We start from the raw sequence: 57,671 nt of genomic DNA, 5'->3' as shown, positions 1-57,671 counted from the left end.
CGTTCGGGGTTGCTACCGAGGGCAGGTTGGTTCCGGTGTTGATCGCTACCGCCAGCAGCTCAAACTGTTCACTGCTGACAATCCCTTGCTCCATCGCGGCTTTGGCCTCATTAATGTATACCGTCCCGACAAAGACGTTATCGGAGATGGAAGACAACAGGCCGTTAAACAAATAGAACAGCGTAAGCTGAGAATCTGGCGTAGCCTGAAGCACAAAAGCGATAATGGGCGCGAACAGATGTTGGTCTATAATCACCGCCACGACGGCAAAAAACACCGCCAGCAGGGCGGTAAACGGCAGGGCTTCGGTAAAGGCTTTACCGATAGCATGTTCGTCCGTTACGCCGCTCAGGCTGGTTGCCAGAATAATCACCGACAAGCCAATGAGCCCTACCTCGGCAAGGTGCAAGGCCAGCGCAGCGATAAGCCACACGCCGATCAGACCCTGTGCAATCAGGCGCAGCGTCTCCTGACGCGTACGCTGTTGTCGGCTCTGCTCGTCAAACTTTTGCAGCTCATGGCGGACCTGATCGGGCAACGCCGCGCCATACCCGTAGAGGTTAAATTTCTCGACCAGCACGCAGGTCACTAATCCACAGACCAGCACGGGCACGCTGACGGGCGCCATGCGCAGGAAAAATTCGCCAAAATGCCACCCGGCGGCTTTAGCGATGATCAGGTTTTGCGGCTCCCCGACCATGGTCATCACGCCGCCCAGCGCCGTACCCACGCCCGCGTGCATCATCAGGCTGCGCAGAAACGCGCGGAACTGTTCCAGCACGTCGCGGTTATGCGCCTCAACGTGGCTGTCGTCCTGCAAGTTATCGCCGGGACGAGACGAGGCCACCCGGTGGTAAATTCCGTAAAAACCGACGGCGACGCTGATCACTACCGCCACCACCGTTAGCGCGTCCAGGAAGGCTGAAAGGAAAGCCGCGGCGAGGCAAAATGCCAGCGAGAGAAGCGTTTTCGACGGAATGCTCAGCAGCAAGCGGGTAAAGATAAACAGCAGGAGCTGCTTCATAAAGTAGATCCCTGCCACCATGAAGATCAGCAGCAGCAGGACTTCAAGATTCGATGCAATCTCGTTTTTAACGTGCTCCGCGCTGGTCATTCCCGTAGCCACGGCCTCCAGCGCAAGCAGCCCGCCGGGCAATAGCGGATAGCACTTCAGCGCCATCGCCAGGGTAAAGATAAACTCGGCGACCAACAGCCATCCGGCAATAAAGGGATTCAGCAAGAAGATAACGGGATTAACGACCAGGAATACCAGTAAAGTGAGTTTGTACCAGTCAGGTGACTGACCTAAAAAGTTGCGCCACAGCGCGCGCCCAAACGAAATTTCCACGACAGACGTCCTTTCCCCGTCAAATAAGACAAGACATCAGTATACGCAAAAATGGCGTCGGTGAGGGCGTTAACGCCATTTTGTAAATTTCATAAAAATGAAACGGCGATCCCTCTTTTCTGTCTCGGCTGCGCTATCTGCCTCTGTCCGCCTCTGGTATGATGAGTGCAATTTGCTAAAGCTGTGTAATGGAAATCTCACTATGGTCATTAAGGCGCAGAGCCCGGCGGGTTTCGCGGAAGAGTACATCATTGAAAGCATCTGGAATAATCGTTTCCCTGCGGGATCAATTCTACCTGCTGAACGCGAACTCTCTGAACTGATTGGCGTCACCCGTACCACGCTGCGAGAAGTGCTCCAGCGTCTGGCGCGCGATGGCTGGTTGACGATACAGCATGGCAAACCCACTAAAGTGAACAACTTCTGGGAAACGTCCGGGCTGAATATTCTGGAAACGCTGGCGCGTCTCGACCACGAAAGCGTACCGCAGCTGATTGATAATCTGCTTTCGGTGCGCACCAACATTGCGACTATTTTTATTCGTACCGCTTTCCGTCAGCATCCTGAAGATGCGCTTGCGGTGCTGGCCAGCGCGAATGAAGTTGAAGATCACGCCGACGCCTTTGCCACCCTCGATTACAACGTGTTTCGCGGCCTGGCGTTTGCCTCCGGCAACCCGGTTTACGGCCTGATCCTGAATGGGATGAAAGGGCTCTATACCCGCATTGGTCGTCACTACTTTGCTAACCCTGAAGCCCGCAGCCTGGCGCTGGGCTTCTACCATAAGCTGAGCAAGCTCTGCACCGAAGGCCTGCACGATCAGGTTTATGAAACCGTACGCCGCTACGGCCACGACTCCGGTGAAATCTGGCACCGTATGCAGAAAACGCTGCCGGGCGATTTGGCGATTCAGAGCCGCTGAAATAAAAAACCTCTCAATCGAGAGGTTTTTTTTCGCCCGGTGGCACTACAGCGTATTCATCCGCGCCGGACACCGGTCCAGCAGCTCCACGCTGCCGTCTTCGTTCTGCTGCTCCAGCAATACGTCAAATCCCCACAGGCGATGCACGTGCTTCAGCACTTCCTTACGCCCTTTATCCAGCGGCGCGCGGTTGTGCGGGATATAGCGCAGCGTCAGAGAGCGGTCGCCGCGCAGATCTACGTTCCACACCTGAATGTTGGGTTCAAGATTGCTCAGGTTGTACTGGGACGACAGACGCGAGCGGATCTCCCGATAGCCTTCCTCATTATGGATCGCCGAGATCTCCAGGTAGTTGTTGCGGTCATCATCCAGTACCGTGAAGAAGCGGAAATCACGCATGATCTTCGGCGACATGAACTGGCTGATAAAGCTCTCATCCTTAAAATCACGCATCGCAAAGTGCAGCGTTTCCAGCCAGTCGGAGCCCGCAATATCCGGGAACCAGTATTTGTCCTCTTCGGTGGGCGACTGGCAGATACGCTTAATATCCTGGAACATGGCAAAGCCGAGCGCGTACGGGTTAATGCCGCTGTACCACGGGCTGTTGTACGCCGGCTGGAACACCACGTTGGTGTGGCTGTGCAGAAACTCCATCATAAACCGTTCAGAGACTTTTCCCTCATCATACAGGTGGTTCAGAATGGTGTAGTGCCAGAAGGTCGCCCAGCCTTCGTTCATGACCTGGGTCTGCTTCTGCGGATAGAAATACTGGCTCACCTTGCGCACGATGCGCAGGATCTCACGCTGCCACGGCTCCAGCAGTGGGGCGTTTTTCTCCATAAAGTAGAGCAGGTTTTCCTGCGGCTCGGAAGGATAGCGACGCGCCTCGGCGACGGTTTTCTCCTCCTCACGTTTCGGCAGGGTACGCCACAGCATATTCACCTGGCTTTGCAGATACTCCTCGCGGCTCTTCTGCCGGGCTTTCTCCTCCTGCAACGAGATTTTCTGCGGGCGCTTATAGCGGTCAACGCCGTAGTTCATTAGCGCGTGGCAGGAGTCCAGCAACTTCTCCACTTCGTCCACGCCGTAGCGCTCTTCGCAGTCGGTAATGTAGTTACGGGCGAAGATGAGGTAATCGACGATGGAGCTGGCATCCGTCCAGCTGCGGAACAGATAGTTATTTTTGAAGAACGAATTATGACCGTAGCAGGCGTGCGCCATCACCAGCGCCTGCATGGTAATGGTATTTTCCTCCATCAGATAGGCGATACACGGGTTAGAGTTAATGACGATTTCATACGCCAGCCCCTGCTGCCCGTGCTTATACAGCCGCTCGGTCTCAATGAACTTTTTGCCAAACGACCAGTGGGGATAGTTTATCGGCATCCCGACGCTTGAATATGCGTCCATCATCTGTTCAGAGGTGATGACTTCAATCTGATGGGGGTAGGTATCCAGACGATAGAGTTTGGCAACCCGGTCGATCTCCGCCAGGTAGACATCCAGCAACTCGAAGGTCCAGTCGGGTCCATCGCTCAGACGGGTACTGTCCCTGGACATGGAATCTATTGTAGCCATTAGCGCGCCCTCGTTGTCGGTCGCTCTCTCTGACTGGAGAGCCTCCTTTCAAGCATAGATCACCCCATTCAAATACGCGGGGCGCAGAAATTTTTTCTTTGCGATTTCCCGTTTTCGATACGGCAAAAAAAGCGGCGCCCACAGAATTTTATACTGGTTAAAAATAACGCGCAGCAGGAGATTCCAAATAAGCGTTATCCCCTGATACAGCGGGATATGTGAGTTAAGTCACCATAAAAAAGTCATATGTTGAATAATATTTTCAACTAGGTTATCAATCTGTAATTAGATGATTGTTCTTTTGCTCATAATGGAGTGGCTATGCGTGTTGTCATACTGGGAAGTGGTGTCGTTGGCGTAACCAGCGCCTGGTATTTAAGTCAGGCAGGACATGAGGTTACCGTTATCGATCGCGAATCCGGCCCGGCTCTGGAAACCAGTGCGGCGAATGCGGGGCAAATTTCCCCGGGCTATGCTGCCCCGTGGGCGGCCCCCGGCGTGCCGCTAAAGGCGATTAAATGGATGTTCCAGCGACACGCGCCGCTGGCGATCAGCCTGGACGGTTCGCCCTTCCAGCTGAAGTGGATGTGGCAGATGCTGCGCAACTGTGACACCCGCCACTACATGGAAAACAAAGGGCGCATGGTTCGCCTGGCGGAATACAGCCGCGACTGCCTGAAGGCGCTGCGCACCTCGACGGGCATTGAATATGAAGGGCGTCAGGGCGGTACGCTTCAGCTGTTCCGCACCGAGCAACAGTATGAAAACGCTACCCGCGATATCGCCGTGCTGGAAGATGCGGGCGTACCGTATCAGCTGCTGGAAGCCAGCCAGCTGGCGCAGGTGGAGCCAGCGCTTGCCGAAGTGGCGCACAAGCTCACGGGCGGCCTGCGTTTACCGAACGATGAAACCGGCGACTGCCAGCTGTTCACCCAGCGTCTGGCGCGCATGTGCGAGCAGGCGGGAGTGACGTTCCGCTTCAATACCTCTGTTGACAAGCTGCTGTCAGAAGGGGAGAAGATTTACGGCGTAAAGTGTGGGGAAGAGGTGATCAAAGCCGATGCCTACGTGATGGCGTTTGGCTCCTACTCTACCGCGATGCTGAAAGGCATTCTGGATATCCCGGTTTATCCGCTGAAAGGCTACTCTTTGACCATCCCGGTGAAAGAGGACAGCGGCGCGCCGGTCTCTACCATTCTTGATGAAACCTACAAAATCGCCATCACCCGCTTCGATAACCGGATCCGCGTCGGCGGCATGGCGGAGATCGTGGGCTTCAATACCGAGCTGCTCAAACCGCGTCGTGAAACGCTGGAGATGGTCGTCGGGGATCTCTTCCCGCGCGGCGGTTTTATTGAGCAGGCGACGTTCTGGACGGGCCTGCGCCCGATGACCCCAGACGGCACGCCGATTGTTGGCCGTACGCCGTACAAAAATCTGTGGACCAACACCGGTCACGGCACGCTTGGCTGGACCATGGCCTGCGGTTCGGGCCAGTTGCTGAGCGACCTGATCTCCGGGCGTACCCCGGCCATTCCGTTTGACGATTTGAGCGCCGCACGCTATCAATCAGGGTTTACCCCCTCGCGCCCACAGCACCTGCACGGCGCGCATAATTAAGGAGTTGTCATGTCCCGTCCAATTCTGGCCCAGCTGGATTTGCAGGCGCTGAAGGATAACCTGCAAATTGTTCGCCGTGCTGCGCCGGGTTCTCGTGTCTGGTCAGTGGTGAAGGCTAACGCCTACGGTCATGGTATCGATCGTATCTGGAGTGCGCTCGGCGCCACCGACGGTTTTGCCTTGCTCAACCTGGAAGAGGCCATCCTGCTGCGCGAGCGCGGCTGGAAAGGGCCGATTCTGCTGCTGGAAGGGTTCTTCCATGCAGAAGATCTGCCGCTGCTGGACAAGTACCGTCTGACGACCAGCGTGCACAGTAACTGGCAGATCAAGGCCATTCAGGACGCGAAGCTGCATGCCCCGCTGGATATCTATCTCAAAGTGAACAGCGGCATGAACCGTCTGGGCTTCCAGCCCGAGCGGGTTCACACGGTCTGGCAGCAGCTGCGCGCGCTGAAAAACGTGGGTGAGATGACGCTGATGGCGCACTTCGCCGATGCGGAAAAGCCGGACGGCATTGCCGATGCCATGGTACGCATTGAGCAGGCGGCAGAAGGGCTGGACTGCCCGCGTTCGCTGTCGAACTCAGCGGCTACGCTTTGGCATCCTGAGGCGCACTACAGCTGGGTGCGTCCGGGGATCGTTCTGTACGGCGCGTCGCCTTCCGGCCAGTGGCAGGATATCGCCAACAGCGGCCTGAAGCCGGTGATGACCTTGCGCAGTGAAATCATTGGTGTGCAGACGCTGAAAGCGGGCGATACGGTGGGCTATGGCAGCCGCTTCCGGGCGTCGGGCGAACAGCGTATTGGTATTGTGGCGGGTGGTTATGCGGACGGTTATCCGCGCATCGCCCCGAGCGGCACGCCGGTATGGGTCGATGGCGTACGCACGGGCACGGTAGGTACCGTTTCAATGGATATGCTGGCCATTGATTTAACGCCGTGTCCCCAGGCGGGGATCGGCTCGCCGGTTGAGTTATGGGGCAACGAGGTCAAAATTGACGACGTGGCCGCTGCGGCGGGCACCGTTGGGTATGAACTGATGTGCGCGCTGGCGCCAAGAGTGCCTGTTGTGACGGTGTAACTTGTTTGTGTGCGGGGTGGCGCTAGGGCCACCCGGCAAAAAAAAACTACTCCCCATCTTCCTCCATCGGCCTTACGCCGACTTTCCGCACCGCGTTATCTTCTTTTTCGGCCACCGTCCAGATCATCCCGGCAAACTCCACCTGGTCACCCACAACCGGCGCAGCGCCTAATAGTCGCTGAATAATCTCGCCCAGCGTTTGCTGGTTATCGCGATTCTCAAGGCCATCTTCCAGCCCGTAAATCAGCGCCACGTCCGCAAAGCGTGCGCTGGCTTCCAGAATAAAATCGCCAAAGAAACGCTGATCCAGCGCCACCGGCGGCGACTGGCTGAACAGCTTGCCGAGGGCTGGCAGGTCACGCTCGCGGCCAATCACGCAGAGGATATCGTTCTCACGCAGCCGCGTGCTGCCGGTCGGGTGGAGCAGGGCGTTGTCCCGGAACAGGGCGGCAATGCGCGTTTCAGCCGGCATGTGCAGATCGCGCAGGGAAGCGCCCACGCACCACTTATCGGCGCTCAGCTGATAGACAAACTGTTCCCACGGATTCTCAGGGTGAAGATCCAGCCCCACGCGGGAGACTGGCCAGCCGACGGGCGGCACCACCACTTTGGCCTTTTTCGCCGCCCAGCCCAGGGACGTCCCCTGAAACAGCAGCGACACCAGCACCACGAAAAAGGCGACGTTGAAGAACAGGCGGGCGTTGTCCAGCCCGGCCATCATCGGGAATACCGCCAGAATAATCGGCACCGCGCCGCGCAGCCCCACCCAGCTGATAAACACCCGCTCGCGCAGGTTAAACCCGCGAAACGGCAGCAGGCCGGCAAACACCGACAGCGGACGGGCGATGAAAATCATCCAGGCCGATAAAAGCAGCGCCGGTACGACGATGGGCAGCAGGTCGGAAGGCGTCACCAGCAGGCCCAGCACCAGGAACATCGCGATCTGCGCCAGCCAGGCCAGCCCGTCAAAGTTTTGCAGAATCGCATAACGGTTACGAATCGGCCGGTTGCCCAGCAGGAACCCGCAGAGGTAAACCGCCAGAATACCGCTGCCGTCCAGCGCGGTGGTGACGGCAAAAATCAGAATGCCGCCGCTCAGGGCCAGCAGCGGGTAAAGGCCGGAGGGGAGCGTAATACGGTTGATCGTATGCTGTAAAAGATAACCGCCGCCAAGACCAATGATAATGCCGAGGCCAAACTGCTGAAGGATGTGCCAGGCAAACATCCAGCTCAGGCCGGTTTCGTGCTGCTGGATCATCTCTATCAGCGTGATGGTCAGGAACACCGCCATCGGATCGTTACTGCCGGATTCAATCTCAAGCGTTGAGCCAACGCGTTCGTTCAGCCCTTTGCCGCCGAGCAGGGAGAAAACCGCTGCCGCATCGGTCGAGCCGACGATCGCGCCAATCAGCAGGCCTTCCATCATATCGAGGTTAAACAGCCAGGCTGCCATCATGCCGGTCAGGCCGGAGGTGATCAGCACCCCGACGGTCGCCAGAGACAGCGCCGGGCCTAAGGCCACGCGGAACGAACTTGCCTGGGTGCGCATGCCGCCGTCCAGCAGGATGACTGCCAGCGCGAGGTTACTCACCATATAGGCGAAAGGGTAATTATCGAAGGGGATACCGCCGATTCCGTCGACTCCGGCCAGCATGCCGATAGCCAGGAAAATGACAAGAATAGGTATGCCAAGGCGCGATGAAAATGAACTTAATAAAATGCTGAAGGTTACCAGGATGGAACCGAGAATGAAAAGGCTGATTATCGCTGTGGCACCCAATGTCGTCTTACTCCCACCTCAATGTGAACGCTGTTATTAAAACCCTAACATATTAACAACGGTAACAGCGTTTTATTGAGGGGGAATAACGGCTTTTTTATGCCTTTAAGACCGGATGACCGCTGATTGTTAACCGACTGCCTGAATGATCGTGCGTCAGGCGCGCCCGGGCGCCCAGCGGCAGCGTGACGGTTTGCTGCTCATGGCCGAAGTCCAGCCCGGCAATCACCGGGACGTCCAGACGGGAACGAATGAAATCAATCATCGTCTCGAGGGAATAGCCCGCATCGTAATCGTTGGGGGCCGATCCGCTAAAACTGCCCAGCACAATGGCCGACTGCCGATCCAGGATCCCGGCGTGATACAGCTGCAACAGCATGCGTTCGACGCGGAACGGGTGTTCGTTGATATCTTCCAGCACCAGTATGCCGTCCTCAATCTTCGGCAGCCACGGTGTGCCAATTAGCGACACCAGCATCGCGAGGTTTCCGCCCCACAGTTGTCCTTCACATTCCCAGTGCGGTCCGTTGCCTTGCCACTCGACGGTGAAGGTCGGGTTTTGCAGGGCACGCCAGAAATGTTCCTCGGTAAAAGCATCCAGCTCCGGCGCGCCAAAGTTACCGGCCAGCATCGGGCCGCTAAAGGTAATGACGTTATGCAGTGCCAGCAGGCCGAGCTGGATCGCCGTGAAATCGCTGTGGCCGCAGATCAGCAGCGGATCCTGCTGCTGGCGTGCTGCCAGCCCGGCCCAGTCGATACTCTCCAGCAGCCGGCTCGCACCATATCCGCCGCGCACGGCCAGCACAACGTTGTTTTCGCCTTCCAGCGTCGCCAGGCTGTTGATATCGCTCAGTCTCTGCGCTTCCGTACCGGCAAAACGCTGCATGCGGCGGGGGATAATTGTCTGATTTTCTACCTGATGGCCCCTTTCCAGCAGGCGCTGAACGCCCCGCTGTGCCGCTTCCTGGTTGATGCAGTAGCCCGACGGTGCGATGAGATGAAACTGAGGCATGGCAATTCCTTGCTGAATGAGAATCTAATTGTCTATATCATGCCGCTTAAACGCCGCCTGCTTCAAGGGGCGACGTACCGCGATGACCGGCTATAAGGATAGATGACGTGAAATTGAGATGGTTTGCTTTTTTGATTGTGTTGCTCGCTGGCTGTAGTTCAAAACATGATTATCAAAATCCCCCCTGGAACCCTGACGTGCCGGTGAAGCGGGCCATGCAGTGGATGCCGATCAGCGAGCAAGCCGGGAAGGCCTGGGGCGTGAGCCCGCGTCTGATCACGGCAATTATTGCGGTGGAATCCGGCGGCAACCCAACGCTGGTGAGTAAATCGAATGCGGTGGGGCTGATGCAGCTAAAAGCCTCGACGGCGGGAAGGGAGGTCTATCGCTATATGGGCTGGAAGGGACAACCCTCCACCAGCGAGCTGAAAAACCCGGAACGTAATATCTCTATGGGAACCGCCTACCTGAGCATTCTGGAGCACGGCATTCTGAAGGGAATTGAAGACCCGGAAGTGATGCAATACGCGCTGGTGGTGTCGTACGTTAACGGGGCCGGCGCGCTGCTGAGAACCTTCTCCTCCGATCGCAAAGAGGCGATAGAAGAGATTAACGATATGGATAAAGATGAATTCTTCGAACACGTTGTGAAGAACCATCCGTCAGCACAGGCGCCGCGCTATATCTGGAAAGTACAGAAAGCGATGGACGCTATGTAATACCTTTGTCGGGCGGCTGCACGCTGCCCGACGCCTTTCAGAGCACTTTATTCGCGCGTTCACGCGCTTCACGCTCCAGTGAAAAGATGATGCGCTGGAGTTCGCGCTCGGCGCCTGGCCCGACATTCAGGAAGCGAAAGCTCAGGCGTGGCGTCGTGATGGTCTCGTTTTTGCCGTCCACCACCCTGCGTTCGCTGATGGCAATCAGCTGAGCATCAAACCAGAAGCGTCCCCATCCGCCCATATCTAGCTCGATCTGGCTAAAACGCATACCTTCCACCAGCCCTTCCGGCTTCGGCGTATCCATCAACCCGCCCATGCCGCCCAGCGATAAATCGAACAGGCGAAAGCGGATCTCTTTTTTGTCCGGCATTTTTGCCTTACAGAAGTAGGCCGGGTGAAGCGGGGCGCTGATTCGAAAAAACTCACGGCGCTGCACGAACCAGAGATTTTCAGGCAACGGCGCGATAAACGCAGGCAAACCCTGGTAGGCGATCGCGGTGAGGCGAGGCAGCACAAACTCAACTTTTGCTCCGTGCGTTTCGGCCATTACTGAAAGATTTTCTGCCTGTAGGGCGGCACGGTTTTCATCGCTCTGGCTACCCAGATCCACAATCAGGTGCTCTGCCGTCACGTCCAGGATCTTGCTGATAAACTGACTGGTTGACCAGTTGATGCGCAGCGGCACTTCACCTTTTTTCAGGTCGCGTAACACCCCTAATACAGCCAGCGGATTTTGTTTCAGGAACTGCTCACTGTAGCTACTCACGCCAGATGGCTCCTCGATAGATGACAGACTGTCTCTGGGTTATCGGCACGCACGCATGAAACTTAAGACAAACGATCTGTTTTCTCCGCGCATATTGCTTTGCTAATGGAAATGATAATAATTGGCGTTCCCAATATCATCTAATAACAAGACGACACTATGCATACTTCACGTTTGGCGTTATGCGCGTTGGCAGGCGCCGTTACGCTGGCATGGCAAACACAGGCTTTCGCAGAGGAATCCACCATCGTGGTGACCGGAACAGAGCAGGGCGATGCGCTTCCCGGCTGGACCAACAGCGCCACGAAATCAGCCGTAGCGGAAAGTAAAACGCCGCAGGTGATCAATACCATCGCCGCTAAAGAGATCGAGCAGCGGCACGCCGGTTCGGTAAACGAGATCCTGCGCTATGCGCCGGGCGTTTCCACTGAGGTGCGCGGCAGCACTTCTTATATGAGCGAATATAAAATTCGCGGGTTCAACGTTGAGCAGGAGTTCTATAACGGCCTGCAACTTCCCTATAACGTCACGGGTAACACCAAAGCGCGAATCGATCCGCTGTTGATTGAGAGCGTCGATATCCTGAAAGGGCCATCATCCGTGCTTTATGGCGGCGGCTCCCCGGGCGGGCTGGTCAATATCCAGAGTAAAAAGCCGCAGAAAGAGCCGAAAACGGAGCTGGGCTTTAATACCGGCAACCGCAATCTGAAAGAGGGGTATCTGGACTCCACGGGGCAGATCGCGACCAGCGACTGGAACTATCGCCTGCTGGGCAAAGCGACGGAAAGTGACGAACAGGCGCATACCACGCGCTATGAAAACTATCTGGTTGCCCCCTCCGTGACCTGGCAGCCGGACAGCAAAACGCGCCTGACCATTGACGCGCTGGCGCAAAATACGCCGAGCCTGACCCCGTCTGACCCGATGCCGCTGAGCTATCTGCGTTCGAAATACGCCGATCGTCGTGATTACGCCGGCGATGAGTGGAGCGGCTTTAAGCAACGCCAGTGGATGCTGGGCTACAGCTTTGAACATGAGTTTGACAGCGGCTGGGGCTTTAACCAGAAAGCGCGCTATTTTGATGTGGACACCCACCAGCGCAGCGTCTATTCCACCGGGACGGGCAGCGAGGTCTACCAGCTCAACCGCTTCGCCTACACCACGGATGAAGATTTGCAGAGCTTCAACATTGATAACCAGCTCACCCGAACCGTTGCGCTGGGAGACTGGAAGCATCATCTGCTGGCGGGCTTTGACTATCAGAAGCTGAACTCTCATTTCCACTATCGTTACGCCTCGTCCACGCCGGGTATTGATATGCGCAATCCGGATCGCGGGCAGATCGATAGCGGTGCGCTGGGGCTTTCTACCGCGCAGAAAAACCGGCTGAGCTATCAGCAGAACGGCTATTACGTGCAGGATCAGGTGGAGTTCGGCGGGCTGAACCTGCTGGCCAGCCTGCGCTATGACGACTACCGTTCGGTCACCACCAACTATCTGCAAAACGGTGACAAAGCCTGGGTATCGCAGGATCGCCTCACCAAACGACTGGGCGCGCTTTATGCCTTTGATAACGGGCTCTCGCCATTTATCAGCTACTCGGAAGGGTTCGCCCCGGTATCGCCGCAGGGTACGCTGACCGCGAAAGACGTTAAGCCCACCACCAGTAAGCAGGTGGAGGGTGGGGTGAAATACCTGCTGGCGGAATACGCAACCACCTTCACCGCCTCGGTGTTTAACATTCGTCAGAAAAATGTGGTGACCAGCGATCCGGGCTTCCTGAACTACCGCCAGACCGGGGAAGTGGAATCTAAGGGCGCGGAGATTTCAGCCATCAGTCGTCCAACGGAGAACCTGACGCTGATTGCCAACTACGCCTACACCCACGCCATTAACACCGAAGATGACAAATATCAGGGCAAACGGCCAACGCAGGTCCCTGAGAACGCCTTTAACCTTTGGGGGGATTACACCTTCGACAGCACGCCGCTGAGAGGGGTAACGCTGGGGGCCGGCGCGCGCTACACCGGGCCGATGGAAATCTCGCCGGGCAACGACGCAGGCAAGCTGGGCGGGACTACGCAGTACGATCTGGCGGCTTCTTACCGCATGGGCGAACTGGCACCTTCGCTGGAGGGACTCACGCTGAAGGCGAGCGCGCAGAACGTCACAAACAAAGAAACGCTCACCTGCTATGACGCGACCAACTGCTGGATAGGCCGCGACCGGACGTTCCAGGTCGGGGCAAGCTACAGCTTCTGAAAAAAGCCCGGTAACACTACCGGGCCACTTTATTGCACGGACCTTCCCCTCGCCCCTTTGGGGAGAGGGTTAGGGTGAGGGGCGCTACTGCGCCGCCTGTTTTGCAGGCGCGACATCATCGTTCGCCGCAGGCTGATTCTCCGGCACGCTGTCGCACGGCTTCTCTTTCGGGCAGACCATGTCCAGCATCCTGAGCGTCACGCCGTTACTCCAGCCGAAACCGTCCTGCAACGGATACTCGCCGCCGCCACCGCCGGTACCGGTCGAAGAGACGTCATACTTCTCAACCAGCTTCTTCTCGCGATCGTAGGTATGCTGAACGTTTTTCAGGAAACGCCAGGTTACGTCCATCGCCACCTTTTGCTGACCGTAGTTTTGTAACCCTTCCACCGCTACCCACTGCAACGGCGCCCAGCCGTTCGGCGCATCCCACTGCTGCCCGCTGTTGATGGTGGTGGTAGAGATACCGCCCGGTTTCAACAGGCGCGACGACGCGGCTGCGGCCACCTTATCGGCGCGCTCCTGTGACGCGGCCTTCACGTAAAGCGGGAAGAGGGCCGCAGCCGTAAGCTGATTACGGACTTTCTTCGTTTTCAGATCGTAATCCGCGTACCAGCCCTCTTTATCGTTCCACAGGTGGCTTTCCATCGCTTTCTGGCGCGCGGAGGCCAGCGCGTCGTATTTGCTTGCGCTGGCGCTATCGCCGTCTTCCTGGCTGGCGCGGGCCAGCAGTTTCTCCATCTTAAACATCAGCGCATTCAGATCCACCGGCACGATGCTGGTGGTGCGGATGGTATCCAGCTTCTGCGGATCGTCCATCCAGCGGGAGCTGAAATCCCAGCCCGAGGCGGCGGCAGAGCGCAGATCGCGGTAAATCTCCGTGGCCGGACGGTTAGGGTTGTTTTTGGCGGTCGTCACGTCATCCAGCCAGGATTCTGGTCGCGGCGTGTCCCGATCGTCCCAGTAGCGGTTGAGAAGGGCGCCGTCGTCCAGCTTCACCACGCGTTTATTCGCCTGGCCGGGCTGAAGTCCCTCTGCCCCCTCCATCCAGTAGGCATACTCTTTCTCCATCTGCGGACGGTATTTCTTTAACGCGTCGCTGTCATGCGTGGCGAGCAGTTCCACCATCAGCGAGAAGAACGGCGGCTGAGAGCGGCTCAGGTAGTAACTGCGGTTGCCGTTAGGGATATGGCCCCAGGTATCAAGCTCGTAAGCGAAGTTGTCCACCATGTCGCTGATTTTGTCCCAGTGCCCGCTCTCGGCCAGCCCCAGCATGGTGAAATAGCTGTCCCAGTAATAGACTTCGCGGAAGCGTCCTCCCGGCACGACATAGGGTTTTGGCAGGGGCAGGAGGGAGTCCCATTTGTTCGCTTTGTCTGTGGTGCGGGTCAGTACAGGCCACAGACCGTCGATGTGTTCGCGCAGGCTTTGACCTTCCGGAGGAACGTATTTCTCACCCTCCTTCGGCAGGATAAAGTTCATCTCCACGAAGTGGCGCAGGTCAAAACCGGACTGGGTATGCTGCATCCGGTAATCCGCCAGGATCATCAGCGGGTCGCTTTTGGGAACGGCATCCGCGAAGGTTTTCTGATCCGGGAACAGTTTGGCGCTCTGTACGTCATTAAAGAGAGGGCCAAGGAGAATATCCGGTGAGCGTTGCTGGCTCGTTGGCTGGTCTTCAGCATAACTAAATGCGGTAACACCGAGTAGTGCGCCTGCCAGCGCAAGGGGCAAAAAAGCGGGGCGTCGTGCGCGAGGTCTTATCATCGGTTCGTCTCCTGTCTTCACTGAGCAGCGTGACCGCTGTTGTCAATTACCTGAAAACCTTAGACGAATATCGTTAACTTAGCGTGGTGAATATCCCATTTTTCGCATAACCAGACAATTCGGGCGCGCTTTCACAGCACCGGGATCCGATCGATTCCTGAGGCTTTGAGCATTAACGAAATGAAACGGTGACTGACAAGCCGGGTAGGCTTCAGGCCACCCGGCTTAAATCTTACAACCCTTTCTTATCCATCAGCACCGCCAGATCCACCAGACGGTTCGAGAAGCCCCATTCGTTGTCGTACCACGACAGGATCTTCACCATATTCCCGCCAATCACCAGCGTTGATAGCCCGTCAATAATCGATGAGCGCGGGTCGCCCTGATAATCACTGGAGACCAGCGGTTCATCGCTGTAGCCCAGAATGTCTTTCAGCGGCCCGCTGGCGGCAGCCTGACGGAACGCGTCATTCACCTCTTCGGCGGTCACGTTGCGGCTCAGCGTTACCGTGAGATCGACAATCGACACCACCGGAACCGGCACGCGCAGGGAATATCCGGTAAGCTTGCCATCCAGTTCGGGGATCACTTTCCCGAGCGCTTTTGCCGCGCCGCTGGAGTAGGGCACAATCGATAATGCTGCCGCGCGCGCGCCGCGCAGATCTTTTTCCGGCTGGTCATGCAGCGCCTGGCTGTTGGTGTACGCATGGGTGGTGTTCATCAGCCCGTGCTCAATGCCGAACTGCTGGTGCAGCACCTGCGCCGCCGGCGCCAGTCCGTTAGTGGTGCAGCTCCCGTTACTGACCACGAAATGCTGAGCCGGATCGTACAGCGTGTGGTTCACGCCCATCACCACCGTGAGATCGTCATTTTTAGCCGGCGCGGAAATAATGACGCGTTTTGCGCCGCCGCTCGTGATATGCACCGCCGCTTTTTCACGTTCGGTAAAGAACCCGGTCGCTTCTATTACCACCTCAACGCCGGCGTCTTTCCACGGAATGTTTGCCGGGTCGCGTTCACTGAATACGGTGATGCATTGCCCGTCAACCTGAAGCGCGCCGTCCGCTGCTTCAACAGGCACCGGCAGCGTGCCAAGCAAAGAGTCATATTTCAGCAGATGGGCGAGGGTTTTGCTGTCCGTCAGATCGTTTATGGCCACAATCTGGAGATCCGGGTTGCCCAGCGCCGCGCGCAGGACATTACGTCCGATACGGCCGAAACCGTTAATACCGACCTTAACCATGATGCACTCCTTATCTGTGTTGTCTGAAGTGACTGTAGGCCTCAGGTCGGATGGCGTAAATGACAAAAAAGGATCAGATTACGCCATTTTGCGGCAGTGGAAGCGCTGGCGGTATTCGCCCGGCGTGAGATGAAGCTGCTTTTCAAACACCCGACGCAGATTAATGCTGGAACCAAACCCGCTTTTTTCGGCAATGACCTCAAGCGGATGCTGGGTCTGCTCCAGAAGCTGGCGGGCGGTGGCCAGGCGCGCTTCGGTGACATAACGCGCCGGCGGTACACCGACGTCACGCGTGAACACGCGGGTAAAATTGCGCGGGCTCATCGCGACCCGTTCAGCCAGCTTTTCGACGCACAAATCTGCGGTAAGGTTTTGCAGGATCCAGCTTTGCAGCTCGCTTACGGGTCCGGTCGCGCCGGACTGCTCCAGATTATAGCGGCTGAACTGTAGCTGGCCCCCGGGCCGACGCAGGTACATCACCATATCCTGCGCCACGTTGCGGGCGAGGGTGAAGCCGTAATCGTCTTCCACCAGCGCCAGCGTCAAATCAAACCCGGAGCTGACGCCGCCGGACGTCCAGACGGGACCATCCTGTATGTAGAGCGGGCCACCCTCAACGTTGACCGCAGGATAGAGCGTTTTCAGCGTCTCCAGCAGCCGCCAGTGGGTCGTTGCCCGGCGCCCATCAAGCAGTCCGGCCTGTGCCAGCAGCAGCGCTCCGCCGCAAACAGAGGCAACGCGTCGCGCATGCGGCGCGGCAAGGTGGAGCCAGTCCACCACGGCGGTGCTCTCCTGCTCATTTATGCCGCGCCCGGTAATGATGATAGTGTCCAGCGGTTCGCGCGGATCCAGCTCCGGCAGGCGATAGTCCGCCAGCAGGTTTAAACCGGACTGGCCGTGGATCACCAGATGAGGCTGGGTGGTGGCAATACTAATGTGGTAGCGAGGCTGCGCAAGGCCGTCCGGGTGCAGCCGGTTGGCCTGCATCAGAATGTCGGCGATACCGGCGGCCTCAAACAGCATGCCGCCGTCAGGAACGATAATCAGGATCTTCTTCATGTCCTGAAAAGTACCTTTATCACAAAATAAGTCAAGTAGCGGGTTGAATGGCCTGAAAGATGTTGGCAGGAAGTAATAGAAATATGTAGCAATGGTAAAACTTTTAGCGACAGATTTACCGTCAACACCGGTGGTTGTGGGGTAAAGAGCTTCCTGTTGAACATTAAAAGAACAAAAAGATGTAGCCGGACTTAATTATTAAGGCACAAAAAATAACCCTGTAGGATAAATATTCAAAAGTTATTTCGGCACGCGAAATTAATTTACTGGCGTTATTTCCCTCTGCCTTGGCTAATGCGGGTACTCGTTAGGAATTAAACTTATCTTTAAAATGCAACAATGTAAATATCCTAAATATATCCCACATCGCACAGAAAAAATGAAATTCTACTAATTATGGTAGTGGCGATAATGGGTGGCTTACGATAATGATAGCAGTTCTCTTTTGAGTATTTAATTATTAATTTTCAATGAGATATTCGTATTCCCTGCCTAAGAAAAAGCAGGTTTAGGCTATTCGCGCATTTATAATGAGATTAATCCTATAATGCATTGGGCGGATCGTTAAACGCCATTAAGCAGGCGGGAAATATTGAATTGATGGCAAGCTCATGTAAACTTGTCTACCGTTTGTCAAAATATGTCAGGAACATGCTGGGCCTATTTCTGTAGGGCTCGTGCGGTAGCTATGCCCTAAAATAGTTACACGCTGAAAATATCCTGACTATTTTAACAATAGCACCTAAGTCAAATTTTATCTCCTCTCTTCATCCTCTAAATATCGCTACGGAAAAGCATATGAAACTGCGCGTATTGTTATCACTTCTGTTTGTTATGGCGGTGGCGGGCTGTAAGGCGCCGCAGAAACCAGCGATCACCGATGATACGATCGTGACGAGCCAGGTTAATGGCGTCACGCTGACGCACCGTCACGCTGTTACCCCGCCGGCGGAGTTCACTCAGGTGAATGAACCGTATCGTGCCATGTACCCGGCATCCCTGATGAGCCGCCCTGACTACGGCGGAAAGGTGATCCGCACGCTTGAGACCGGCAAAACTTACGTTGTGCTGGGGCAGGTTGAACATTTCTGGATGGCGCTGGCCGATGAAGGGAGTGAACAGCTGATTGGTTACGTGCCGATGCGCGCCGTGATCAAGGCTGACCAGTACGAAGCCACCGTGCGTAAACAGGCGCAGCGCCAGAAAGTGCGCAAGAAAACCACCTGTGTCGATGTCGATGGCAACAGCAAAGCCTGCAAAGACAGCGCGAACGGTACCTGGATCCTGAACTAAAACGGGTTTCACGAGCATATTTTTATGAATAATAAAAATTTTCATCGGATGTGGTTCCCATTTTTTGCGTTGATTTTCGCGCTGATCGGTGGTTGTACGTCGTCTTCACACAGCGACCCCTCCCGCTACAATCTACAGTTTCAGGCTCATCCTCAAATCAATGATTCTGCGCCGCTTAAGGTCAGAGTGATGCTGCTGAAATCCGATGCGGATTTCATGTCCAGCGACTTCTACTCCTTACAGAACAACGCGTCAGCCACACTTGGCGCGAATCTGCTGAACAGCGATGTGTTCTTCCTGATGCCGGGCCAGCTTTCGAAAACCCTGAGCGGTCAAAGCTCACCGGAAGCGCGCTATATCGGCGTGATGGCGGAGTACCAGGCGCTGGACGGCAAAAAATGGCGTGTCTCACTCCCTTTGCCTGTTCCCGGCGAAAACGCGATTTACCAGTTCTGGAAATGGTCCGCAGATGAACTCCAGGCCAGCGTCTTCCTTGACGTAAACGGTATCCGGGTCATCAGCCAGTAACGCCCTTCATAACAGGAAAGAGATCATCATGACGAAAGCAGAAAAGGTCGTCTGGACAGAGGGCATGTTCCTGCGTCCCCACCATTTTCAGCGGACAGAACGTTACCTCCTCAACCACGTTCGTGAATGGGGAGCATTGCAGCGATCCTACCTTTGGGGCTTTCTCGACCTTGAGCTGGACGAAGCGATGCTTCGTCAGGGCTGCATTGCCCTGAGCTACTGTAGCGGTTTGCTGCCTGACGGCACGTTTTTCCAGGTTCGCAGCGATCGCAACGGTCCGGCCCCGCTAAAAATCCCCGATAACCTCACCAATGAAAAAGTGGTGCTTGCGCTGCCGGTTCGTCGCGGTGGCCGTGAAGAGGTGATTTTCAGCGAGGAGCACGCTTCTCTGGCGCGTTATATTACGTTTGAGCAAGAGGTGGAAGACGATAACGCCATGTCGGTCGGGGAGGCGACGGTCCAGTTTGGCCGCCTGCGTCTGACCCTGATGCTGGAAAGAGATTTGACGGCAGAGTGGACCGCCATCGGCGTGGCGTTCGTCACCGAAAAACGCAACGACAACCACGTGCGGCTGGATAACAGCTACATCCCGCCCATGCTGAACGCCAATAACAGCCCGCAGCTGTACGGCATGATCAACGATCTGCATGGCTTGCTGGTGCAGCGTAGCCAGCAGATTGGTGGCCGTCTGCGCCAGCCGGGGCGTTTCAATACGTCCGAGATGGTCGAGTTCACGCTTCTCTCGCTGATTAACCGCCACCTGGGCGACGTCTCACATTTAAAAACGCTGCCGCTGCTTCACCCGGAAGCGCTCTGGCGCAGCTGGCTGCCGTTTGCCACGGAACTCGCCACCTGGACGCCGCAGCGTACCGCAGAGAACATCCTGCCGGTATACGACCATGACGATCTCGCCGCTTGCTTCAGCAAACTGATGCTGATGCTGCGTCAGGGGCTGTCGCTGGTCATGGAGGACCACGCCATTCAGCTGCCGCTGCACGAACGCTCGCACGGACTGAACATCGCCACCGTGCCGGAGACCAGCATGGTTCGCGAGTTTGGCTTCGTGCTGGCGGTAAAAGCCAACGTCCCGGGCGAACACCTGCAAACCCATTTTCCTGCCCAGATGAAGGTTGCGCCAGTCTCAAAAATTCGCGATCTGGTTCAGCTTCAGCTGCCGGGCATCATGCTGCGGGCCATGCCCGTCGCACCGCCGCAGATCCCGTGGCATGCGGGCTACAGCTATTTCGAGCTCGAGAGGGGCAGCGAGCTGTGGCACGAGATGGACAAGTCCGGAGCATTCGCGCTGCATCTCGCAGGGGAATTCCCGGGTCTCGATATGGAGTTCTGGGCCATCCGTAGCCCGACAGAATAATAAAGCGAGCGCTTAATATGCAGGAACGACAGGATACCGGCAGCGATGCCGTGTTTACCGGAGCCAGTGGGAATAATCAGCTGGTGGCGGCCGCCAATCCGCTGCTCAATGCGATTCCGCAAATCCGTCATTCGGTTTCCCATGACGATCAGGTCGGGCTGCGCCAGCGCCTGATCGACGAAATTCGCCGATTCGAAGTGCGGTGCCAGCAGGCGGGTTTACCGTATGAAGTGATTGTCGGCGCGCGCTACTGCCTCTGCACGGCGCTGGACGAAGCCGCCGCCCTGACCCCCTGGGGAAGCAGCGGCGTCTGGTCAAGCAACGGCCTGCTGGTGACGTTTCATAACGAAACCTGGGGCGGCGAGAAGTTTTTCCAGCTGCTGGCGCGTCTGTCTCAGAATCCGCGTGAACACATTCTGCTGCTGGAGATGATCAACTACTGTCTGTTGCTCGGCTTTGAAGGGCGCTACCGCGTGCTGGACAATGGCCGCACACAGCTTGAAACCATCAAACAGCGTCTGTGGCAGATGATCCGCGGCGTGCGCGGCAGCTACCCGCCGCCGCTCTCCCCGCATCCGGAAGATCGCCCCGTGCTGCGTAAGCTCTGGCGGCCAATGATCCCTCTCTGGGCGTGCGTAGCGCTGGTGGGTTTTATCGCCTGCCTGTTCTATATCGTCCTCAACTGGCGGCTGGGCGATAACACCAGCCCGGTGCTGGCGAAGATTTACCAGTCCCAGCTGCCGGAAACCACTATCCAGCAGCCTGCGCGTCAGCTGCCGGCGGTGCTGAACCTGCGCGGTTTCCTGAAACCGGAAATTGAGGCCGGTCTGGTGGCCGTGAAGGATGAGGCGGATCGCAGCGTGGTGATCCTGAAAGGGGACGGACTGTTTGCCTCGGCCTCAACCGTGGTGCGCGATCGCTATGAGCCGGTCATCGACCGCATCGCCCAGGCGATGAATAACGTCAGCGGCAAAATTCTGGTGGTGGGGTACAGCGACAATGTGCCGATCCGCAGTGCCCGCTTCGCCTCCAACTATGAACTCTCGCTTGAGCGCGCCCGCTCGGTGCAAAAACAGCTACAGGGCAGCCTGTCCCAGCCTGAGCGCGTCAAAGCCGAAGGGCGGGGCGAGATCAACCCGGTAGCGCCTAACACGACGCCTGAGAATCGCGCCCGTAACCGCCGCGTGGAGATTACGCTGCTGGTGTCGCCTGACAATACCCAGGCCGAGCTGAACGGATTGCCGCAAGGAAACTAAGGATGCTGACTACTCTACTTTCTATACTGACCAATCGCATTCTGTGGAGCTTCCTGGGCGTAACGGCGCTCGCGGCGGTGATCTGGATGATTGGCCCGCTGTTGTCCATCGTGGATACCCGGCCTCTTGAATCCGAGCAGAACCGCGTCATCAGCATTGCGGTGGTCTACCTGATTTGGGCCCAGAGCCACATTCTGCCCCGGCTGTATAACGCCTGGCTGAACCGCAAGCTGATGGACAAGCTCAACGAAAACACCACCAGCCCGGAAGCGGCCGATCCGCAGAAACGTCTGAACAGCGAGGAACAGATCCTTGCCGGGCGTTTCGACGAAGCCGCCCAGATGCTGAAAAAAGCCCACTTCAGCAAAGCGGGGCACGGCGCGCAGTGGACGCAGCGCTTCAGCACCCAGTACCTCTATCAACTGCCGTGGTACGTCATTATTGGCGCACCGGGTTCCGGTAAAACCACCGCGCTGGCCAACTCCGGGCTGCAATTCCCGCTGGCGGACCGCTTCGGTAAAACCGCGCTGCGCGGTATTGGCGGCACGCGCAACTGCGACTGGTGGTTCACCAATGAGGCGGTGCTGCTGGATACTGCGGGGCGTTACACCACTCAGGAGAGCGAGCAGGTTCAGGACGCCGGCGAGTGGCTGGAATTTATCAACCTGCTGCGTAAATACCGCCGCCGCCAGCCCATCAACGGCGTGATTATCACCATCAGCATTTCCGACCTGCTTTCGCAGTCCGCGGAGGCCTCCCGCCAGCAGGCGGTGAACCTGCGCCAGCGTCTCTCCGAGCTGCACGAACAGCTGGGCATTCGCTTCCCGGTGTACGTCATGGTCACCAAGGCGGACCTGCTTAAAGGCTTCCGCGCCTGGTTTGCGGATTACGACAAAGCCCAGCGCGACCAGATCTGGGGCTTTACCCTGCCGTGGGAGCAGACCAAACACGCCGATTACGACCTGATGGGCAACTTCCAGCAGGAGTTTTCCCTGCTGCAACAGCGTCTGGATGCCGGCCTGCCGGAAACCATGCTAAAAGAGCACGATGCAAAAGCCCGTGCGGAAGCTTATCTCTTCCCGCAGGAGTTCGCCGCGCTGCGCCCGCTGCTGGCGGACTACCTGAGCACGGTCTTTGCGCGCTCAAATTTCGAAACCGAATTTTCCCCGCGCGGTATCTACTTCGCCAGCGGCACCCAGGAAGGCATGCCGTTTGACCGCGTGATGGGCGAGCTGAACCGCGCGCTCTCGCTGCCGGAAGGGGGCGAAAGCGACCGCTGGGACTCGGTGAGTAAAGAAGCGCCGATCCCGGGGGCGAAAGGTCAGAGTTTCTTCATTAAGAACCTGCTGCAAAACGTCATTTTCCAGGAGGCGGGCATCGCCGGCGAAAACCGCTGGTGGGAACTGCGCAACCGCGCCGTGATGTGGTCCGGCTATGCGGCGCTGCTGGCCCTGCTGGTGATCCTGGGCGGCCTGTGGCTGACCAGCTACGCCAAAAATAAAGCCTATCTGGAAGAGGTGGATGCAAAAGTGCCGGGGCTGGAGCAGCAGAGCAAGGCGCTGCAAAACCAGCCTCAGCGCGATCTGTTTGCGCTTCTGCCGCTGCTTAACAGCCTGGTGGATCTGCCGAAAAGCGAGGCCTTTGACGTTAACGATCCGCCGGTTTCACGCCGTATGGGGCTTTATCGCGGAGATGACGTCAGCGATGCCTCGCAGTCGCTGTATCAGAAAGCGCTGGATCAGATGCTGCTGCCCGCCGTGGCGATGCACATAACCACCTGGCTGCGCAACGACAACGGCAGCGACGTGGAGTACAGCTATGAGGCGCTGAAGGCCTATCAGATGCTCTACCAGCCGAAGCATTACGACGGCAAATTCCTGCACTCGTGGGTGATGCTCAACCTGCAACGCAACCTGCCGCAGAACGTGACGCAGGCGGAGCTTCAGGAGCTGGAGTGGCACCTGACGCAGCTGCTGGAACCGAAAATTCAGGCTTCACCGTATGCCCAGGATGAGGATCTGGTGGCCCGCGAGAGGGCGCTTATCAACCAGCAGCCGCTCTCCACCCGCGTGTACGGACGCCTGAAGCGTCTGCTGGAGCATGATGAAAACCTGAAGCCGGTTTCGCTTTCAGATCTCGGCGGCCCGCAGAGCGAGCTGGTGTTTTCCCGTAAAAGCGGCAAGCCGGTGAGTGAGGGCGTGCCGGGGCTCTATACGCCGGACGGCTACTGGAAGAGTTTTAACGACCAGATCGACAGCGTGACCACCGCCCTGCACGAAGATGATGCCTGGGTTCTGGGGGCGACCACCGCTCAGGAAGATAAACAGCAGATCGACAACGCCGTGCGTCAGCTCTACATGCGCGACTTCATCGTCAACTGGGATCGCTTTCTCGCGGACATACAGCTCAACAACAGCGCCGATCTTTCCCAGCGCATCAATACCGCGCGCCTGCTTTCAGGCACCAACTCGCCGCTGCGTCGCCTGGTGCTCAACCTGAGCAAGGTGCTGACGCTGTCGCGCACTGCGCCTGCGCCGGAGGATGCGCAGAAAGCGGAAGAGCAAAGCAACCGCGCCACCCGTACGCTGGAAGCGTTGTTCAGCAACGGTGACAACGCTCCGACGCAGGGCGCGGTTGTAACGCAGGCGCCCGAGCAGCTGGTGACCGACCACTATGCGCCGATGATTGAGCTGGCGCAGCCGCTGGAGAAGGGCGGCAAAACCATCGTCTTTGATGATTTTCTCAAGCAGGTTGACGAGCTTTATCGCTACCTGACTGCCGTTCAGGATGCAGCAAACAGCGGTATGCCCGCGCCGGGCGGCGATGCCATCAGCCGCCTGCAAGCCAGTGCGGGCCGTCTGCCGGGCGGGCTGCAAACCATGTTCAGTAATATGGCCGTGGGTGCCAGCAGCGATACCCAGCGTCGCGATCTGGAAAACGTGCGTAAGCGCATCAACGTGGAAGTGGGCGGGTTCTGCCGTCAGGCGATTGCCGGGCGTTACCCGCTGGTGCGTAGCGCCAGCACCGAAGTGACGCCGGACGATCTTGCCCGCATGTTCGCGCCGGGCACCGGGCTGATGGACACCTTCTTTCGCGACAACCTGACCAACAAGGTGGACACCACTCAGGCGAACTGGCGTTTTATGCCGGGCATCGATGGAAAAACGCTGCCGGGCAGCGAAGGGCTGCTGCGTCCGTTCCAGCAGGCGCAGTCCATCCGCGATGCTTTCTTTGCCAACGGCGCGACCACCCCATCCTTTAAGGTCACGGTGCGCACCGTGCGGATGGATAACACTATTCTGAATCTCACGCTGGACGTGGACGGTCAGCTGCTGCGCTACAGCCACGGTCCGCAGGCGGTGCAAATCATGAACTGGCCGGGGCCGGGCGGGACGAACCAGGTGCGTATGCAGCTCGGTCTGGCAAACGGCAGTACCGCAACGCTGGTGACCAACGGTTCATGGGCGCTTAACCGCTTTTTCGACAAGGCGCGCACCAGCCCTGGCGCGGGTAGCCTGAGCCGTCAGGCCACCTTCAACGTCGACGGACATCAGGTCACGCTGGAGTTTGCGCCGAACAGCATCCGCAACCCGTTCCAGCTTCCCCGTTTCTCATGCCCATAACCGCAAGGACAGCCGTATGACGAATACCCCTGCGATGAACCGCTACAGCTGGTATGGCAAATTACCCAGCGCCGGAGATTTTTTGCAGCGTCGCTTTCCGGATACCCTGCAACGCCAGTGGTCGCACTGGTTCCAGGTCGGCCTGCTGGCCTGGCAGCAGGAAGAGCAGCGCAGCGGCGAGCGCCCGTTTTCTAAAGCCCCGGTGTGGAATTTTGTCGTCCCGCCGATGCTCGGCAGCCAGATGATTCAGATGGGCTGCTTGCTGCCGGGCCGTGACAGCGTGGGCCGCCACTATCCGGTCTGTATTCAGCTAAGCTTTACGCCTTCTGAGTGGTCGTCCCGCCTGCTCGGGCAGGCCGAAAGCTGGTACCAGCAGCTGGGGCGTCTGGGGCTGCATGCGGTGCGTAACAGCTATTCTGCCTCCCAGCTGGATGACATGCTGATGACCATCCCGGCGCCACAGCCGGTAGAGCCGCAAAAGCGTTCCGACATTCTCGACGTGATTGGCTATGACGACGATGGTCAGAACACCCTGGGCTGGCCGCAGGCGGCGGAGTGTTTCGATCCGCTGCGCCAGACCAGCTACTGGTGGACGAACCGCTGCGACGGCTATCCGCTCTACACCCACGTGCACAGCGGAAACTTTACCGGGCAGCTCTTTACGCTGCTGTTCGATCCGGCAGGCGGCGCCCGACCGGGTCGTCACGGGCTTTACCCGCCTATGTTTGAGTAAGCAGGGACCTTATGAATATCGATGAATTTCTCGCGCCGATAAGCCCCGACAACCCCTGCGGTGAAAACCTGGAGTACGACGCCGATTTCCAGGCGATGAACCAGGCAAGCCAGGGCAAAGCCGAGCAGCAGTTTGGCGACACCATCATCCCGGCAGAGCCCGCAGACTGGAACACCGTTGAAAAGCTCGCCACCGGCCTGCTGACCCGCACCAAAGATCTTCGCGTGCTGCTGGCGCTCACCCATGCCTGGACGCGTCGCCGCGGACTGGCAGGCTACGCCGACGGGCTGCTGCTGGTGCAGGAAGCGTTGTCCCGCTACTGGGAACAGCTCTATCCGCTGCTGGAAGAGTATGGCGAAACCGATCCGTTCTACCGCATCAACGCCCTCGCCGGGCTGAGTGATAAATCCGACCTGACCGTCGCGGTGCGCAACGCCTCGCTGCTCCGCTCAAACGGCGATGAAATTTCGCTGCGTGACGCGCAGGCGTTGCTCGACGGCAGCAAAACTGAATGCCCGGACTACCCCGGCGGTCGCCCGAGGCTGATTGACGAGCTGGCGCGCGGCGACCAGCCCGGCACGGCGGCGGTTATCGTGATCAACGAGCGCCTGCTGGCTATCCGCGAACTGCTTACCGGCTATCTCGGCGAAAGCGGCGTCCCGGAAATGGAACAACTGCTGAAAACCGTCGGGCTGGTTTCCAGCGCCTGTCAGGTGACCGATATCAGCAAGCTGCTGCCAAACCGTGACGCGCAGGCTGAACCGCACGCCGAGCCACAGCAGGTGGCCGCCCAGCCCGTCCAGCAGGTGACGGACTGGCGCAGCGTGCAGGTGACCAGCCGCGCCGACGCGCAGCTGATGCTGGAAAAAGCGAAGCAGTATTTTGCGCAGTACGAACCAAGCCATCCCGCACCGCTGATGATTGAACGGGTGCAGCGGCTGTCTGAGCTCAACTTTATGGACATTATTCGCGACCTGGCGCCGGACGGCGTTAACCAACTGGAAAACATCTTTGGACGCCGCGAATGACGCGTCCTGGCATTATGACGACAGGCATGGAGTCTGCCGTTTCACCTTCACCGCGCATCTTTGATGGAGAACATCATGGCAATGAGTAACAGTGGACAGAAATTCATCGCACGCAACCGTGCTCCCCGCGTGCAGATCGAGTACGACGTAGAGATCTACGGTGCAGAACGCAAAATTCAGCTGCCGTTTGTGATGGGCGTTATGGCCGATCTGGTTGGCAAGCCGGTGGAAAACCTGCCAGCCGTCGACGAGCGTAAATTCCTGGAAATCGACATCGATAACTTCGACGAACGCATGAAGGCGCTGAAGCCGCGCGTGGCGTTCCAGGTAGACAACACCCTGACCGGCGAAGGTAAGCTCAACGTCGATCTGACCTTCGACAGCATGGACGACTTCCTGCCGGACGCGGTGGCCCGCAAAGTTGAGCCGCTGAACAAGCTGCTGGAGGCGCGCACGCAGCTCTCTAACCTGCTGACCTATATGGACGGCAAAAACGGCGCGGAAGAGCTGATTGCAAAAATCCTTCAGGATCCGACGCTGCTCAAATCCCTGAGCCAGATGCCAAAAAATGACGAAAGTGCGAAAGGTAGCGAGGAATAATCGATGAGCAATCAGACTCAACATCACGATCAGCAGGCGGGCCAGGCGTTCAGCCAGGATGAGTTCAGCGCGCTGCTGAACAAAGAGTTTCGTCCGAAAACCGACCAGGCGCGCTCCGCCGTGGAAAGTGCGGTAAAAACCCTGGCGCAGCAGGCGCTGGAAAATACCGTCACCTTCTCTAACGACACCTACCGCACCATTCAGAACCTGATTGCCGGTATCGACGAGCAGCTCTCGCAGCAGGTGAACCAGATCATTCACCACGATGAGTTCCAGAAGCTGGAAAGCGCCTGGCGCGGCCTGAGCTACCTGGTCAACAACACCGAAACCGACGAGATGCTGAAGATCCGCTTTATGAGCATTTCCAAGCAGGAGCTGGGCCGCACCCTGAAGCGCTACAAGGGCGTGGGCTGGGACCAGAGCCCGATTTTCAAAAAAATCTACGAGCAGGAGTACGGCCAGTTTGGCGGCGAGCCGTTTGGCTGCATCGTCGGGGACTACTACTTCGACCACAGCCCGCAGGACGTTGAGCTGCTGGGCGAGATGGCGCGCATCGGCTCTGCCGCCCACTGTCCGTTCATCACCGGCACCGCGCCGGGCGTGATGCAGATGGAATCCTGGCAGGAGCTGGCTAACCCGCGCGATCTGACCAAGATCTTCCAGAACACCGAATATGCCGCCTGGCGTTCCCTGCGTGAATCCGAAGATGCCCGCTATCTGGGGCTGGTGATGCCGCGCTTCCTGTCGCGTCTGCCGTACGGCATTCGCACCAACCCGGTGGACAGCTTCGATTTTGAAGAGCAGACCGACGGCGCGAACCACAACAGCTACTCGTGGGCGAACGCCGCCTATGCGATGGCGGCCAACATCAACCGCTCCTTTAAAGAGTACGGGTGGTGTACCTCGATTCGCGGCGTGGAGTCCGGCGGGGCGGTGGAAAACCTGCCGTGCCATACCTTCCCGAGCGATGACGGCGGCGTGGACATGAAGTGTCCGACCGAGATCGCCATCAGCGACCGTCGTGAAGCCGAGCTGGCGAAAAACGGCTTTATGCCGCTGGTGCATCGTAAAAACTCCGACTTTGCCGCCTTCATCGGGGCGCAGTCCCTGCAAAAACCGGCCGAGTACCACGATCCGGACGCCACCGCGAACGCGCGTCTGGCCTCCCGTCTGCCGTACCTGTTTGCCTGCTGCCGCTTTGCCCACTACCTGAAGTGCATCGTGCGCGACAAAATCGGCTCCTTCCGCGAGCGCGAAGAGATGGAGCGCTGGCTGAACGACTGGGTAATGAACTACGTCGACGGCGACCCGGCGAACTCCTCTCAGGAGACCAAGTCCCGTAAACCGCTGGCGGCTGCGGAAGTGCAGGTGCAGGAAATCGAAGACAACCCGGGCTACTACGCCGCGAAGTTCTTCCTGCGCCCGCACTACCAGCTGGAAGGTCTGACCGTTTCCCTGCGTCTGGTATCTAAACTTCCGTCGCTGAAGACGAAAGACGCGTAAGAGCGTCAGCCTGCTGACAACGTGCGTTTTGTGAGTTTCGCCCGGCGGCGCTACGCTTGCACGGGCCTACAATGAAACGTGCAATTTATTGATATCGTTGCGCAATGTAGGCCGGGTAAGCATAGCGCCACCCGGCAAGAAAGACGGCTAAATTGTTAATGCTGTCCTTAACGGGTTCCACAATAACGCACGGTAATAAAGACTTCACATTCATTCCGTTATTTCGGGGGAATGTAAGACTGTCAAATGACACGGGTCGTTTGATATGAGGCAGAGGTAAAATATGGACGGTTTTATTCAGCCCCATGCTTTCCTGTTTGCCATATAAGGGCTTTTTCGAAAGCAATATTGTTCATCCACGAAGAGTAGATATTATGGCTATTGATATGTTTCTGAAGGTCGAGGGTGTTACGGGCGAATCTAAAGATTCTAACCACACCGGCTGGACTGACATTACCTCCTTCTCCTGGGGCGCGTCCCAGCCAGGTAATATGAGTGTGGGTGGTGGCGGTGGTGCCGGTAAGGTTAACTTTAACGATCTGCACGTTAATGCTCTGATCGACAAGTCCACTACAGCAATCCTGAAACACTGCGCAAGCGGTAAGCACCTGACCAAAGTTGAACTGTCCGTCTGCAAAGCGGGTGGTCAGCAGGTTGAATACACCCGCATCACCCTGGAAGACGTTCTCGTGACTTCCGTTCAGTACACCGGTGCAGACAACGGCGATACCGTTGGCGTGACCTATGCTTTCCAGGCTGCGAAAGTGAAACAGCAGTACTGGGAGCAGACCACTGCCGGTGGTAAAGGTGCTGAAAGCAGCGCTGGCTGGAACATCAAAGAAAACAAAGAAGCATAACAGGAGTGGGCCCGAAAGGGCTCACTTTATCCTGTGCTTTTTAAAAGGGAAAATACTTATGCGTCCTGCTTTTGGTGCCGCCTGGAACAGATTCAGAGAAGTTAATGTCAACGTCGAGACGGTGGGTAAATTATTGGGTGGAAAAGTCCAGCACAATATCGAAGCCGGAATTTTTCAAAATGCATGCCCCATTCGTATGAGCTACGTTTTAAATTATTGTGGCGTTCCAATTCCCGCCAACAGCAGATATGCGACGGTTACGGGGAGTGATAAAAAACGTTACATGTATCGCGTAAAGGATATGATTGCTTTTCTGCCAACTGTACTGGGTAATGCAGATCTGACGGTGACGTCTCCAACACCAGGCCAATTTGCAGGTAAGCAAGGCATTATCATCTTTACCGGTCATGGCTGGAGCGATGCCACTGGACATGTCACGCTCTGGAATGGGAATATTTGCTCCGATGATTGCCATTTTCTGGGTTCTCCCGGTAATGGTTCGTTTATTCCTGGCAGCGCTACGCTCTGGAGCCTGAAATGAAACATTTACTCGCTTTTGTGCTGGCGTTGAATACCTCATATACCTTCGCCCAAACTCTGCCGGACGTTAATACCTTTTCTCAGCAACAGATTTTTGAAAACTGGGTGCAAAATCGCTGTATCGGAAAGATTGCGGATAGTACGACGCTGAAAAATGATGCAAAGGCAAGCGCCGCCGCATGGCTGGAAGCCAGTAACCTGCCTGCCGAGAATTTCGAAAAGGCCGACGAGGTTATTAACACCTTACTGAAACAGAAGCTAGGGGGTACGGCACCGGTAAACTATGAGGTTTTAAAGTGCAGCCTAATTTCCCATAGCGATGCGATTCGCCTACTCAGTGTGCAAAAATAAACCTTCTGCAAAAGCTAAAAATTAAAAAGAATACAAGGAGTTTCCATGGCAAGTCCGTCAAACGTTGCTCCAGGTTACTGTGTTGTTCAGCAACCCGGCACTCTGGATTTTCAGGCAAGACAGCTATTTGGCAATGTGCGCAATGAAAAATCCGAGTATTTTATGCAATTGAATAAAGACACTGCGTGGCTCAAGCCTGGACAAATATTAATTGTCGCTGATCCACGTAGCGATAATCAAACACAGCAGATTAATAGTTTAGCCATTGCGAAAAAGAAGGTAACCAACGCGCTTGCGACTTTGGACGTGGCCACTGCTGAATTTTTGAAAAATAATTATGATAATATAAAAGCCATAACAGGCTGGGGCGATACAATCGTCGGTGGAGTGAGTGGTGCTGGTGAGTCATATTTTAAGCAAATAGAAAATATTTTAATTAAAATTGAAGCTACCTATCAAAATCAGTACAGAACACAAGGTGCGCTTTTCGGCCAACAGTTTTATGCTGAGCGCAATGCGCTTTTCGCACAATTGAAACCGTTGTTAAATAAAATAACTAAAAAACAGCTTAAGTTTAAAGATTATGCGGATCTTAAGAGAGCATTAGGGCTTTCCACGAAATCAATTGTCCATGAATGGAGTACTGTTGGGATTGGCGCAATCCCAGGTTACTCAACATATATTGACAGAACTGCCAAAATCACCTCTTACCTGAAAGCAGGCGGATGGGTTGCTTTAGGTTTTTCTTTTGTGAACACGTCTAACGAAGTTTATCATGCCTGCACCACTGGAAGAGAAAATGAGTGCAGCAGGGTCGCAGTGACTGAATATAGCAAATTTGGAGGCGGTGTCGCTGGTGCTGCATTAGGCTCATCCCTGGCGGCTCCCATTTGTCTTGCATTAGGTGTACCCACAGCGGGGACAGGAACACTCATCTGTGGTTTAGTGGTTGGTGCAGTCGGGGCTGCGGGTGGAACACAAATCGGTGGGTTTGCAGGAGAACAGCTCAATAACTTAATTTTTAGCGGAGAATAAAGTGATTTTTAATAATATTTACTCTGCTGTTATTATATGTCTTTTTGCTGCTTTTATAACCCTGGTTATTTCATTTTATATAGACTATCGAAAAAAATATCGCCAGGTTAACGAAATATATTCGATATTCACAAATCAACAGTTGCTCAAAAAAGAAGATTATCAAACCTGGCAAAATCTTGGATTCTGGGGGTTTGGTTTTCTCACCACAATTTTATCACGGATCTTACAGGGTAAGCGTGTGAGGCTCACTGAGTGTCGTTGGCTTGAGCCACAGTCGTGCAATGAAATTTTGTCTGCCTTTGAGTTATCATGGGTTAAGTCGTACAGAAGAAAAATCATTATTGCCACTATTATATTTTTACTGCTGTTAATTCTTTCCATCGTTAATAATATGTAATCCTATTCTGAAATTTAAATGATGCCTTTCTGAATTAACCCCCAAACCCCGCCGTTCTCATCCCCGAGAGCGGCAGCGTTTGAGCGCTAATCATACCAGCAGGAATACGCCATGCGATTCACGATTATTTCTACGAAACCCGGTCATCAGCCGCCGCAAAGCAGCTGTGATTTTTATGCCCCGGGCGGCACCATTGGGCGCGGTACGGATAACAATCTGGTGCTGCCGGACAACGATCGCACTATCTCGCGTTTGCAGGCTATCGTTCACGTCGACGCCAGCGGCGAATGTCGCGTCACGAACCGTGGCAGCGTCACCCGCGTGGTATTGAATGATATTCCGCTGGAGCGTGGGCGTCAGGTTGAGCTTCAGGATGGGGATATTCTCGGGATTGATGATTATCGCATCGAAGTTAGCGAACTTATTCACGATACCCAGCCCGTGAGCCGCATGGCGGCCAGCATGCAGCAGGCGCGTCCAGCGGCAACACCTGCACCGGCAGCGGCGCCGCAACCGAAACCGGCCAGCGCCGCGCCTCGCGGAAAAGCTGAACCTACGGCCGTGCCGTCGGAAATCTGGGACAGCCTGATGCAGGAGTTCTCCATCTCCGACAGCATCTCCAGCAACCGGGCAAAACCACAGCCCGCCGCGTCCCACGACCCGTTCTCCCAGCCCGCGGCTCCGGAGCGGAATGCCGAAGATCCGCTGGCGATGTTCAACGACACCGATCCGTCGCTTGAACGTAAAAACGTTGATCCGGACTCGCTGTTCAGCGATGACGCGTTGTTCAAGCAGGAGAGCATCTTTGACGATGTCACCCCTTCAACGCTGGTGCAGCCGGACGAAAGCAAACCCGCCCAGCCAAAGGAAGAGGCCGCGGATGAACTCGATCCGTTAGCCCTGTTTGGCGGGACGGCCAGCGCGCCTGCCGCGCGTCACGACGACCCGCTCGGCCTGATGGGCGGCGCGCCGTTAACCCATCCGGATGAAATCGCGGCTGATAAGCCGGAGCCAAAGCCTGAACCTCAGCCCGCACCGGAAGAGGATGCGCTTGCCGGTTCGCCGCTGTTCGATCCGGAACCGACTGAACCGCAGGACGCGCCGCGCGCGGAAGAAGAAGAGCCCGCGCGTCCCGATTACGCCGGCTTCACCATGCCAACGCCGCAGGCCGTGGCGCGCAGTCACGCCCAGGCGCCTAAGGGCCGCCTGCGCATCGACCCGGTTAAAAACGCCGCATCCCCCGCGGCTGCCGCACAGACCGGCGAGCGGGGCGAGGTGCTTCAGGGCGAACTGCTGGAGGCGCTGCTGGAAGGCATGGGCCTGAGCGAAATGCAGCCGGTGCCGCAGTTTGACCGCGAAAACATGCGTCAGCTGGGCCAGATCCTGGGCATGTTCTCGCAGGGGACCGTGGCGCTGCTCTCCTCGCGGTCCATCCTCAAGCGCGGGGTGAAGGCCGATATGACCATGGTGCTCGACGATGCCAACAACCCGTTCAAGCTGCTGCCAACCGGTAAAACGGTCCTGATACAGATGTTCGGCACGCCGATGCCGGGCTTTATGCCACCGACCAAATCGGTGCGTGATGCACTGATCGATCTTCAGGCGCACCAGCTGGGGATGATCTCCGGTATCCGCGCCATTATTGCCGCTATGCTGCAATCCTTTAACCCGGAACAGCTGGAAGAGCAGGCGAAGCAGAACGGGATGACGTCGCGCCTGGCGCTGCCGGGCAGCCGTAAAGCCGCGCTGTGGGATTATTTCGTTCGCAGCTATGGCGAGACGGCGGGGGAGATCGAGGACGACTTCCATACCCTGTTTGGCGAAGCCTTCCTCCATGCCTATGACATGGAGGTCAATCAGTACAAAGACTCACAAAGCGGATCCGAAGAAAAATGAATATCGCAACGGCTTCTCTCTCCCGCCAGGGGACGCGCGCCAGCAACCAGGATCAGACGGGAGAAACCATCGGGGAACGTTCAGCCTGCTTTGTCGTCTGCGACGGCATCGCGGGCCTGCCGGGCGGCGAGGTGGCCGCTGAGCTGGCCCGCAACAGCATTATTTCCCGCTTTGATGGCGACAAGCACCTGAATGCGCAGCATATTCGTGACTACGTCCAAACGGCGAACCGCACCATCCTCAGCGAACAACAGGCGGTGCAGGACTATCGCCGGATGGGCACCACGCTGGTCAGCCTGTTTATCGACAGGGATTACCGTCTGGCCTACTGGGCGCACGCCGGTGACAGCCGCCTGTACCTGTTTCGTCGCGGCTGGCTGTGGCACGTCACCACCGATCACAGCCTCGTCCAGCAGATGAAGGATGCCGGACATCAGACCGATGACCTCAACAGCAATCTGCTGTATCTGGCGCTGGGCATTGAGAATGGCGGACCGGAAGCGAGCTACAGCGATGTGGTGCAGGTTGAAGACGGCGATGCTTTTTTACTCTGCACCGACGGTTTCTGGCACGGGGTCAGCGAAGAACAGATGAAGCAGTCGCTGCACATGGTCAATACGCCACAGGAGTGGCTGACCTTAATGAACCAAATCATTCAAAAGAATGGCGAACAGGAGGGCAATGCTCAGGATAACTACACCGCCGTGGCGGTGTGGATGGGCAACCCTCAGGACACCACTTTGCTGCATACGCTCTCTGACGCAGCACAATTTCTTCCCTGCGGAACTGATTAGACACACAAGGATTGATATGAAACTTTGGCTATCGGGTTTGGCTCTTCTGACGGTGGCGACCACCGCCCAGGCTGAAAACTTCCGCATCGTGCAGTCTCCTGCGCAGAAGCTGGATATCTGGATCGACAACATTAAAGACAATACGCCGCAAAGCTGGTGTAAGTCGGACGTGGCGCTGCGCATCGTGGCGAACGGTAAGAAAGAGGTTTCGGTGCTGGAAAACTTCGTGCCGCGCCTTGGTTCGCTGCTGGAGCACCAGTGCAGCAAGCTGAATACCCTCAACTGGACGCTGAACGATCCGCAGGGGACGATGCTTGCCCGTGGCACCGCGGCTAAAGCGCAGGACTGGGCGCTGGTGGTGAAGCAGCAGGAAACGGCGATGGCAGCGACCACCACCCCGGGCGCGCTGCTGCCGCCTGACCAGAATCCAGAGACGCACACCGTAGCGGCAGACCGTACCCCATGGCAGGAGTTTACCCTTCAGGACGGCTGCCACCTACGCACCTTCTGGGAGGGCGGTTCCTCCGCGCCAGCGCTGTTTATTCCTGACTCCGACACCACCCGCTGCGGTAACGGCAGCTGGCTCAGCGGCCACACGGTGGTGACGCAAAACCGTAACGGGACGCAGAAAGCGATTCCGGTCACCTACATTCACGGCTTCCCGGTGATGGGGCTGAACAACGCGGTCGATCCTGAAAACGCGCTGATCACCTCCGTCAACAAAGAGCGCATGGTCTTCAGCACCCAGAACAGCGACCAGAGCTGGATGATCCTGCCGTACGACAGCACCCTGAACGGCTGGAAGAGCAACGGCACGGTGGCGGTGGAAATCACGCGCGAGATCGCCAGCGACGACGCCCGGCTTCAGGCGCGTATCGCCGAGGTCAAGAAGATCTGGAGCGCATGGGTTGCACCGGGCGCTGAGCTGAACGTTGTTCTGATCGACACGCTGCGCCCGCAGCTGCGCGATCCGGCAATAGGCGCCTGGCGCGCGGCGAATTAAGGAGTGGCTATGAATACGCTTTATCAACGCCTGGCGGGTGAGTCGATTAACGATGCGTTGCTTCGCCTGGAAGCCGATATTAAAGCCCGCCCGGCGGATGCCGACCTGCGCGCCGCGTTTGTGCAGTTTCTGGTCCTCAGCGGCAACTGGGCGCGCGCCCTGACCCAGCTGAAAAGCTGGCTGGCGCTGAAGCCGCAGGCAAAACCGACCGTGACGCTGCTGGAGCAGGCCATTCAGGGCGAACAGCAGCGGGCCCGCGTGTTTGCAGGAGAGGCGCGTCCGGCGATGCCCGAGGCGCAGTGGCCGTGGCTGACGACGTTAGCCCAGGCGCTGACGGAAAGCGGCGAGCACGCGCAAACGCTGCGTCTGGCGGCACTCGAACAGGCCCCGGCAAGCCGCGGACAGGTCACGCTGGAGAATGACGAAAACCAGCCCTTCGAATGGCTGATGGACGGCGATGCCCGTCTGGGTCCAGTGTGTGAAACTCTGGTCAATGGCCGCTATTTCTGGGTACCGTTCTGCGCTATCGACACGATCCGTTTTCAGGCTCCGGCCAGCGTGACCGATCTGGTATGGCGTCATGCGCTGGTCCGCCTCACGGACGGCAGCGAGCAGGTCTGTCAGATCCCGGCGCGTTATCCGTTTGCTGACGGCGCTTCCGATAGCGTTAAGCTGGGACGCACCACCGAGTGGCTCCCGCTCGACGACGACGGCGTCCTGTATGAAGGCATGGGGCAGAAAGCCTGGCTGAGCGAGCAAAGCGAAAGCCCGCTGCTTAACCTGAGCCTGGTGACGTTTGCTGCGGATGGTGCGGATGAGTAATCCCGCTGGCGAAGGCGATCTGCTGCGCAGCGGCTGGCAGGCCCGCAGCAGGCAGGAGAAAGTGGGGGCACGCGACAAGATGCAGCCCTCGCTGCTGGATCGCCTGACGGATAACGATCCGGAAAAAAAACGCGAGTCCGCCAACAGCAATCTGATCACCCACGCCGCGCTGCGTCGCAACGTTCTGCGGGATTTACAGTGGTTGTTTAATACCATCAACCACGATGCCTCCAGCGACTTAAGCGGGCTGACGCAGGTGAGCCGTTCCGTCGTCAACTTTGGCGTTGCGCCGCTGGCGGGGAAAAGAATGTCCGATATCGAATGGCACGACATTCAGCGTAAGCTCACCGAAGCGATTATTAACTTTGAACCGCGGATCCTCCCGCAGGGGCTTCAGGTTCGCTGCGTGTCCGATACCTCGTCGTTAGATCTGCACAACGTGCTGTCTATCGAAATCAAAGGTCGCCTGTGGTGCGTGCCGTATCCGCTGGAGTTTCTCTTTCGCACCGACGTCGACCTTGAAAACGGCCATTTTGAACTGAAGGATGCGGGGTAATTATGGAAAGCAAACTGCTCGAATATTACAACCGTGAACTGGCCTATCTGCGCGAGATGGGCGCGGAGTTCGCCGAACGCTACCCGAAGGTGGCGGGGCGGCTTGGCATGCGCGGCATCGAAGTGGCGGACCCGTACATCGAGCGGCTGATGGAAGGTTTTGCCTTTCTGACCTCCCGCGTGCAGATGAAGATGGACGCCGAGTTCCCGCGCTTTTCACAGCGCATGCTGGAGATGATTGCGCCGAATTATCTGGCGCCCACGCCGTCGATGGCGATCGCTGAAATTCAGCCCGACAGCAGCCGCGGCGACCTGAGCAAAGGCTTCATTGTGCCGCGCGGCACCATGATGGACAGCCTGGCGCTGAAAAAAACCGGCGTCACGTGCAGCTATACCACGGCGCACGAAGTGAACCTGCTGCCGCTAAAAATCGACAGGATCGAGCTCGGCGGCGTGCCCGCCGATCTGCCGCTGGCCCAGCTCGGCCTGAGCCAGCGAGGGATCAGCAGCGCTTTGCGGATCCGCATTGCCTGCGATGGCCCGCAGCACCTCGGACATCTGGATTTTGACCGCCTGGAGTTCTTCTTAAGCGGCCCGGACATCGAAGCGCTTAAGCTGCTGGAGCTGGTCATGGAGCACCACGCGGGCATCGTCTGCCAGACGGTCAGCAAGCAGCCCCAACGCCAGCTGTTGTCGTCTGACGCCCTGCGTCAGGAAGGCTTTGACGCGGACCAGGCGCTGCTCCCGGACGATCTGCGCAACTTTGACGGCTATCGCCTGTTGCAGGAGTACTTTGCGTTCCCGGCACGCTTTCGCTTCATCAGCCTGAGCGGGCTGGGCAAGCTGATCCAGCGCTGCGAAGACGAAAAGGCGTTTGATATCTTTATTCTGCTCGACAAGAGCGACGATCAGCTGGAGCGCGTAGTGGACGCCAGCCACCTGGCGCTGCACTGCACGCCGGTGATCAACCTCTTCCCGAAAGTGGCGGCACGGCAAAAGCTGAACGAAGGCCAGCATGAATACCATCTGGTGGTGGATAACATCCGACCGCTGGATTATGAAATTTATGCCGTGAAAAAAATCTACGCCAGCGCCGACGGGCAGCGGGACGACCAGACGTTTCGACCGTTCTGGAGTACCTGGAGCGGCGACGCGGGTAACTATGGCGCCTATTTTTCCCTGCGCCGCGAGCAGCGCGTTCTCTCGGAACACGCGCTGCGCTACGGCACCCGCACGGGCTATATCGGCTCGGAGGTCTTTGTCTCGCTGGTGGATGCGCAGCACGCGCCGTGGCAGGAGAAACTGCGCTACATTTCCGCCGAGGTGCTGTGCACCAGCCGCGACCTGCCGCTGATGCTCCAGCAGGAGCTCGGGCAGTTTATTATGGCCGACTCCATGCCGGTGAAGGCGTTAACCCTGCGCAAAGGCCCGACGCCTCCGCGTCCGGCGCTGGCGGAAGGGTTCAGCACCTGGCGACTCATCAGCCAGCTGCAAATGAATTACCTCAGCCTGATGGACAGTGAAAACGAAGAGGGCGCCGCCGCGCTGCGTCAGCTGTTAGGGCTGTATGCCAACCTGGCAGAGACGCCGATTGCCCGCCAGGTGGATGGCGTTCGCCACTGCGTGCTGGAGCCGGTTCACCGCCGCGTGCCGGAGCCGGGACCGGTGGTGTTCGCCCGCGGGATCGGTATTACCCTGACCGTGGATGAACGCGCCTTTTCCGGTGCCAGCCCGTGGCTATTCGGCAGCGTGCTGGAGCGCCTTTTTGCCCGCCTGGTCTCCATCAACAGCTTCACGGAATTCACGCTCAAGAGCCAGCAGCGCGGCGAGATCGGCTACTGGGCGCCGCGCATGGGTAAAAGGGCGCTGGTATGAGCGAAGTTGCCCCTGCAACGCTGTGCGTACATCGCCTGACGCCGCTGCCCGATGCGTTCTGGCGCGGGGTGCGCGAGACGCCGTGGCGCTACGATCTATTCCAGCTGTTAAGACGCATTGATGCCCAGGGCGGTGAACGTTATCCGCTGGGACGCGCGCCGCTGCCGAAATTTGAGCCGCTGCGTATTGGTCAGCAGCCTTCGATGGGCTTTGCGCCTTCAACCGTTGCCGAGGTCCGGCAGCGGGAAGAGAACGGGCTGCATGAGGTTTCTATTCTGAGCTTCGGCCTGTTTGGTCCTAATGGCCCGCTGCCGGTACACATGACCGAGTATGCCCGCGAGCGTATTCATCATCATCAGGATCACAGCCTCAGCGCGTTTGCCGACCTCTTTCACCACCGCCTGACGCTGCTGTTCTACCGCGCCTGGGCGGACGCGCAGCCAGCCGTTTCACTGGATCGGGACGACAACAGGCGCTTCGAAGGGTATCTGGCGTCGCTGATTGGCATGGGCCAGCCCGGTCAGATGTCGAAAGGCAGCCTGAGCGCGCATGCCCGCTTTACCCACGCCGGGCACCTGACCCGCCACGGGCGAGATCCGGAAGGGCTGGAGAAGATCCTGCGTAACTATTTCAACGTTCCGGTCAGGCTGGTGGCCAACGTCCCGCAGTGGATGCCGCTCTCAATGCGGGAGCAGGCACAGCTGGGCGAAGGGCGGCGCGTGCCGCGCATGGGGGAATCCGCCTTTCTCGGCATTGCGGTACGCGACGTACAGCATAAGTTTAGGCTTGAGATTGGCCCCTTAAGCGCAGACGAGTACAACCGTTTTCTGCCGGGCGAAGGGTGGGTCACCGAGCTGCGCGACTGGGTGCGACAGTATGCCGGGGTGGAATTTGAATGGGAAACACGGGTGATCCTGCGCGCCGATGCGGTGCAGGGCGCCACGCTCGGCAGTGCCGGGCGATTAGGGTACAACACCTGGCTGGGCCTTCAGCCTCAGCCTGTTCCGCGTGGCGATCTGGTGTATCGCGCAGAGCGATAATCCTTCCGTATACCGAATCATTGTTAATGGAAACTAACATGTCAGAAATTAGCCGTGCCGTGCTTTTCGGCAAACTGGATACGCTGTTATTTACCTCTCTGGAGAGCGCGACTGCCTTCTGCAAACTGCGCGGCAACCCGTACGTTGAGCTGGTGCACTGGCTGCATCAGCTGATGCAGCAGCAGGATGGCGATCTGCAACGGGTCATCCGTCACTTCGCCCTTGATGAACAGCAGCTGACGCGCGATATCGTGGCGGCGCTGGATGCCCTGCCACGCGGCGCCAGTTCCGTCTCTGACCTTTCCGAGCATATCGACAGCGCCGTCGAGCGCGCCTGGGTCTACGGCTCGCTGAAGTTTGGCGTCAGCCGCATCCGCGGCGGCCATTTGCTGATCGGCATACTGAAAACGTGGAATCTGGCTAACGTGCTGAAAAGCATTTCGGGACAGTTCACCCGACTTAACGTCGAGGTGCTGATCGAGCAGTTCGACGCCATTTGCGCCGACAGCAAAGAGAGCCAGCAGGCTGCCGCCGCGGCGGATGCGCCTGCCGGTGCCGTCCCGGCCGCGCAGGGCACGCTGGCGCAGTATGGTCATGATCTGACGGCGCGTGCCCGGGAAGGCAAGATTGACCCGGTGGTGGGGCGCGATGAAGAGATCCGCCAGATGGTCGATATCCTGATGCGTCGTCGCCAGAACAACCCCTTGCTGACCGGGGAAGCCGGCGTCGGGAAAACCGCAGTGGTGGAAGGGCTGGCGCTGCGTATCGCCGACGGCGACGTGCCGGAGCCGCTGCAAAACGTTCAGCTGTGGCTGCTGGATATCGGCATGCTTCAGGCCGGGGCGGGCATGAAGGGGGAATTTGAAGCGCGCCTCCAGGCGCTGATTAACGAGGTGCAGTCCAGCGCCACGCCGATTATTCTGTTTATCGATGAGATCCACACCCTGATTGGCGCAGGCGGGCAGCAGGGCACCGGCGACGCCGCTAACCTGCTCAAGCCAGCCCTGGCGCGCGGCCAGCTGCGCACCATCGGCGCGACCACCTGGGCGGAATACAAAAAATACATTGAGAAAGATCCGGCGCTGACCCGCCGCTTCCAGACCGTACAGGTTCACGAGCCAGATGAAGCGAAAGCCGTACTGATGCTCCGCAGCACCGTGTCGCCGCTGGAAACCCATCATCAGGTTTTACTTCTCGACGAAGCGGTTAGCGCGGCGGTGAAGCTGTCGCATCGCTATATTCCTGCGCGTCAGCTGCCGGATAAAGCGGTGGCGCTGCTGGATACCGCCTGCGCGCGCGTGGCCGTGAGCCAGAGCGCGCCGCCTGCCCAGCTGGAAGACTGCCTGCGTCATCTGGCGGCCCTGGACGTGGAGCTGGAAATTGCCGAACGCGAAGCGCGCGTGGGGGCAGGCGATCCGGCGCGCGTGGCAACCTTGACCGCCGAGCGAGACGCGTTCGAAACCCAACGCGAAGCCCTTTCCCGCCGCTGGGAAGAAGAGCGCAGCCTGGTGCAGGATATTATCCGCCTGCGCGCCGCGCTGTTTGCGGCAGGTGATGAGGATACGGCTGAACTGCGCGGCCAGCTGGCGGAGCAGCAGCAGGCGCTGACGACCTTACAGGGCGACGAACCGCTGCTGTTTGCCGCGGTGGATGAAAACGTGGTGGCGGCGGTGGTCTCGGACTGGACCGGGATCCCGCTGGGCCGGATGGTGAAAAATGAGATCGACGCGGTGCTTAACCTGGCCGACACGCTGAACCAGCGGGTCATTGGTCAGCGCCACGGCCTGGATCTGATCGCCCGTCGGGTGAAAACCGCGCGCGCGAAGCTTGACGATCCGAACAAACCGATCGGCGTATTTATGCTCTGCGGGCCATCCGGCGTGGGTAAAACCGAAACCGCGCTGGCGCTGGCGGAGTCGCTTTACGGCGGCGAGCAGAACGTCATTACCATCAACATGAGCGAATTCCAGGAAGCGCACACCGTATCGACGTTAAAAGGTGCGCCTCCGGGCTATGTGGGCTATGGTGAAGGCGGCGTCTTAACCGAGGCCGTGCGCCGCCGTCCCTACAGCGTGGTGCTGCTGGACGAAATTGAAAAAGCGCACCCTGACGTCCATGAGATTTTCTTCCAGGTCTTCGACAAGGGCTGGATGGAGGACGGCGAAGGGCGTCACATCGATTTCCGTAACACCATTATTATTCTGACGTCTAACGTGGGTACCGACCTGATCAGCGCCATGTGCGCCGACCCGGAGCTAATGCCGGAGCCCGATGCGCTGAGCGGCGCCCTGCGCCAGCCGCTGCTGGAGGTCTTCCCGCCGGCGCTGCTGGGGCGTCTGCTGGTGGTGCCGTATTACCCGCTGAGCGACGAGATGCTGGGGCAGATCGTCCGTCTCCAGCTCAAGCGCATTCAGCGACGTCTGGAAGAGAATCACAACATTATTTCTGAATTTGACGACAGCGTGGTCGAACAGATTGTTCAGCGCTGTACCGAAGTCGAGTCGGGTGGACGTATGGTCGATGCGATTCTGACCAATACGTTGCTGCCTCAGATGAGCCAGATTTTACTTACCGCCAGCCGCAGCGACGAGCAGTACCGACGTCTGCACGTCACCTGCGAGCAGGGCGAGTTCCACTGTCAGTTTGCCGCGTAATAATCATCAAGAGAACTGTAAAAGATGACGGATAATGATAACAATCGGACTGTCCCAAACGCGCTCCCGGTCGGGTACCGTTTCAATGAGTTTGAAATAAAAGAGGTGATTGGCGGCGGCGGATTCGGCATCGTCTATCGCGCCTGGGATCACCAGCTCGAACGCACTATCGCTATCAAAGAGTTTATGCCTTCCTCCCTCGCCGTGCGCGGCGAGGATATGACGCTGGTGCTGCGCAGCGAGCGCTTTGGCAAAGCGTTTTCTGCCGGCCTCAACAGCTTTATCCAGGAAGCCCGCCTGCTGGCGCGCTTTAACCACCCGAACCTGCTGCACGTGCTGCGTTTCTGGGTGCAAAACGACACGGCCTACATGGGGACGCTGTTTTACAGCGGCACCACGCTGTCGCGTCTGCGCGAAGAAAAACCGGAGCTGATTAACGAGGCGTGGATCCGCCGCATGCTGCCGATGCTGTTTGGCGCCATCAAAACGATCCACGACGAGGGCTACCTGCACCGCGATATCTCGCTGGATAACATTCAGATTCAGGATAACGGCCTGCCGGTGCTGCTCGATTTCGGTTCGGCGCGCCGCACCATCGGCAACCTTTCGGACGAGACGGAAACCATGCTGCGTCCGGGGTTTGCGCCTATCGAGCAATACACCGACGACAATGAAAGCGAGCAGGGGCCGTGGACGGATATTTACGCGCTCGGCGCCGTGCTGCGTACCCTCATCGTGGGCTCACCGCCGCCGGTCAGCGTGGTGCGTTCGATTCAGGACACCTGCAAACCGCTGGTGGAGCTGATGCCGCAGGGGTATTCCATCCCGCTGCTACAGGCCATCGACAAGGCGCTGGCGCTGCATATGGAAGACCGTCCGCAATCCATCGAGGAGTTTGCGGCGCTGATCGAGATGCCCGTCGCCGGTATCGACGAGGTGCTGACCGCGAAAAAGACCGGCACAATGCTGGTGCCGGTGGAAGAGGAAGCGTCTGCTTCCGCGCTGGACTGGCGACGTTACAAGCTGCCGGGTCTGGTTGCTGCGGGCGTTCTGGTTGGGGTTGTAGCCGGCGCGATGCTGTTCGGCGGCGGCAGTCAGGATACGCCAGCGCAGACGGCGCAAACGCCTGCCGTGAGTCCTCCGGCTAACACCACCGCACCGGAAACCAAGCCGGCAACCGCAGAGGTGAGCGAACCGGTTGCGCCACCGGCTACGGCACAGCAGAGTGCGCCGCCTGTCGACGCCAGCCCGGTCGCGCTGGTCTATATCCGCATGCTGGATGGCGAGACGCTGAAGATTAACGGCGAGCCGAAAGCGCTGCGTCCGGGCAATAACGGTTACGCATCGCTGAAACTGCCGGCGGGTGAAACCCGTATTGAACTGGAAGGCAATGGAAGAACGCGTACCCAGACGCTGGATATTGCGAAGCCAGGCACCTGGCTGGTGAATCCGTAAGCCTGCGGGTAACAGGACGGAGCGAATGTATAACATCAAGTTTGTCTATCTTTTCCACGAGAACGTCTCGCCGGCGCTGTTTGCGAAAATAATCCGCCCGTCCGTTGCCGGGCAGTGGATTATGTCGGTTCCCGACCACTCGCTGCGCTCACTCTTCACGCGCTACGATTTGCTGCGCACGATCACCGGCGCGAATCCTTACCAGTCCGGGCGTGATACCCGCACGCTGATCGCCCAGGATCTGGAGATGGGCAGGGTGGTCGCGATTGATGAAAGTTTCCGTGACTGGTCATCAGTAACGGAAATTTTTTATATCAACGCCAAAGGGCAACTTCAGGCTGCGTCCCTGGTCGGGCTGGGCTGGTATCCGGTGAGTACGATTGTCGACCGATATGAAACCATGGTGAGAACGTATGGTTCTCGCCCTGCGCCAACGGTACTGCCGAAGCAGGTGGTGAAATCGAAAGCGGCGCAGGTGCCGGACGAGCCGACCCCGGGCAAAGACGGCAAAACCTATGCCGCACAGCTTCAGCAGATGACCAAAGCAGAACGCTGGCAGGCGCGTAAAGATCTGATCGCGAAGGGGAGCAGCAGCCTGTATCCGGATGCGCAGATCGCGGCTAAGCGGCTGGCGGCGAATAATATTGCGGTGGAAAAAGCGAAGCTGGCGGAGAATATTTACAAGACCGTCAACCCGCTGGAAGCCACGCCCGGCGTGCCGGAGGGGTGGACGGATATCAGTAATGACGATGCGCTGTTAGGAAAGTTCGGGCTGAACAAATCGATGCTTTTTGACGATGACACATCCCCCAATTTTCTGGCGCGCGTCTATCAACCGAAGCCGGACGTGTTCGGCACTGACATGAACCCCACGCTGGTATTCAGGGGATCGCGCGAGCCTGGTTTTGCATCACTGTCTGAGAATGTCTCCTCTTTACTGACCAAAGGGGAGCTGGCGCCGGTGGTAAACGGGGCTGACTGGTCGAATAACTTTTCGCAGGGCATGGGTATGGCTTCAGATTATTATAAAAAGGCCGTGAGTATTGGTAAGGAGCTGGCAAGGTCAGGCCAGAATATTGATATTGCCGGACATTCCCTTGGCGGTGGCCTCGCCTCTGCAACCTCCATGGGCAGCGGGAAAGCGGGATGGACGTTCAATGCCGCAGGTCTGAATGCCGGAACCGTAGAAAAATATGGCGGCAAGCTATTAGGCAGTACGGATAATATCCAGGCGTATCGGGTAGAAGGTGAACTGCTCACCAGGATCCAGGAAGTTAACCCCTGGGAAGATCTTAAAACAATGAAAGGGCATGTCCCTTCGTGGATCCTCAAAGAGGAAATCTCTGCGCTGAGCCCCAACGCTGCAGGAATTCCTCACGATCTCCCTGGTGGAACCGGAAGCGCGCTGGACCGCCATGGCATTAACCAGGCGATAGATTGCATAGAGCAACAGAAGGATGAGGATATTTCGATAATCGGGAGTCGATTGTGAAAAAACGTTTGATGGCTTTTATCGCGTTATGTTTTTTATTCATGATTCAGGGGTGCAAGCAGGATATGGAACTTAATCCACAGGACTACTTCAGCGGCCAGCAGCTTGAACTGGCGAAAGCGATTGAGGAAGGCGACGTCGATGCGGTGAAGACGCTTGCGCCAGACAGCGACCTTAATCAACCGGGAAAGCAGGATATGACCCTGCTTTTCTGGGCCCTTGGCAATGCAATTAATGATAAAAAAACGTCGAACCATTTAGAGGTCATTACGTTACTTGTTCAGGCCGGCGCAGATCCGCTCCAGCCTCGACCGCAGGGAAAAAGCAGTCCTGCTGAATTTGCCCTAAAGGGAGACAGTGCGGACTGGATCGACGCGATGCTGGACGGTGGCCTCTCACCCAACGTGAAAGATAATGTTTTCCACGAACCGATCGTCTTCCAGTCGCTTAAAGCGAAAAATACAGAGACGCTGGAAGCCATGCTCGATCGCGGCGCTGACGCCAACTCAACCAACTCACTGGGTAAAACGCTGGTGTTCGATGCGCTGGATAACCAGTCATACGATCATGTCTTGTTGCTGCTCGATCGTGGAGCGGATCCGTCAATTAAGGCTAAAAATGGCTGGTCGATGAGTAATGCACTCGCGGACGCGCTGCAAGGGCTTGAGCGAGGCAGTGAGCAGTACGAGAAATTAAACGAAATAAAAGAGAAGCTCATCCAGAAGGGGGGCGAATGGCCACCTCAGCCCGTTAAGTAATTGCTTAACGGCCATGAAAGTCAGAGATAATGTTTTCATTTTCTGGGGATGCATGGATGCGCTGGCCATTGTGCTCTATTGTGCCCAGTCCGTGCGTCATGACAGAATCCCTTTTATTTCCGATATACACGCCTTCAGTACGGTTGTGAACACGCTGTCTGCTGGCGGGTATAGCGCTCTGGTTACTCTTTTTTTTATTCTCGATTTCTTGCTGTTGCTCTCTTTTATTGCCTCAGCATGGTGCTTCTTCGCCCGGAATTTATACGCGAGCAGACTGGCATTCTGTCAGGAAATACTGCGTCTGGTTACATTTCGCTACTCAGTTTCCCTTTTTCCCCTGGTGTTAAGTTTCACGGGCGTGATGAATGTCTGGCTAAATGGCTTTTTGTTCTTTTTGTCAGAGTTTCTGAAAATCTATTCCCTGTGGATTTATAAATATGAAGGGGAAAGGCCCCCGGTTAAAGAGTAAGACGGCCAATAACCAGAACATTCACGTTTAAAAAAACCTTGCGTTAAAAATATTCTCAGCATAAACCATTACGGAATAAAGATTATGCTCAACCGAATTACCGTCCAGCTCCCGGTCGAGGGGCTGCTTTTCTGGAAACTCTCCGGCCGCGAGGCGATGTCCGAGTCGTACGCGCTGACGCTGACTCTGCTCGGCACAGATGCGCGCATCGACCGCAGCAGGCTGCTCGGTCAGCCGGTCACGGTGACCATCCCCACGCAGAACCTGCTCACTCCCCGCTACATCAACGGCAAGATTACCCGCGTGGCGGTGAGTGCCGTGGAGCTGACGGGCACCCGCTACGCGGTGTACCAGCTGACGGTGGAGCCGGACCTGTGGCCGATGAAGCGCGACCGTAACCTGCGAATCTTCCAGGGCCAGACGGTGCCGCAGATTGTGAAGACCCTGCTGGGCGAGCACCAGGTTAACCTCGAAGACAAACTCACCGGTAGCTACCGGGTGTGGGACTACTGCGTGCAGTATCAGGAATCGAGCCTGGACTTCATCAGCCGCCTGATGGAGCTGGAGGGAATTGCGTACTACTTCAGCCACGAGGCCGACAAGCACACCCTGGTACTCACCGACGCCGCGACGCAGCATCAGCCGTTCAGCGGCTACGAGGTCATCCCGTATCACCAGACGCCGTCCGGCGGCAGCACTGACGAAGAGGGCATCAGCCAGTGGGCACTGGAAGACAGCGTGACCCCGGGGATTTACAGCCTCGACGACTACGACTTCCGCAAGCCGAACGCGTGGCTGTTCCAGGCCCAGCAGAACCCGGCGTCACCGAAGCCGGGCAGCATCGACGTGTACGACTGGCCGGGGCGCTTTGTGGAGACGGGCCATGCGGAGTTCTACGCCCGTATCCGTCAGGAGCGCTGGCAGGTGGAGCATCAGCAGATTCAGGCGACGGCTACCGCAGCGGGCATTGCGCCGGGCCACATCTTTACCCTGACCAACGCGCCGTTCTTCAGCGACAACGGGGAGTATCTGGTCACGGCGGCGGGCTATCACTTCGAGGAGAACCGCTACGCGAGCGGCGAGGGGGAAACCATTCACCGCACCGATTTCAGCGTCATTCCGGCGGCGGTGTCGTACCGTCCGGCGCAGTCCACGGCGTGGCCGCGGACCTACGGCCCGCAGACGGCGAAAGTGGTGGGGCCGCAGGGAGAGAGCATCTGGACGGACAAATATGGCCGCGTGAAGGTGAAGTTCCACTGGGACCGTCTGGCGAAGGGCGATGACACCAGCTCCTGCTGGGTGCGTGTGTCGAGCGCATGGGCAGGCCAGGGCTACGGCGGGGTGCAAATTCCGCGCGTCGGCGACGAGGTGGTGGTGGACTTTATCAACGGCGACCCGGACCGTCCGATTATCACCGGGCGCGTGTACAACGACGCGAGCATGCCGCCGTGGGCACTGCCCGCAGCGGCAACGCAGATGGGTTTTATGAGCCGGACAAAGGACGGCTCCGTGGACAACGCCAACGCCTTGCGCTTTGAGGACAAGGCGGGCGCGGAGCAGGTGTGGATCCAGGCCGAGCGCAATCTGGATACCAGCGTTAAAAATGATGAAACGCACAGCGTCGGCGGGGCGCGCAGCCATTACGTGAAGAAAAATGAGCTGCATCGCGTCGAGGCTAATCAGATCCAGGCCGTGAAAGGCGGAACCGAGATCCTGACGGGGAAAGGCAAGCTGGATGCGGCGGTGGAGCAGTATGTGATCGCGTCCGGGACGAAGCTGCGGCTGGTCTCGGGTGAAAGCGCGATAGAACTTAACGCTAACGGCAAAATTAACCTGATCGGTAAAGAGTTTAACTTCTTCGTTGAGGGGGATGGCCACATTACCACGGGCGGCAAGCTGCACCTGAACACGTCGGGTACCAAGCCGGGCACGACGGCGCCGGGGGCGGGGCATAAAGGGGATATTGATGCGGCGGTGCAGGAGAAATTTTCGCCTCCGGAAGAGTAATTGTTTTTTGTCTGCCGCCGGGGTGGCTATGCCGGTACGTAAAACCCTTCAGTAATTTTAGACACGAGTTCACTTATGAAATACACCCTCCAGGAAGGTTCCTTCACCCTATTTCCTGCCGCCTGGCAGGACAACAGCATGAACATCATTCGCGATGACGAGAGCGGGTTATCTGTAGTGGTCAGCCGCGGGGTCATACCGGATGGTAGCGACTACGAACAAGAGTTTCACCGCCAGTGGGACGTGCTGCGTCCTCAGATGGGTGAGATCGCCCAGAGCGAATTTCAGCACGTAAAAGCCGGGCCTGACGGAAAAATTAACGGGCTGGAAGTTGAGACCACCTTTGACCGTAACGGCCAGCGCCTGTGGCAAAAACAGCTGGCCGTGCAGACGCCAGGCAAACCGGTACTGATGATTTTTACCCTCTCGGCCTTAAAAGCCTTTACGGAAGAGGACGAGGCGCGCTGGAGCGCACTGAAGCAAAGTCTGACGCTAAACGACAACCGGAATGTGTAAGGCATGAGCGATAACAACGCGGCCCGCAAGGGCGACGAGATTATTCACTCCAGCATTTTTGCTGACATCACCAGCATTGTGGCGGAAGGCGCTGCCTATGCGGTGATTGGCGCGGCGGTGGGCGCAGCAGCGACCGTCGCGGCTCCGCTGCTGGGTGCCGGGGCCGCTGCCGCAGGCGTGGCGGCGATAGGATCCAGCTGTCTGTTGAGCGGTATTATCGGCGGGGTTCTGGCGAACGTCGCGGGGATCACCGACGATATCAGCAACGCCGCTGAAGGGCTGGGTAACGCGCTTTTCCCGCCGTCGCCTGCGGGCAAAATCACCACCGGTTCCAGCAACGTTCTGACCAATGCGATCCCGGCTGCACGGGCAGCCGGGACCTTGACGCCTGCCGATACTCCTTCCCCTGAGCCGCAGTCTCCGGGCAGCTTTGCCGACTACGCGGGCATGCTGCTTTCCGCCGCCGGACAGTTCGGCAGCGAAATGTGGCAGCCGAGCGTGGCCTCTGCCGCTGCCGGCACCTCGCCGCTGGAAGAAGACAAGGTGGCGTGCGATAAACACTCCGGGCCGCAGTATCTGGCGGAAGGTTCAAAAAGCGTCTTCATCAACGGACAGCCTGCGGTACGCGCAAAAGATCGCACCACCTGCGAGGGCACCGTGTCCGACGACGTCTCCCCGAACGTGATCATCGGCGGCGACACGCTAACGGTCCGCGACATCAAAAGCGGCAAAACGCCGGGTCTGGCGCTGGGGATGATTGCGCTCTCCCTGCTGCGCGGGCGTCCTGGCAAGATTTTGAAAAACATGCCCTGCGCGCTGGCGTCTGCCGGCGGCGGGATGCTGGCGGATATGGCGGTCAACGCCGTGTTCGGCTCCTCGCACCCGGTTCACGCCGCTACCGGCGTGAAGGTGCTGAATGACGACGATGAACTCGATTTCACGCTGCCGGGGCGCTTTCCGTTGCGCTGGCAGCGCAGCTACAACAGCCTGACTACCCGCGAAGGGCTGTTTGGCCTCGGCTGGGCAACCACCTTTGACAGCTATCTGACGCTGGAAGAAAAAAACGCCACCTGGTTCGATGAAACCGGGCGCGAGCTGAGCTTTACGCTGCCGCCGGTTGACCGCGCGTTTTACAGCATCAGCGAAGGCATCATTATCCGCCGCAATGAGAACGGCGACGTGGCGATTGCCGACGACGACGGCGCGGTGTGGCGTCTGTACAAACCGACCCGCGTGAATCCTTCTATCCTGCGTCTGGCGTCCCTCAGCGATGAATACGGCAACGCGCTGCTGACGGAGTGGGACGAGCACGGCAGGCTGGTCGGTCTTCACGACGAGCCGCGGGCGATTGACGTCACCCTGCGCTATGAGGACGAGCGTTTCCCGCAGCGTGTTTCCTCGGCGAGCCATTTTGACGGCAGCCGCACCTGGCCGCTGATGCAGTGGGGCTACGACGGACGCGGCCAGCTGGCCAGCGCGACGGATGCCTCCGGTGTAGTGACCCGTGAATACCGCTATAACGATAACGGCCTGATGGTCTGGCACCGCCTGCCGGGCGGGCTGGAGAGCGAATACCGCTGGCAAAAATTCGACCACTGGCGCGTGGTGGAAAATCGCACCAGCACCGGCGACGGCTGCCGCTTTAGCTACGATTTAACCGCCGGGCTGACCACCGTCGAGCACTACGATGGTCAGACACGCCGCCACTACTGGAATGCGCAGAGCCTGATTGTTCGCTACGTTGACGAGCGCGGCGAGAACTGGCGCTACGAGTGGGATGACAACGAGCTCCTTACGCGCCGCATCGATCCGCTCGGCAATGCCGTCACCTTCGTCTATGACGAGATGGGCAATCGGGTGCAGGAGATCGACGCAGACGGTAACACCCGCACCACCACCTGGCTGGAGCACCGTGCGCTTCCGGCGTCAATCATTGAAGCAGACGGTAGCGCGACCCGCTTCTGGTACGACGAACACCACGGGCTGAAGCGCGTGGTCGATCCAATCGGGCACGTTACGCAACTGCGTCGGGACGAGTATGGGCAAGTGGTTGAAGAGGTGGATGCCGCCGGCAACAGCCGCTTCCAGGAGTACAACGAGGCCGGGCAGGTGGTTCGCGCCACGGACTGCTCTGGTCGGGTTACTCAGTATCGCTATCATCCGCTGGGCTGGCTGGTGGCTGAGATCAGCGCTGACGGCGAAGAGACGCGCTACCGCTACGACGCCGCGGGGCGTCCGGTACAGCTCGATCGCCCGGAAGGGTGGACAGAGTCGCTCAAATGGAACGAGCGTGGCCTGCCGGTAAAGCATGCGGGTGCCGACGGGAAAGAGAGCGAGTTTAAATACGATGACGCGGGGCGCTTAACCGCCACGCGTAATACGCAGGGTGAAGAGGTTCGTCGCCGCTGGGACAGCCGCGGGCGTCTGATTGCTCTGGAAAACGAAAACGGCGAAGCGTACCGGTTTATCTGGGGCGCAGACTCGCTGTTGCTGGAAGAGGTGGGGCTCGATGGCGTGGCCTCGCAGTATCGCTATGACGCGTGCGGACGCACGATAGCGCGTACCTTTGCCGCCGGACATCCGGAGGCCATCACGCATGCCTTCGCCTGGAGCGCGAGTGGTCAGCTGGTGGCCCGCACCACGCCGGAAGGGCAGACCCGCTACCACTACACGCCGTCCGGGCTGTTAAGCCGGATTGGGCTGCATCCCGCGCTTTCAGCCGATGCCTGGAGCACCGAGGCGGAACAGGAGCTCGACTTTGAATATGACGCGCTTGGTCGCGTGACGCGCGAGTCGGGCGAGCACGGGGAACTGGCGTGGGAGTATGATGCACTGGGCAACCGCACCTCCGTCACGCTGCCCGATGGCCGCGAGCTGAAGCAGTTCTACTACGGCAGCGGGCATCTGCTCAGCATTGCTCTGGATAAGCTCTCGGTTTCCGATTTTACCCGCGACGAACTCCACCGAGAGACCAGCCGCACGCAGGGGCTGCTGACCACCCGCAGCGAATACGACCGCCTTGGTCGCCTGCATCGGCGGGACGTCTTTACCGGCAACGCTCAGCGCCCGTCGCCGCGCCGCTGGTCCCGCCGCTGGGATTACGATTACCGTAATAACCTGGTTCGCGAAGAGCGGGACGATAATCCGTTCAGCTGGTACCGCTGGCAGTACGACAGCGCAGGCCGGCTACTGGTTCAGGACGGCACGCTGCCCGGCCAGGAGCAGTGGCGCTGGGATGCAGCCGGTAACCCGCTGGAAGGCTCTGCTGAGAAGGTCACGCACAACCGCCTGACGCAGCTGAACGGCATTCGCTGGCGCTATGACGTCCACGGACGCACCGTGGAGAAAGATAACGGACAGACACGTTGGCACTACCGCTACGACGGTGAGCACCGCCTGACGGAGGTCATCAGCCAGCCGCGTGACCGCAACAGGCCGCAGACGCTGGTCAGCTTCCGCTATGATCCGCTCGGTCGCCGCATCAGCAAAACCCGCCGCCAGATGCTGGGCGGACAGCCAACCGGCAAGCCGGTCACCACCCGGTTTGTCTGGGAAGGGTTCCGGCTGTTGCAGGAAGTGCACGGGGATGTGCCACTGACCTACGTCTACAGCGATCAGGACAGCTACGATCCGCTGGCGCGTATCGACGGGGTTGATGCCCCGGAGATCTTCTGGTTCCACTGCCAGCCGAACGGCACGCCGGAGCGGATGACGGATATCGAAGGGCAGGTGCGCTGGGAAGGGGTAAACAGTGCCTGGGGCAAGCTGTTGCGGGAAAGCGAAACGCAGGTATCAGGATATTCTCAGAACCTGCGCATGCAGGGTCAATACCTGGACCGTGAGACAGGGCTGCACTACAATCTGTTCCGGTATTACGACCCGGACTGCGGAAGGTTTACGCAGCAGGACCCGATAGGGCTGGCGGGGGGGATAAACCTTTACCAGTATGCGCCGAATGCGCTGGGGTGGGTGGATCCGTGGGGGCTATCTAATAGCGGTATATTAGATAAAGCTATGGCTGGTAAAGTTGGTGATCGACTTTCTGCTCACCATGTTATACCCGTTGAGGTGTGGAAAGAGAACCAATCATTCTTCAATAATATTGGCATCGGAAAAGACATGAACTCTGCATTTAATGGTATTCATGTTCCGGGTAGCGCATCAGCGATGAAACAAGATGCAGGGAAAGGTATGGATGTTTTCCATAGCAGTAATCATCATAACTATAGTGACATTGTCCGCCAGCGCATTGCTCGTGTTGAGCAACGATATAATTCTGGAAGATTGGATGCTAAAGGGGCGAGGATAGCTATAAGGCGGATCCAGATTGATATGAAGAATAAAATTTGGATGGGTCATGTTCCCACAACAAAATGCAGGAGAATGAATTAATGTCCTATTATGTGATCATGAATGACTTTGATTCATCACTCATGCCAAGAAATTTACAGGGCATGGTTGATGAAAGAATACAGATCGATGAAAACTGGGAAATAGAAGGCTCTGCATTTTCCTTCCCTTATCGAATAACAGACGATGCATGTCCAGACCGTATTTATTTGTTGTGCAATAGAAATGTTGGGGCTTTGAAATTTGACTATTATAAAAAAGACTTTGGGCACCTGATGAATAAGTCTTTATTTTCAATTCTTGAAAATCATAAGCATAATGTTTTTTTTGACCGAGATATAACACCAGTTTCGATTGGGAATGGTCAAGCTCTTCGGGATGATTTTAAATATGTATATTTTCCTGGCGGGGATGTTATAGATGAAGAAAAATCTTTTCTCGAAGAAGATAAATTCGGAGACATCATACCTTTTAAAATTGAATTCAAGGATGATGCGCTGGAATTTGATATACTTTCGTTGAACGACACATTGTTAGGTGGTTTTATCATTGTTAAACAAGAGGTGAAGGAAGTTATAGAAAGTAAAGGCTTCCGGGGGGTGAAACTTGTTCCACTGGAAAATGCTTTAGACGTTTTCTGTGAAGATTATTTCTACGAAATAGACTCCAATCGTAAAAGAAAGAGCAATAAACTACCTTAATATTGAATGGTGTCGTGCCATTATTGATTCTTTGTTTTTCTTTTCTAATGGCGCGAAGAAATTCTTTGGATTATGGGTACATTATTCGACTATGGATCGCAGTAATTTTAAGAGTAGTCAATAATGTTAACTCTTAAAGAGGAATAATGCATATAAAAAATACCATCCAGGACTTTGTTAACAAATTCAAAATCAATGATTTAAATATGGGAGAGATAGTCTATACAGACGATGAGAATGAAACTTCTTTTCCTGTAAATTTAAATGGTGAAATTCGTTTTTTTTATAGCCATTTGATTTTAAATGACCACCCAACATTTGATGGTGCCTTCTTTATACAGATTATTGAGCCCCAAGAGCTAAATGAAATGTTATCAGGCTGGCGAGTCCAAAATGATACGGCTTGGCAAGATGATTATGTAATCTTTGCTGAAAGAAATGGAGATGTTCTTTTTTGTAATACCAAAAATATAACCTCTCCAGTTTATGGTAGTAACCAAAAAAGAAATTTCATCATTTCCAATTCCTTAGCTGACTTTTTGGATGCTTTTTGTTCTGCCATTGAGATAGAGCAAAGTAAATATGATGGTGATGCTACAGATGATGATTTTAATTTCAGAAAGGACTTTCTGGAAGATATCGATTTAATGCTAAAAAGCAAGCTTAAGGATGTTGAGGTAGAAGGTTTTAAAAATTTCTTTTTTGGTTAGTTTAATAATAAAAACTCAGTCTTAAAGAGACCTCCTTGCTTCTGAATGCATTTATTGTTTATATCCACTTTGATATAGCCAAGGAGGTTTTTTTTGATTGATAATGAGTAAACATATGAAAAACGCTTGCGATAAATTCGTTGAAAAAAGAGTTACATCTTTCGTAGAAAAAGGAAACGATTTTCACGACAACCATAAATACGCCGAGGCTTTAGAGCAATACCAAAAAGCCTGGCAAGCTCTCCCTGAGCCAAAGTTCGAATCGGAACTTGCTAACTGGATCGCTGCCTGCATGTACAGCGCATATTTTGATCTCGCGGATTACGCTGAGGCGAAGATATGGGGAGAGACGACATTACGGACACGTGGATCGGATATAGACACTGCACCCTTAATCGACCTCGGCATGGTCTGTTATGAGTTAAATCAATTCGAGGAAGCGTATAAATATTTTAACGATGCTTATAACTACGGCAAAGAGCGTGCGTTTCAGGATAGACCTAAAAAATATCTTGAATTTTATTTATGCAAAATAACGTGAAGGCCTCGCTGTATTACGTTACTTAGACAGTAGAATAAGCGTTTTCCACATAATTTCTTACGAAGAATCGTCATTAAGCTACATACTTATGAATAATATCATTAACTGTGAAAAAAAGATAGGACGTACAGATATTGCTAAAACGGAAGAGAAATTATGTATTACTCTTCCGAATGATTTCGTTTTACATTATCTGCAATTTAATGGTGGCACTCCAGAGAAAAGTTGGTGGGTCGGTGATGAAGATTTTGAGTCTATAGAGGTGGCTGCGTTTAAGTCATTTGTTTATAATGGTCAGACAAATGATGATCCTGGGTCTTTTATTGACAGTTGCTATATCAGCATGGTGGATAGAGAAGTGATTCCTCAAAACCTGCTTCCTTTCGCAAATGATTGGGGAGGGAATTTTTTCTGCATGGATTTAGATAATTACTCAATTATATATTATGCTTCAGATTCTTTTGATGAGGATCTGACTATGCAAGAGAATCACACAAAACTTCAAAGATATCTGACAAATTCATTTGCTAACTTTGTTAATCAATTAGTAGCAGAAGATAATCTTTCTTAAAGTACAATTAAAAAATTTAATCAATTTATTTAATTTTATTGTTGTTATTTTTATATTCTTAATTTTAATAAGGCTCTGTAACGCAGATCATAGAGTTTTATTATAAAACAGCATGGCGCTTGGTGCTTTGAACATACCGTGGATCCTAGGATGAATAAATCAGGTTAAAACATGAAAATATCCCAGCTAGCAATAGACAGGTTAAATAAAATTAATTGGTTTGTTAATCTTGGTAAGGTGACGACACTCCCTGTGGTTCTCCAGGCTCAGTCCCTTAGCTTGTTTATAAAAAGCCTCAATAGTGATGAATGGGAGAGTGCCACCCTAGAGGCTGTTAATGAAATAACGGGTTATCTCGCAATAAAACACACTAAAAAATATCAATGCTGGAACTCTTTGGTCAAAGAGGCCAAAAAAAGTTGTGGAGAATGATGTTATCCCAAAAATAATCTTCCCAGAGTCTGAGAAAATCTCAATGATTGAGAACTTAAAATGGGATATTGTCAATTACTTGCTTGAAGATGCGTATAGTTCTTTACTACGAGGGCCGTTCTTTTTTAATGGATTGATTAATGTTTATGAAGCTAGTCATATGCCTTGTGGATGGTCAGGTATTTGGCCAGCGGGAAAACTAGTTATCTATTGATAGACTCGCAATAAAAAAATCCACGCCCTGGTGTGGATTTTTCTCATTCAAAACCAATCAAACGTTAAACAGGAAGTTCATCACGTCGCCATCTTTGACGATGTAATCTTTCCCTACTGCACGCATCCAACCTGCTTTTTTCGCGCCTTGCTCACCCTTGTAGTCGATAAAGTATTCAAACTTGATAGTCTGCGAACGAATGAAGCCTTTCTCGAAGTTGGTGTGGATCTTACCGGCCGTCTGATGCGCAGTCGCACCGACACGGATGGTCCACACGCGCACATTTTCCCGCCTGCTGTGAAGTCCGTTTGCAGGTTCAGCAGCTCATAGCCCGCGCAGATCAGGCGGTTCAGACCCGGCTAGGCCATGAACTCTTCAAGGTCAGCGTCGCCCCCTGAGCGATATAGGATTTAACCGCGCCGCAAACCGCTACCACAACAGAACCTTCACCACTCGAAGGTTCTGCTGAGAAGGTCACGCACAACCGCCTGACGCAGCTGAACGGCATTCGCTGGCGCTATGACGTCCACGGACGCAC

The 57,671-nt window shown here is 56.6% G+C and carries 47 protein-coding genes and 2 pseudogenes (1 of these 49 running past the window's edge); 40 read left to right on the top strand and 9 right to left on the bottom strand.

Annotation, left to right across the window (positions count from 1 at the left end):
- On the bottom strand, positions 1-1,348 hold the 5' portion of the coding sequence (nhaB, locus tag A3466_RS04610; protein WP_063449602.1) for a Na(+)/H(+) antiporter NhaB. It extends 191 nt beyond the left edge of the window; 1,348 of the gene's 1,539 nt are visible here — the first part of the coding sequence; it begins with the start codon at positions 1,346-1,348; its stop codon lies off the left edge, out of view.
- A gap of 202 nt (positions 1,349-1,550) precedes the next feature.
- Here nhaB and fadR point away from each other — a divergent pair, with 202 nt between their 5' ends.
- Complete coding sequence (fadR, locus tag A3466_RS04605) at positions 1,551-2,270, top strand: fatty acid metabolism transcriptional regulator FadR (protein WP_028013515.1); 720 nt, start codon at positions 1,551-1,553, stop codon at positions 2,268-2,270.
- A gap of 45 nt (positions 2,271-2,315) precedes the next feature.
- On the opposite strand, the gene A3466_RS04600 is transcribed toward fadR, so the two are convergent.
- Entirely contained in the window at positions 2,316-3,848 is a 1,533-nt protein-coding gene (locus A3466_RS04600; RefSeq protein WP_063449601.1) for a SpoVR family protein, read from the bottom strand.
- Positions 3,849-4,169: 321 nt separating this feature from the next.
- Between A3466_RS04600 and A3466_RS04590 the strand changes: the two genes are divergently transcribed.
- The 3 genes from A3466_RS04590 to A3466_RS23845 are packed head-to-tail and all read left to right on the top strand — an operon-like array spanning position 4,170 to position 6,720.
- Positions 4,170-5,468: a D-amino acid dehydrogenase gene (locus A3466_RS04590; RefSeq protein WP_063449600.1), complete on the top strand. Its 1,299-nt coding sequence runs from the start codon at positions 4,170-4,172 to the stop codon at positions 5,466-5,468.
- A gap of 9 nt (positions 5,469-5,477) precedes the next feature.
- Entirely contained in the window at positions 5,478-6,548 is a 1,071-nt protein-coding gene (dadX, locus tag A3466_RS04585) for a catabolic alanine racemase DadX (protein ID WP_063449599.1), read from the top strand.
- Positions 6,549-6,555: 7 nt separating this feature from the next.
- A complete protein-coding gene (locus A3466_RS23845; protein WP_432416593.1) occupies positions 6,556-6,720 on the top strand; it encodes a hypothetical protein in 165 nt (54 codons plus the stop codon).
- On the opposite strand, the pseudogene A3466_RS04580 reads toward A3466_RS23845, so the two are convergent.
- Positions 6,664-8,328 (bottom strand): annotated as a pseudogene (locus A3466_RS04580) (potassium/proton antiporter); the annotation flags it as partial. The gene A3466_RS23845 and the pseudogene A3466_RS04580 overlap by 57 nt on opposite strands.
- Before the next feature lie 97 nt (positions 8,329-8,425).
- Positions 8,426-9,340 (bottom strand): muramoyltetrapeptide carboxypeptidase, encoded by a 915-nt coding sequence (gene ldcA, locus A3466_RS04575; protein WP_063449597.1) that lies wholly within the window; start codon positions 9,338-9,340, stop codon positions 8,426-8,428.
- A gap of 107 nt (positions 9,341-9,447) precedes the next feature.
- On the opposite strand from ldcA, the gene emtA reads away from it, so the two are divergent.
- A complete protein-coding gene (emtA, locus tag A3466_RS04570; RefSeq protein WP_063449596.1) occupies positions 9,448-10,059 on the top strand; it encodes a membrane-bound lytic murein transglycosylase EmtA in 612 nt (203 codons plus the stop codon).
- Positions 10,060-10,096: 37 nt separating this feature from the next.
- Here emtA and ycgR read toward each other — a convergent pair whose 3' ends face one another.
- Positions 10,097-10,828, bottom strand: coding sequence for a flagellar brake protein YcgR (gene ycgR, locus A3466_RS04565; protein WP_063449595.1), 732 nt, complete (start codon positions 10,826-10,828; stop codon positions 10,097-10,099).
- 159 nt (positions 10,829-10,987) lie between these two features.
- Here ycgR and A3466_RS04560 point away from each other — a divergent pair, with 159 nt between their 5' ends.
- Positions 10,988-13,090: a TonB-dependent siderophore receptor gene (locus A3466_RS04560; RefSeq protein ID WP_063449594.1), complete on the top strand. Its 2,103-nt coding sequence runs from the start codon at positions 10,988-10,990 to the stop codon at positions 13,088-13,090.
- An 84-nt stretch (positions 13,091-13,174) separates the two neighbouring features.
- Here A3466_RS04560 and A3466_RS04555 read toward each other — a convergent pair whose 3' ends face one another.
- The 3 genes from A3466_RS04555 to A3466_RS04545 all read right to left on the bottom strand — a co-directional run bounded on the left by A3466_RS04555 (position 13,175) and on the right by A3466_RS04545 (position 17,159).
- On the bottom strand, positions 13,175-14,857 hold the full coding sequence (locus tag A3466_RS04555; protein ID WP_063449593.1) for an alpha,alpha-trehalase: 1,683 nt from the start codon (positions 14,855-14,857) through the stop codon (positions 13,175-13,177).
- 232 nt (positions 14,858-15,089) lie between these two features.
- Positions 15,090-16,100: a type I glyceraldehyde-3-phosphate dehydrogenase gene (gene gap, locus A3466_RS04550; protein ID WP_063449592.1), complete on the bottom strand. Its 1,011-nt coding sequence runs from the start codon at positions 16,098-16,100 to the stop codon at positions 15,090-15,092.
- A gap of 78 nt (positions 16,101-16,178) precedes the next feature.
- Entirely contained in the window at positions 16,179-17,159 is a 981-nt protein-coding gene (locus A3466_RS04545) for a GlxA family transcriptional regulator (RefSeq protein WP_063449591.1), read from the bottom strand.
- Positions 17,160-17,957: 798 nt separating this feature from the next.
- Here A3466_RS04545 and A3466_RS04540 point away from each other — a divergent pair.
- The 34 genes from A3466_RS04540 to A3466_RS23615 all read left to right on the top strand — a co-directional run bounded on the left by A3466_RS04540 (position 17,958) and on the right by A3466_RS23615 (position 56,919).
- A complete protein-coding gene (locus A3466_RS04540; RefSeq protein WP_063449590.1) occupies positions 17,958-18,452 on the top strand; it encodes a hypothetical protein in 495 nt (164 codons plus the stop codon).
- A 24-nt stretch (positions 18,453-18,476) separates the two neighbouring features.
- Positions 18,477-18,980, top strand: coding sequence for a type VI secretion system lipoprotein TssJ (gene tssJ, locus A3466_RS04535; RefSeq protein ID WP_063449589.1), 504 nt, complete (start codon positions 18,477-18,479; stop codon positions 18,978-18,980).
- Between the two features lie 28 nt (positions 18,981-19,008).
- Entirely contained in the window at positions 19,009-20,352 is a 1,344-nt protein-coding gene (tssK, locus tag A3466_RS04530; RefSeq protein WP_063449588.1) for a type VI secretion system baseplate subunit TssK, read from the top strand.
- 17 nt (positions 20,353-20,369) lie between these two features.
- Positions 20,370-21,608, top strand: a complete 1,239-nt coding sequence (locus A3466_RS04525) for a DotU family type VI secretion system protein (RefSeq protein ID WP_063449587.1) — start codon at positions 20,370-20,372, stop codon at positions 21,606-21,608.
- 2 nt (positions 21,609-21,610) lie between these two features.
- Entirely contained in the window at positions 21,611-25,231 is a 3,621-nt protein-coding gene (gene tssM, locus A3466_RS04520) for a type VI secretion system membrane subunit TssM (protein ID WP_063449586.1), read from the top strand.
- 16 nt (positions 25,232-25,247) lie between these two features.
- Positions 25,248-25,964, top strand: a complete 717-nt coding sequence (gene tagF / locus A3466_RS04515; protein ID WP_063449585.1) for a type VI secretion system-associated protein TagF — start codon at positions 25,248-25,250, stop codon at positions 25,962-25,964.
- A gap of 11 nt (positions 25,965-25,975) precedes the next feature.
- Positions 25,976-26,992: a type VI secretion system protein TssA gene (tssA, locus tag A3466_RS04510; protein WP_063449584.1), complete on the top strand. Its 1,017-nt coding sequence runs from the start codon at positions 25,976-25,978 to the stop codon at positions 26,990-26,992.
- A 75-nt stretch (positions 26,993-27,067) separates the two neighbouring features.
- Entirely contained in the window at positions 27,068-27,592 is a 525-nt protein-coding gene (gene tssB, locus A3466_RS04505; RefSeq protein WP_022648413.1) for a type VI secretion system contractile sheath small subunit, read from the top strand.
- Between the two features lie 3 nt (positions 27,593-27,595).
- Positions 27,596-29,095 carry a type VI secretion system contractile sheath large subunit gene (tssC, locus tag A3466_RS04500; protein WP_063449583.1) on the top strand — a complete coding sequence of 500 codons (1,500 nt, stop codon included), beginning with the start codon at positions 27,596-27,598 and terminating at the stop codon, positions 29,093-29,095.
- A gap of 374 nt (positions 29,096-29,469) precedes the next feature.
- Positions 29,470-29,952: an Hcp family type VI secretion system effector gene (locus A3466_RS04495; RefSeq protein WP_014884229.1), complete on the top strand. Its 483-nt coding sequence runs from the start codon at positions 29,470-29,472 to the stop codon at positions 29,950-29,952.
- Positions 29,953-30,010: 58 nt separating this feature from the next.
- Complete coding sequence (locus A3466_RS04490) at positions 30,011-30,493, top strand: type VI secretion system amidase effector protein Tae4 (RefSeq protein ID WP_023300327.1); 483 nt, start codon at positions 30,011-30,013, stop codon at positions 30,491-30,493.
- Complete coding sequence (locus tag A3466_RS04485; protein WP_063449582.1) at positions 30,490-30,843, top strand: T6SS amidase immunity protein Tai4 family protein; 354 nt, start codon at positions 30,490-30,492, stop codon at positions 30,841-30,843. Before A3466_RS04490 ends, A3466_RS04485 begins: the two co-directional genes overlap by 4 nt.
- Positions 30,844-30,888: 45 nt before the next feature.
- Positions 30,889-31,878: a hypothetical protein gene (locus A3466_RS04480; protein WP_046619491.1), complete on the top strand. Its 990-nt coding sequence runs from the start codon at positions 30,889-30,891 to the stop codon at positions 31,876-31,878.
- Position 31,879: 1 nt separating this feature from the next.
- A complete protein-coding gene (locus A3466_RS04475; protein ID WP_063449581.1) occupies positions 31,880-32,278 on the top strand; it encodes a hypothetical protein in 399 nt (132 codons plus the stop codon).
- 111 nt (positions 32,279-32,389) lie between these two features.
- Positions 32,390-34,174, top strand: coding sequence for a type VI secretion system-associated FHA domain protein TagH (gene tagH / locus A3466_RS04470; protein ID WP_063449580.1), 1,785 nt, complete (start codon positions 32,390-32,392; stop codon positions 34,172-34,174).
- A complete protein-coding gene (locus A3466_RS04465) occupies positions 34,171-34,968 on the top strand; it encodes a PP2C family protein-serine/threonine phosphatase (RefSeq protein WP_063449579.1) in 798 nt (265 codons plus the stop codon). Before tagH ends, A3466_RS04465 begins: the two co-directional genes overlap by 4 nt.
- Positions 34,969-34,984: 16 nt before the next feature.
- Positions 34,985-35,971, top strand: coding sequence for a hypothetical protein (locus A3466_RS04460; RefSeq protein ID WP_063449578.1), 987 nt, complete (start codon positions 34,985-34,987; stop codon positions 35,969-35,971).
- Positions 35,972-35,980: 9 nt separating this feature from the next.
- Complete coding sequence (locus tag A3466_RS04455; RefSeq protein ID WP_063449577.1) at positions 35,981-36,793, top strand: type VI secretion system accessory protein TagJ; 813 nt, start codon at positions 35,981-35,983, stop codon at positions 36,791-36,793.
- Positions 36,786-37,349, top strand: a complete 564-nt coding sequence (gene tssE / locus A3466_RS04450) for a type VI secretion system baseplate subunit TssE (protein ID WP_015570336.1) — start codon at positions 36,786-36,788, stop codon at positions 37,347-37,349. Before A3466_RS04455 ends, tssE begins: the two co-directional genes overlap by 8 nt.
- Before the next feature lie 2 nt (positions 37,350-37,351).
- Entirely contained in the window at positions 37,352-39,223 is a 1,872-nt protein-coding gene (gene tssF, locus A3466_RS04445; protein ID WP_063449576.1) for a type VI secretion system baseplate subunit TssF, read from the top strand.
- On the top strand, positions 39,220-40,263 hold the full coding sequence (tssG, locus tag A3466_RS04440; protein WP_063449575.1) for a type VI secretion system baseplate subunit TssG: 1,044 nt from the start codon (positions 39,220-39,222) through the stop codon (positions 40,261-40,263). The genes tssF and tssG overlap by 4 nt, the downstream gene beginning before the upstream one ends.
- A gap of 38 nt (positions 40,264-40,301) precedes the next feature.
- The gene (gene tssH / locus A3466_RS04435; RefSeq protein WP_063449574.1) at positions 40,302-42,917 is read left to right on the top strand and encodes a type VI secretion system ATPase TssH; all 2,616 of its coding nucleotides are present in this window, start codon (positions 40,302-40,304) and stop codon (positions 42,915-42,917) included.
- Between the two features lie 24 nt (positions 42,918-42,941).
- Positions 42,942-44,372, top strand: coding sequence for a serine/threonine protein kinase (locus A3466_RS04430; protein WP_063449573.1), 1,431 nt, complete (start codon positions 42,942-42,944; stop codon positions 44,370-44,372).
- Between the two features lie 25 nt (positions 44,373-44,397).
- Entirely contained in the window at positions 44,398-45,864 is a 1,467-nt protein-coding gene (locus A3466_RS04425) for a hypothetical protein (protein ID WP_063449572.1), read from the top strand.
- Complete coding sequence (locus tag A3466_RS04420; protein WP_074160932.1) at positions 45,861-46,622, top strand: ankyrin repeat domain-containing protein; 762 nt, start codon at positions 45,861-45,863, stop codon at positions 46,620-46,622. Before A3466_RS04425 ends, A3466_RS04420 begins: the two co-directional genes overlap by 4 nt.
- A gap of 52 nt (positions 46,623-46,674) precedes the next feature.
- Entirely contained in the window at positions 46,675-47,091 is a 417-nt protein-coding gene (locus tag A3466_RS04415; protein WP_230373053.1) for a hypothetical protein, read from the top strand.
- Between the two features lie 84 nt (positions 47,092-47,175).
- Positions 47,176-49,098, top strand: a complete 1,923-nt coding sequence (locus tag A3466_RS04410) for a type VI secretion system Vgr family protein (RefSeq protein ID WP_063449570.1) — start codon at positions 47,176-47,178, stop codon at positions 49,096-49,098.
- Positions 49,099-49,173: 75 nt separating this feature from the next.
- Positions 49,174-49,614 (top strand): DcrB-related protein, encoded by a 441-nt coding sequence (locus A3466_RS04405; protein WP_032648541.1) that lies wholly within the window; start codon positions 49,174-49,176, stop codon positions 49,612-49,614.
- A 3-nt stretch (positions 49,615-49,617) separates the two neighbouring features.
- A complete protein-coding gene (locus tag A3466_RS04400) occupies positions 49,618-54,006 on the top strand; it encodes an RHS repeat-associated core domain-containing protein (protein WP_063449569.1) in 4,389 nt (1,462 codons plus the stop codon).
- Positions 54,006-54,665 (top strand): Imm43 family immunity protein, encoded by a 660-nt coding sequence (locus A3466_RS04395; RefSeq protein WP_063449568.1) that lies wholly within the window; start codon positions 54,006-54,008, stop codon positions 54,663-54,665. Before A3466_RS04400 ends, A3466_RS04395 begins: the two co-directional genes overlap by 1 nt.
- A 146-nt stretch (positions 54,666-54,811) precedes the next feature.
- Positions 54,812-55,375 carry a hypothetical protein gene (locus A3466_RS04390; RefSeq protein ID WP_063449567.1) on the top strand — a complete coding sequence of 188 codons (564 nt, stop codon included), beginning with the start codon at positions 54,812-54,814 and terminating at the stop codon, positions 55,373-55,375.
- Between the two features lie 115 nt (positions 55,376-55,490).
- Positions 55,491-55,916 (top strand): hypothetical protein, encoded by a 426-nt coding sequence (locus A3466_RS04385; protein WP_063449658.1) that lies wholly within the window; start codon positions 55,491-55,493, stop codon positions 55,914-55,916.
- An 88-nt stretch (positions 55,917-56,004) separates the two neighbouring features.
- Positions 56,005-56,487: an SMI1/KNR4 family protein gene (locus A3466_RS04380; protein ID WP_063449566.1), complete on the top strand. Its 483-nt coding sequence runs from the start codon at positions 56,005-56,007 to the stop codon at positions 56,485-56,487.
- A gap of 171 nt (positions 56,488-56,658) precedes the next feature.
- On the top strand, positions 56,659-56,919 hold the full coding sequence (locus tag A3466_RS23615; RefSeq protein ID WP_245167730.1) for a hypothetical protein: 261 nt from the start codon (positions 56,659-56,661) through the stop codon (positions 56,917-56,919).
- Between the two features lie 271 nt (positions 56,920-57,190).
- Here the strand turns inward: A3466_RS23615 and A3466_RS04370 are convergent.
- Positions 57,191-57,596, bottom strand: a pseudogene (locus A3466_RS04370) (DUF933 domain-containing protein); the annotation flags it as partial.
- Positions 57,597-57,671: the final 75 nt, after the last annotated feature.

Source organism: Enterobacter genomosp. S, assembly GCF_001631805.1.
GTDB lineage: Bacteria > Pseudomonadota > Gammaproteobacteria > Enterobacterales > Enterobacteriaceae > Enterobacter > Enterobacter quasihormaechei.
Note: the sequence above shows the minus strand (reverse complement) of the source record. Positions and strands in the feature narration are given on the sequence as shown.

Coding starts and splice junctions, on each gene's coding strand:
- fadR (WP_028013515.1), top strand. CDS start 1,551: ATGGTCATTAAGGCGCAGAGCCCGGCGGGTTTCGCGGAAGAGTACATC.
- A3466_RS04600 (WP_063449601.1), bottom strand. CDS start 3,848: ATGGCTACAATAGATTCCATGTCCAGGGACAGTACCCGTCTGAGCGAT.
- A3466_RS04590 (WP_063449600.1), top strand. CDS start 4,170: ATGCGTGTTGTCATACTGGGAAGTGGTGTCGTTGGCGTAACCAGCGCC.
- dadX (WP_063449599.1), top strand. CDS start 5,478: ATGTCCCGTCCAATTCTGGCCCAGCTGGATTTGCAGGCGCTGAAGGAT.
- ldcA (WP_063449597.1), bottom strand. CDS start 9,340: ATGCCTCAGTTTCATCTCATCGCACCGTCGGGCTACTGCATCAACCAG.
- A3466_RS04560 (WP_063449594.1), top strand. CDS start 10,988: ATGCATACTTCACGTTTGGCGTTATGCGCGTTGGCAGGCGCCGTTACG.
- A3466_RS04555 (WP_063449593.1), bottom strand. CDS start 14,857: ATGATAAGACCTCGCGCACGACGCCCCGCTTTTTTGCCCCTTGCGCTG.
- gap (WP_063449592.1), bottom strand. CDS start 16,100: ATGGTTAAGGTCGGTATTAACGGTTTCGGCCGTATCGGACGTAATGTC.
- A3466_RS04545 (WP_063449591.1), bottom strand. CDS start 17,159: ATGAAGAAGATCCTGATTATCGTTCCTGACGGCGGCATGCTGTTTGAG.
- A3466_RS04540 (WP_063449590.1), top strand. CDS start 17,958: ATGAAACTGCGCGTATTGTTATCACTTCTGTTTGTTATGGCGGTGGCG.
- tssJ (WP_063449589.1), top strand. CDS start 18,477: ATGAATAATAAAAATTTTCATCGGATGTGGTTCCCATTTTTTGCGTTG.
- tssK (WP_063449588.1), top strand. CDS start 19,009: ATGACGAAAGCAGAAAAGGTCGTCTGGACAGAGGGCATGTTCCTGCGT.
- A3466_RS04525 (WP_063449587.1), top strand. CDS start 20,370: ATGCAGGAACGACAGGATACCGGCAGCGATGCCGTGTTTACCGGAGCC.
- tssM (WP_063449586.1), top strand. CDS start 21,611: ATGCTGACTACTCTACTTTCTATACTGACCAATCGCATTCTGTGGAGC.
- tagF (WP_063449585.1), top strand. CDS start 25,248: ATGACGAATACCCCTGCGATGAACCGCTACAGCTGGTATGGCAAATTA.
- tssA (WP_063449584.1), top strand. CDS start 25,976: ATGAATATCGATGAATTTCTCGCGCCGATAAGCCCCGACAACCCCTGC.
- tssB (WP_022648413.1), top strand. CDS start 27,068: ATGGCAATGAGTAACAGTGGACAGAAATTCATCGCACGCAACCGTGCT.
- tssC (WP_063449583.1), top strand. CDS start 27,596: ATGAGCAATCAGACTCAACATCACGATCAGCAGGCGGGCCAGGCGTTC.
- A3466_RS04495 (WP_014884229.1), top strand. CDS start 29,470: ATGGCTATTGATATGTTTCTGAAGGTCGAGGGTGTTACGGGCGAATCT.
- A3466_RS04490 (WP_023300327.1), top strand. CDS start 30,011: ATGCGTCCTGCTTTTGGTGCCGCCTGGAACAGATTCAGAGAAGTTAAT.
- A3466_RS04485 (WP_063449582.1), top strand. CDS start 30,490: ATGAAACATTTACTCGCTTTTGTGCTGGCGTTGAATACCTCATATACC.
- A3466_RS04480 (WP_046619491.1), top strand. CDS start 30,889: ATGGCAAGTCCGTCAAACGTTGCTCCAGGTTACTGTGTTGTTCAGCAA.
- tagH (WP_063449580.1), top strand. CDS start 32,390: ATGCGATTCACGATTATTTCTACGAAACCCGGTCATCAGCCGCCGCAA.
- A3466_RS04465 (WP_063449579.1), top strand. CDS start 34,171: ATGAATATCGCAACGGCTTCTCTCTCCCGCCAGGGGACGCGCGCCAGC.
- A3466_RS04460 (WP_063449578.1), top strand. CDS start 34,985: ATGAAACTTTGGCTATCGGGTTTGGCTCTTCTGACGGTGGCGACCACC.
- A3466_RS04455 (WP_063449577.1), top strand. CDS start 35,981: ATGAATACGCTTTATCAACGCCTGGCGGGTGAGTCGATTAACGATGCG.
- tssE (WP_015570336.1), top strand. CDS start 36,786: ATGAGTAATCCCGCTGGCGAAGGCGATCTGCTGCGCAGCGGCTGGCAG.
- tssF (WP_063449576.1), top strand. CDS start 37,352: ATGGAAAGCAAACTGCTCGAATATTACAACCGTGAACTGGCCTATCTG.
- tssG (WP_063449575.1), top strand. CDS start 39,220: ATGAGCGAAGTTGCCCCTGCAACGCTGTGCGTACATCGCCTGACGCCG.
- tssH (WP_063449574.1), top strand. CDS start 40,302: ATGTCAGAAATTAGCCGTGCCGTGCTTTTCGGCAAACTGGATACGCTG.
- A3466_RS04430 (WP_063449573.1), top strand. CDS start 42,942: ATGACGGATAATGATAACAATCGGACTGTCCCAAACGCGCTCCCGGTC.
- A3466_RS04425 (WP_063449572.1), top strand. CDS start 44,398: ATGTATAACATCAAGTTTGTCTATCTTTTCCACGAGAACGTCTCGCCG.
- A3466_RS04415 (WP_230373053.1), top strand. CDS start 46,675: ATGGATGCGCTGGCCATTGTGCTCTATTGTGCCCAGTCCGTGCGTCAT.
- A3466_RS04410 (WP_063449570.1), top strand. CDS start 47,176: ATGCTCAACCGAATTACCGTCCAGCTCCCGGTCGAGGGGCTGCTTTTC.
- A3466_RS04405 (WP_032648541.1), top strand. CDS start 49,174: ATGAAATACACCCTCCAGGAAGGTTCCTTCACCCTATTTCCTGCCGCC.
- A3466_RS04400 (WP_063449569.1), top strand. CDS start 49,618: ATGAGCGATAACAACGCGGCCCGCAAGGGCGACGAGATTATTCACTCC.
- A3466_RS04395 (WP_063449568.1), top strand. CDS start 54,006: ATGTCCTATTATGTGATCATGAATGACTTTGATTCATCACTCATGCCA.
- A3466_RS04390 (WP_063449567.1), top strand. CDS start 54,812: ATGCATATAAAAAATACCATCCAGGACTTTGTTAACAAATTCAAAATC.
- A3466_RS04385 (WP_063449658.1), top strand. CDS start 55,491: ATGAAAAACGCTTGCGATAAATTCGTTGAAAAAAGAGTTACATCTTTC.
- A3466_RS04380 (WP_063449566.1), top strand. CDS start 56,005: ATGAATAATATCATTAACTGTGAAAAAAAGATAGGACGTACAGATATT.
- A3466_RS23615 (WP_245167730.1), top strand. CDS start 56,659: ATGAAAATATCCCAGCTAGCAATAGACAGGTTAAATAAAATTAATTGG.